Raw genomic sequence first — 57,007 nt, forward strand, 5'->3', positions numbered from 1 at the left:
GAGGGTGTGGGAGAGTAGGTCACCGCCGGAACATCATTAAACGGTCGAGAGCCCCAACCACACGGTCGGGGCTCTCCCGCATTTAACTGCATTTAACTCAGAATCAAGGGGGAGCAGGGGGCATGCTCCCCGCCGCCCACCGCAGCCACTGCGTCAGGTGCCGGCGTCGCCGGAGCTCACCGGGTCCAGAGGGGCCGTGGGGTGGCCGCCGCCGTCGGACTCCAGGGGAGACCGGGAGCGTTGCCTCGGATCACGGAGGATCTGAGGAAGCGCCTGGTCGGACCCTGCCCCCGCTGAGGGAGCGTCCGCTGATGGCGAAATATGGCCTCGAAAGGCGTCGATTCACGGGTTTTTCCCCAAAAAAGGCCGAAAACACGCGGAATTTGCCACCTCGGCGGCGGCAAGCTGGTAAGTTTTCGAACAGTGGCTTGTGCGCATGCCGTGTGCAGGCTCCAGGAATCATGACCGTCCAGGAGGACATAAATGGCTAAGAACCGTAGTGAACTTGTTGCAGAGGTAGCAGGCAAGGCCGGCACCAGCCAGGCAGCCGTCAACTCCGTGCTGGATGCACTGTTCGAGGTTTTCGAGACCTCTGTCGCCGCGGGCGAAAAGATCACCATCCCGGGCTGGCTCGCAGTTGAGCGCACCGACCGTGCAGCTCGCACCGGCCGCAACCCGCAGACGGGCGAGACCATCCAGATCGCCGCGGGCCACAGCGTCAAGCTGACCGCCGGCTCGAAGCTGAAGGCTGCGGTCTCCAAGAAGAAGTAGTCTTCTTCGAACGCTTGAAAGGAGCGGCGACCCTCTGGGTCGCCGCTCCTTTTTCGTTAGCTGCCATGGCCATCCGCGGTCCTCGGGCCGGTTGCTGGCACAGCTCGATTCGGCGGGCAGGCGGGGCGTAGCGGACAATGGAACTGTGCCTTCCGCAGCAAATCCCCGTGCCACCACCGCCGCTCCCACCCCGACCGGGGGAGCGCGGGGCGCCAGCGCGGGTTCCGGCAAAGTCTCCCGGGCCTGGCTGTTCGCCGCCCTGGCATCGCTTTTCCTGGGACTTGTTGCCGCGCTGGTGTTCTCCGGCGCCGCGGCCGCCCGCGAGGTCTCAGACCCGGGCGCCCTGGTCCGCTGGGGGCTGCCGGTCAGCAAAGCAGTGCACAACATTGCCCTGGCCACCGTGATCGGCGGCCTGCTCTTCGCCGTCGGAATCCTGCCCCGCTCCCACGCAGGCTCCCGCTCCAAAGACAGGGACGCCCCGGAACATCCTGCCTTCACCCGGACGCTGGCGATCGCCGCGGCCGCCGGGGCCGTCTGGACGCTGTCGGCGATTGCCGTGCTGGTGCTGAGCTACTCCGACATCGCCGGCCAGCGGATCTCCGGGGATCCGGAGTTCACCCGCTCCCTGGTCTATTTCATGACCGATATCGAGACCGGCCGGGCCTGGCTGGCCGTAGTTGTCATCGCCGCCGTGGTCACCACGGCCCTCTTTGGGGTCCGCTCCCGGGGGCCCCTGGCGGCAACTCTGGTGCTGTCCCTCGGCGGACTCGTCCCGTCAGCGCTGATCGGACACTCCGCCAGCTCCGCCGACCACGAAGGCGCCATCAATTCGCTCGGCCTGCACCTGGTTGGGGTATCGGCCTGGGTCGGCGGCATCATCACGCTGGCACTGCTGTCCGGCACGCTGGGAGGCACCGCATCCGGTTCGAAGTCCGGCAGCCGCCCTGACATCACGGAGCCGACGTTCCGGCGCTTCTCCGCCCTGGCAGGGTTCGCCTTCGTCCTCGTCTTCGCCTCCGGCGTGATCAACTCCAGCATCCGCCTCACTTCCTGGAGCGACCTCTTCGGCTCGGCCTACGGGCAGCTGATCCTGGCCAAAGCAGCGGCGACCCTCGTCCTCGGCGGCATCGGCCTGATGCACCGGAGCTGGGTCATCCCCCAGCTGGGCAGCCGAGGCGGGGGGCTGTCCGCCCGCCGCGTGCTCTGGCAGCTCGTCGTTGCGGAGCTCCTGATCATGGCCGCGACGTCGGGCATCGCCGTCGCGCTGGGCCGCTCGGCGCCGCCGCAGGGCGAGGCGCCGGCGCCGAACGCCTCACCGGCCTTCATCGTCTCGGGCTACGAACTGCCGCCGGAGCTGACCCCGGACCGCTGGCTGACCGAATGGCGCCCCGACTGGCTCTGGGTCGCCATCGCGGCCTTTGGCCTGGTCGCCTACATCCTGGGCCTGCGAAAGGTGCTCCGGCGCGGGGACTCCTGGTCCTGGTTCCGGACCGTCAACTGGGTGATCGGGCTCGGGGTGCTCACGTATGTGACCTCCGGTCCGCCGGCGGTCTACGGCCGGGTGCTGTTCTCGGCGCACATGGTGGACCACATGGCCCTGACCATGGTGGCCCCCATTTTCCTGGTCCTTGGCGCCCCCGTGACGCTGGCCCTGCGTGCGCTCACGGCCCGCCGCGACAGCTCCCGCGGCCCGCGCGAATGGCTGCTGATCGGCATCCACTCGAAATTCTCCCAGCTGGTGACGCATCCGCTGTTCGCCGCCGCCAACTTCGCCGGCTCGATCGTGCTGTTCTACTATTCAGACGCGTTCGGGTACGCGATGCGGGACCACGTCGGCCACGAGCTGATGAACCTGCACTTCGCCCTCACCGGCTACATCTTCGTGCTCACCATGATCGGCACCGACCCGCTGCCCCGGCGCGCGCCCTACCCCATGCGGCTGATGCTCCTGCTGGCCACCATGGGCTTCCATGCCTTCTTCGGCGTCGCGATCATGGGCGGCACGGGGCTGCTGGCCGCGGACTACTTCGGCAACCTCGGCCGGACCTGGGGCCCGTCAGCCCTGCTGGACCAGCAGCTGGGCGGCGCCGTGGCCTGGGGCATCGGCGAAGTGCCCACGCTCCTGGTGGCGATCGGCGTCGCCATGCAGTGGTCCCGTTCGGATGCGCGCGAGTCCAAGCGCACCGACCGTGCGGCGGACAGGAATAACGACGCCGATCTCACTGCTTACAACGATATGTTTGCCAAGCTGGCCGAGCGCGATGCCCGGCTGGCCGAACGCAACTCAAAGCTGGAAGGACGCTCATGACCGAAACCGTACGCACCCACCACCGGGTCCGGGCCTCCGAGCTGGTGGGCCGCAACTGGCTCAACACCGGCGGGAAATCCCTTGACCTGGAAGCCCTGCGCGGCAAGATCGTGCTGCTCGACTTCTGGACGTTCTGCTGCATCAACTGCCTGCACGTGCTGGACGAACTCCGCCCGCTCGAGCAGCAGTACTCCGACGTCCTGGTGACGGTCGGCGTGCACTCCCCGAAGTTCGAGCACGAGGCTGATCCGGTGGCCCTGGCCGCCGCCGTCGAACGCTACGAGATCCGCCACCCGGTCCTGGACGATCCTGAGCTGGACACCTGGAAGGCCTACGCGGCACGGGCCTGGCCCACGCTGGTCGTCATCGACCCCGAGGGCTACATCGTGGCGCACCTCTCCGGCGAGGGCCACGCCGATGGCCTCGCCGTGCTCATCCCGGAGCTGATCGCCGAGCACGAGGCCAAGGGCACGCTGCACCGCGGCGATGGGCCATATGTGGCGCCGGAGCCGACGTCGGGCACCTTGCGGTTTCCTGGCAAGGCCCTGTTCCTGCCCGACGGCCGCGGCGTCGGAAGCGCCTCAGCGGCGGGTTCCTGGCTGGTGACCGACACCGGGCACCACCGCCTCGTGGAGCTCTCCGCCGACTTCCAGACCGTGCTCGCCACCTACGGTTCCGGCGACAAGGGCCATGCCGACGGCAACGCCGCCACGGCCCGCTTCAATGAGCCCCAAGGCCTGGTGCTGCTCCCGGCGGACGTCGCTGCCGAGACCGGCTACGACGTCGTGGTTGCCGACTCCGTGAACCACCGCCTGCGCGGGCTGTCCCTCGCGGCCGGAACCGTCAGTACCCTGGCCGGCAACGGCGTGCAGCGGCTCCTCGAGACGGGACCGGCGCGGGTGGACGAGGAGGGCGCAGCCTACGGTGCCCGGCTGGAGACGGATCCGCTTCAGGTCTCCCTCAGCTCGCCCTGGGACGTGGTCTGGTCCACCAAACTCCATGCCGTGGTCGTCGCGATGGCCGGCGTGCACCAGATTTTCAGCTTCGACCCGCGCTCCGGCGCCGTGTCCATCATCGCCGGCAACGGCCTCGAGGGCCTGCTCGACGGCCCGGCGGAGGAAGCCTGGTTCGCCCAGTCCTCCGGCCTCGCCGAGGACGCCGACGGCAGCATCTGGGTGGCGGACTCCGAAACCTCGGCGCTGCGCAAGCTCGTGATCGGCGACGGCGGTGGCATCACCGTTGAGTCCGCCGTCGGCAAGGGCCTGTTCGACTTCGGTTTCCGCGACGGGAAGGCCTCCGACGCCCGGCTGCAGCACCCGCTGGGCGTCACCGTGCTGCCGGACGGCTCGGTGGCGATCGCTGACACCTACAACGGTGCCGTCCGCCGCTACGATCCCGCCTCGGGCACGGTGTCCACCCTGGCACGCGGGCTGTCCGAGCCCTCCGACGTGATCGTGGACCACACCCAGGTCGCCGGAACCGAGCCGTTGCTGGTGGTCGTCGAGGCGAACAAGCACCAGCTCGTCTACGTGCCGATCCCCAAGGAAGCGCAGCAGGTGGATGAGGGCGCGGCCCAGACCCACCGGCCCAAGACCCCAGTGGCCCCCGGGCTGCTGGAGCTGGCGGTCCGCTTCACGGCGCCCACCGGCCAGAAACTGGACGACCGCTGGGGCGACCCGACCCAGCTGAAGATCTCCTCCACCCCGCCGGAGCTGCTGCTGGCCGGCGGCGGAACCTCGGTGGGGCTGTCCCGCACCCTGGAGCTTTCCGCCGACGTGGCGGAGGGCGTGCTGCACATCACCGCCCGCGCCGCTGCCTGCGACGGCCCGGAGGACGCGGACGGCGAGATCCCCGACCACGCCGCCTGCCACCTGTACCAGCAGGACTGGGGCATCCCTGTGCTGCTGCAGGCCGACGGCGACACCGAGCTGGTGCTGGACCTGCGCGGCATGGACTGACGTCCGCCGAAGAGGCCCGGCCTGGGCTGCTGTTCGTGACCCGGCGTCACGGACGGCAGCCTTTTGGCTTTAACGGGCACCCGGTTCCGCGGAATCCCGGAGTTCGGCGACGTTGGCGGCAGCAAAATGCTGCTGCGGGTGACGCGGCACCTCCCACGGGCAGCAGCGCGGCTGCTGGAGGGCACACTGATTGTGGAGCTGGACGGACGCCACCACGGTGAGTGGGTCCGGGGCAAGAAGGACCAGCGGCGCAACAACGTGTCCGTGGTTCAGGGCTACTCCGTGCTCCGGTACTACGACGACGACGTTGTGCACCACTCCGCGCCGATGCTGGCGGCCGAGGTCCTGGCAGTGCTCGGCCGATCGCCGGGGCCGGTGTAGGCGTCACTGCAGGCAGGTTCCTGGCAGCCTGGGACAACGGATCCAGCGGAGGGCCGGGCTGCGGTGGGGCTGCCGGAGCCAAGACATTGCCCGGAGTGACGCATGCTCCGCCGCCGTGGGGCTCCAGTTGCCTCCGCGGGGGCTAGTAGCTCAGGAGCGGGGTGACTTTGACTGTGTCTGCGTCGATGTCCAGGCGCGCGGTGAAGCTGAAATCGTGGACGGTGTTGAGGGACGTCACGGCGCCGGTGAACAGATCCACCTGCTGGGCCTCGATCCGCGCCTTGCCGTTCAGGGGCGCCACCACCCAGCGCCCGCCGAAGGGTTCGATGCTGACGGTGGGGTACTCGGTGATGCTCCAGTCGATGGTGCCGTCAATGACCCTGTTGTTGGTGGTGTGGTAGAACGGGCAGTCCGGCTGGAGCTGCTGCTGCTTGTCGGCGGTGTCGGCGCAGGTGTCCAGGAACTCGTTGACTTTGCTGCCCACCGCGTCCTTCAGCCCGGCGGTGGCTTCCGTCATCAGGTTCAGCGGTGCCACGGGGACGTCCCGGCCGGACACGGTGGCCTTGGTGGGCGCGGCGGAGAAGTACTGGCCGGTCACGGAGGCCTCGTACTCGCCCGGGTAGAAGACGGCGAAGGAGTTGCGGCCGTTGGGCATGTTCACCGGGACCCCGTTGAGGGTGGCCTCGCTGGCGTTGACCACCGTGACGTCCAGGACCGGAAGAGCGGCGGGAACAAGGGCCCATTTGTGGAAGAACAGCCACTCTGTGCCCGACCTCTCCAGCAGGAACTCGGTCCGCAGCTCGCTGCCGTCAATCGTGTACTCGATCGGCACCATCACCTGGTTGTTGCCGCGGTCCTCGGCGTCGCCGTACCTGATGCCGCTGATCCGTGCGGTGGCGGTCTGCAGCGCCGTGCCGTCCAGCATGGCGGCGTTGCTTTGGGGAACGGAAGCGCTCAGCAGGCCAAGGGCTTTCTCGCCTTCGCCCTTCTGCAGGGCATCGAGATATTCACGGACAGGCTGCTGCGGGCTCGCAAGTGAGTTGTTCACGACATTGATCGCAACGATGCCTCCGGCCACGGCAAGCATCAGGACCAGCAGCCATGCGGCTGCGATCCTGATCAACGCCTGACTCATTTGCACTCACCTTACGTTACCTGCACCCCGCAGGAATCCTCTTGTCACGCGGGTTCCATGTGACAGGGCCCGCCTAGCGGCGGCGCTTGGAGGCGGTGCCGAAGACGCCGCGCAGCAGTTCGCGGCCGAGCTGGGTCCCGAGCGAGCGGGCCATGCTCTTGAGTCCGCCGCCGAGGGCGCCGCCCAAGGCGCCGGCCAGGTCGCCGGCCATGCCGCCGCCGTCCGCCGGCTGCCTGGGTGACTGCCGGGTCTCCTGCCGGGCCTCACTTCTCGGCTCGCGACGGTCAGGTGCCGCAGCGGGCCGGCTGCTGGGGCGGCCCAGGATTTCCTCCTCGATCCGGCGTGCCTCGGCGTCAACGTCGGACGCCCCGCCGGGGGAAGGGGCCGCAGGGGCCGCAGCACCGGCGTCGGCCTCGGTCTTCCCGGAAATCTTCTCGTAGGCGGAGACGTTGTCGACGGCGGTGCCGTACTTGGGCAGCAGCGCAGAGCCGGCCACAGTGCTGGAGATCAGGGCGTCGGCGCTGGGCCCCATGACGGATTCCGGCGCGCGCAGGCGGGTGAGCGCCACCGGCGTCGGGGCGCCCTTTTCGTTCATAACGGTGATGACCGCCTCGCCGATCCCGGCGGAGGTGAGGGTTTCCTCAAGGTCGTAGTCGCTCATCGGGAACGTGGAGACGGTGGCTTTGAGCGCCTTGGCATCCTCCGGGGTATAGGCGCGGAGAGCGTGCTGCACCCGGTTGGCGAGCTGCCCCAGGACCTCCGCGGGGACGTCCTTGGGGGTCTGGGTGACGAAGAAGATCCCGACGCCCTTGGACCGGATCAGCCGCACGGTGGTGGTGATGGCGTCCAGGAACGTCTTCGAGGCGCCGTTGAACAGCAGGTGGGCTTCGTCAAGGAAGAACACCAGTTTCGGCTTGTCCAGGTCCCCGGCCTCGGGCAGGTCCTCGAACAGGTCGGCCAGCAGCCACATCAGGAAGGTGGAGAACAGCATCGGCTTGGTCTGCAGGGTGGGCAGCTCCAGGCAGGTGATGACCCCGCGGCCGTCCGGGGCGGTGCGCATCAGTTCGGCCGTGTCGAACTCGGGTTCGCCGAAGAACCTTTCCATGCCCTGCGCCTCGAGCGTGATGAGTTCACGAAGGATCACGCCGGCGGTCGATTTCGACAGCCCGCCGAGTTCCTCGAGGTCGTCCTTGCCTTCCGCGGAGGTGAGGAACTGGATGACGGCGCGCAGGTCCTTCAGGTCGATCAGTTCAAGGTCGTTTTTGTCCGCGAAGTGGAAGACCAGCTGCAGGCTCGATTCCTGCGTGTCGTTGAGCTCCATGATGCGGGAGAGCAGGATGGGGCCGAAGGAGGTGATGGTGGCACGGACCGGGATGCCGTTGCCGTCGCCGCCCAGGGCCAGGAACTCCACCGGAAACGTCTTGCCGGACCAGGGCTGGCCGATCCCGGCCGTGCGGGCCATCAGCTTTTCGCTGCCAGTGGCGGCCGTGGCCAGCCCGGACAGGTCGCCCTTGATATCCGCCAGGAATACCGGGACCCCGGCGGTGGAGAGCTGTTCGGCCATCATGTGCAGCGTGACGGTTTTGCCCGTGCCGGTGGCCCCGGCCACCAGCCCGTGGCGGTTCATCATGGACAGCGGGAGCCGGACGGGGGCTTCCTTGTGGACTTCGCCGTCGATGATCGCGGCGCCCAGCTCAATCGTGGGGCCCTCGAGGGTGTAGCCCTTCTGGAGGGTGGCGACTTTGTCTGCGGTGGATTTGATGACCATGCGGACAGCTTAGCCGGGTCCGGCGGGTGGTGTGGCGGCGCTGCTACCCGGCGAGGGCCTTGAGGACTTCCTGCGCCACGGCCTTGCTGGACTGCGGGTTCTGGCCGCTGATCAGATTGCCGTCGCGCACCACATGGGAGCTCCACGCGGCGGCGTTTTCGACGACCGCGCCCTTGTCCTTCAGCACGTCCTCCACGAACCACGGCGTGTTGGGGCCGGTGCCGCCGTTCAGTTCCTCCTCGTTGGTGAAAACGGTGAGGCGGCGTCCCGCGAAGGCGAAAGCCCCGGCGCCGTCCGTGGCGCTCAGCAGGTCGGCCGGGCCGTGGCAGAACGGGGCGATGATCGTGCCGGCCGTGTTGGCCGCGACCAGGATTTTGCCGAGGTCGGCGTCCTGGTAGAGGTCGGTCATCGGGCCGTGGCCGCCGGGCAGGACGATCGCGTCGTAGCCGGCGGGGTCGACGCCGGCCAGCACCAGCGGCGCGGACAGCTCGGCGTCGATCCCGGCGAGGTACGCCCGGAAGCTGTCGGCGCGGTCCTGGCCGCCGGCGGACGCGGCCGCCAGGCTCACCTCGTCCACGGTCGGCTTCGCGCCGCCGGGTGTGGCGATGTGGACGGTGTGTCCGGCATCGCGGAGGGTCTGGTGCGCAACAACTACTTCCTCGGCCCAGTAGCCGGTGGGGTGTTCGCTGCCGTCACGCATGGTCAGGGAGTTGGCGGCGGATACGACCATCAGAATGCTAGCCATGTCAGGCTCCTGTTCTGCCGGCCACACGGCCGGCGGGTATAAGTAGGGGTGTTAGCGTGCGGCTTCGAGTTCGGCGTACGTGGTGTCATCCAGCACGACGCCGGCCGCGGCCAGGTTCTCTTCGAGGTGCTGGATCGAGCCGGTGCCGGGGATCGGCATCATGACGGGGGAGCGGCGCAGCAGCCAGGCCAGGGCCACCTGGGACGTGGTGGCGCCGAGCCGCTGGGCGGCGGCATCCAGCGGGCCGCCGGGCCGGGCCAGTTCGCCGGCAGAGATCGGTGCCCAGGGGATGAAGCCGATCCCGTTCTCCTCGGCATAGTTGAGCACGTCCTCGGAGCTGCGGTCCGTCAGGTTGTAGCGGTTCTGCACGGTGGAGACGGTGAAGTACTTCCCGGCCTCCTCGAGTTCGGCGACGCTCACCTGGGACAGGCCCAGTGCCTTCACCTTGCCCTCCTTCTGCAGGTCACGAAGCACGGTGAACTGCTCCTCCGGATCCACCTTCGGGTCGATCCGGTGCAGCTGCAGCAGGTCGAGCGCGTCGACTCTGAGCTTGCGCAGGCTCAGTTCGGTCTGTTGCCGGAGGTATTCGGCGCGGCCCAACGGGACCCATTCATGCGGGCCGGTGCGCGTGAACCCGACCTTCGTGGCGATCCGAAGGCCGTCCCGGTAGGGGTGCAGGGCCTCGGCCAGGATCTCCTCGCTGATGTTCGGGCCGTAGGAATCGGCGGTGTCAATGAAGTCGACGCCAAGTTCGACGGCGCGGCGGACGACGGCGATGGCGGCCTTGCGGTCCGCCGGCTCGCCCCAGACGCCGTCCCCGACTATGCGCATGGCGCCGAACCCCAGGCGGTGGACGGTGCCGAGGTCCGTGAGGCCGATCGTGGCGGACAGTTCCGGATGCTGTGAATTGTCTTGGCTCATAGCGGCGACAACTCCTTCAGCCTGCTGAGTATTCCAGCCGCCGACCTGCGCGGCGGGTTTCCCCGCCCGGGGCAGGGACCTGAAGTAAGCTGGGGCATGGCTACCCGGGTATTGAAAAAGGTTGTTTCCGCCGCCATCACGCTTGGCCTGCTCCTGCTGGGCGGGGTGCCCGCCTCGGCGGCCCCGCCCCGGAACGCCGATCCGGTCGGCATCGACGTTTCCTGGCCCCAGTGCGGCAAGGCCCTCCCCAAAGAGCCGGCGTTCGCCGTCGTCGGGGTGAACAACGGACTCGCCAACACCACCAACCCGTGCCTGGCGACCCAGCTCGCCTGGGCCAACACCGCCCCGTCCCCGGCGCTCACCGCCCAGCCCCGGGTGGCACTGTACGTCAACACGGCGAACCCCGGCCTGCAGGGTTCGTGGTGGCCCGGTTCCAACCGCTACGGAGGCGTTGACGTGGCCAACCCCTACGGTGCCTGCCGCGGCGGAGGCAGCGGCGCGGGCGACTTCCGGGCCTGCTCCTTCATGTACGGCTACGCGAAGGCCTACGACGACGCCACGATCCGCGGGATCGGCGACCCGGAGAAGTACCTGTGGTGGCTGGACGTGGAGACCGAAAACAGCTGGCAGCCGGACAAGGCCGCCAATGTCGCGGACCTCGAGGGTATGGCCGCCTATTTCACCAGCATCCACGCGAAGGTCGGCCTGTACTCCACCGGCTACCAGTGGAACCAGATTGCCGGCACGGTCTCGTCCAGCAGCCCGCTCGCGGGTCTGCCCAGCTGGCTGGCGGGGGCTCGGTCGCTCACAAGCGCAAAATCCAACTGCTCGTTGCCGGCGCTCACCCCCGGCAGCCGCGTCGCCCTGACGCAGTACGTCTCGTCCGGGCTGGACTACAACTACTCCTGCCCCTGAGCCGCCCGCTGCATGGGCAGCGCCACAGCGGAGGCAGAAATAACCCGGGGCCCGGCGTCGTTGTCGACAGTGTGCCCGCGCCGGGATCCGGTGCGGCACCTGAGACTTCCCCGCTACGAAAGGCCGGCTTTTCCGTGACTGTTCCGCTTTCCATCCTTGACCTGGCAACCATCGGCAAGGGCCAGACGGCGGCAGAGAGCCTCGCGGGGAGCGTCGCCATGGCCCAGCTTGCTGAGCAGCTGGGGTACCGGCGGGTCTGGTATGCCGAGCACCACAACATGTCGGCCATCGCCTCCTCGGCCACGAGTGTGCTGATCGCCCATGTCGCCGCGCAGACCGGGAGCATCCGGCTCGGAGCCGGCGGCGTGATGCTGCCCAACCACTCGCCGCTGACCATCGCCGAGCAGTTCGGCACCCTGGAGACCCTGCACCCGGGCCGGATCGACCTGGGCCTGGGCCGGGCGCCCGGCAGTGACCAGAACACGCTGCGGGCCCTGCGCCGCGACCCGATGTCCTCGGACAGCTTCCCGCAGGACGTGCTGGAGCTGCAGGGCTACCTGACCGGCCCCACCCGCATTCAGGGCGTGGAAGCCACCCCCGGCAGGGGCACCGACGTGCCGCTGTACATCCTGGGATCCTCGCTGTTCGGGGCCCGGCTCGCCGCGCAGCTGGGCCTGCCGTACGCCTTCGCCTCGCACTTCGCGCCCAACGCGCTGCAGGACGCCGTCGCGATCTACCGCCGCGACTTCCAGCCGTCCGCGCAGCTGGACGCCCCGCACGTGATCGCCGGCGTCAACGTCATTGCGGCCGATTCCGCGGCCGAGGCGCAGCGGATGTTCCAGGCCACCAAGCGCGCCCGCGTCTCGCTGTTCTTCGGCAACGGCCGCGAGTTCAGCGACGACGAGGCGGACATGATCCTGGATTCGCCGCAGGGCCAGCACGTGGCCCAGATGATGAAGTATTCTGCCGTGGGCACCCCGGACGCCGTGCTGGAATACCTGGACGAATTCACCGCCCACGCCGACGCCGACGAGCTCATCGTGGCGCACCAGAGCACCGGCACCGAAGCCCGGCTGCGCTCCGTGCAGCTGCTGGCCGACGTCGCCGGACTGGTCCGGGTGTAGGCCGGCCCGAGCGCGTCCTGGAGCCGCGCGGCGCGGCAGGAGGGCAATTCCTGAGCCAATAACCGGCCCTGTGTGACGCGGCCGGCGCAGGGCCAACCCCGTCATGTGCCCTGCGGATGTTACACAGCTGCAACCGCTGGGACACCCGCGCGAAACCGGGGTTTTGGAGGATAATGGGAGTACGTCCTTCACGGACGGTCTCATGCAGGCATTGGGGAATACTCGAAGGACTCCGCACATGCCCACTCCCCGCAACCAGTCCCTGACCGACTCTGCCCTCCAGACGAAATCCCTGCCGCTGGGCCTGCTCCGTGCTTTCGTGCAGACCGACGCCGCCGACGACGGGCTGACGCCACAACTGCTGGCCGAACTCAAGATCCTGGCCCGCACCCCCGGTCTGCTCGTGGCCTGCAACTACGGCGGGACCCTGTGCGCCGCGGAAGGCACCTCCACCGAGACCCTGCCGCTGGGCAGCGCCGCGATTGCGCTCCGGGCCCTGGCCGCCCTCCCGAACACCCACGCGGCCGTCATCTCCGGGCGTTCCCTGCGCGATCTGGCCGCCGTCTCTCGGCTGCCGGCGGAGGTGCATCTGGTCGGCTCGCACGGCGCCGAATTCGATATGGGGTACGCCCACGGGCTCTCGCTCGCCACGGAATCCGTGCTCCAGCAGGCCAGCCAGGCACTCGCCGAAACCGTCGGCGCGTACCGCGGCATCACCATCGTGCGAAAACCCGTGGCCGTGTCCGTGCACACGCGGCCGGCCGCCCCCGACGTCGCCGCGATAGCCGCCGAGCAGGCCGAGGCGATCGCCCGGGCGCACGGGCTGTCCTTCATCGTGGACGGCTCGGTCCTGGACCTGTCCGTGGTGGAGCCGGCCAAGGGCGCCGCCCTCGAACACCTGCGCTCCATGCTCGGCGCCAGCGCCGCCCTGTACGCGGGGGACGCCGCCAGCGATGAGCAGGCGATGGCAACCCTGCGCGGGCCGGACATGGCCCTGCGGGTGGGGCAGGGCCCCACCCTGGCCGCGCACCGGCTGCGCGACCCCGAGTCCTTCGCCCGGGTGCTGGCCATCCTCTTTGAGCTGCGGCGGGCCTGGCTGTTCGGGGAGGACGCCGTCGGCCTGGAGCGGCATTCGATGATCGGCAACGGCGCCTCCACTGCGCTGATCACCCCGGACGCCAAGATCTGCTGGATGACCCACCCGCTGCCGGACTCGGGGTCCCTCTTTGCGCATCTTCTCGGCGGTGACGCGGCCGGCCACTTTTCGGTGGAACCGGTGAAGGCCTCCCAGGTGCTGGGCCAGCGGTATGTGGACAGCACCATGATCGTGGAAACCCGCTGGGCAGACGTCACCGTCACTGACTACCTGGAACCGGCGCCGGAGGGCGTGACGAGCCTGGTCCGGGTGCTCTCGGGCACGGGAACGGCGCGGATTGTCTTTGCGCCCCGCCCGGACTACGCGAAAGCGCCCTTCATCATGGAGGCCCGCCGCGAGGAGCTGCACGTCGTGGGGACCGCGGACCCGATCATGTTGCTCGCCCCCGGCGTCAGCTTCACCCTCACCTCGGACGGCCGCCACGCGACCGCGACGGCCGACGTCGAACTGCGGCACGGCCCGGTGGTGCTGAACCTGCGCTGCGGCGACACGGAACCCCAGCGCGCGGAACCGCCGGAGGAGAACTCGCGCCGCGCCGCCGTCGCGCATCATTCCCGGCGGTGGGTGCAGGCGCTGCAGCTGCCGGCCGTGAAACCTTCCCTGGTCCGCCGGTCCGCCCTGGTGCTCCGCGCCCTGGTCCACGAGCCCACCGGCGCCGTGCTGGCGGCGCCGACCACCTCGCTACCGGAGGGGATCGGCGGCACCCGGAACTGGGACTACCGGTACTGCTGGCTGCGGGACGGCTCCATGACGGTCAACGCACTGGTGGACCTTGGCTCGACGTCTGAGGCGGAGGGGTTCCTGGCCTGGCTGGGCCGGATCCTGGCCCACGCCCCCGGGCCGGAGTGGCTGCACCCGCTGTATTCCGTCACCGGGGCGCCGCTGTCCACCGAAGCCATCATCGAGAGCCTCCCCGGATACGCGGGCTCCCGGCCGGTCCGGATCGGCAACGCCGCGGACCACCAGGTGCAGCTGGACGTGTTCGGGCCGATCGCCGAGCTGATCGACGCCCTGAGCGCGCGGCAGGGGGTGCTGGACGACGCGCACTGGGAGCTGATGGTCCAGATGGCCTCGGCCGTGCTGGCCCGCTGGCACGAGGCGGACCACGGGATCTGGGAAGCCAGGCGGGCACCCCGGCACCACATCTACACCAAGGTGATGTGCTGGGTGGCGCTGGACCGGGCGCTGCGCACCGCGGCGCGGCACGGCCGGACGCCCCTGCCGGAGTGGGAGCCGACGGCGGCGGTCATCCGGGAGGAGGTCCTGCGCGAGGGCTGGGATGAGAGCGCAGCGTCCTACACCGTGGCCTACGACAGCCCAGACCTGGACGCCGCGGTGCTGCACATCGGGCTCTCCGGGCTCCTGGATGTTTCCGATCAGCGCTTCCTGGACACCGTCACGGCGGTGGAACGGGAACTGCGCGTGGGGCCCACCGTGTTCCGCTACCGGTACGACGACGGCCTGCCGGGCCTGGAGGGCGGCTTCCACATCTGCACCACCTGGCTGATCGAGGCCTACGTGGCGGTGGGGCGGATTGAGGAGGCATGGGACCTGTTCGACCAGCTGGTCAACCTGTTCGGGCCCACCGGGCTGCTGCCGGAGGAGTACGACCCGGGCACCGAGACGCACCTGGGCAACCACCCGCAGGCGTACTCGCACCTGGGCTTCATCCGCTGCGCGCGGCTGCTGGACGCACTGCCGGCGAACTAAGCGCATCCCGGGGTTGAACCGGCCAGACCGCTATTCGCGGGCGCCCCTTTGACCGGCGTCCCGCCATTCGCAGACGCCCCGCTATTCGCAGGCGACACCGTCGCGGTCGCCGTCCATCTTCTCGCGGTAGCCCGGCTGGCCCGCCCGGAGCGGCGCTGCCCCGGCGGCGCGGGCGGCAGCGCAGTTCGCGTAGTACACGGCCGCCGGTGCGGGTGGCGCGGCCGGTGCGGGTGCGGCGCCGTCGGCCGGAGGAGGTGGAGCGGCCGGGGACGCCGTCTGGGGTGCGGCCGGTCCCGGTGCTGCCTGGCCGGCGGGCGCGGCGGTGTCCCGGCAGTCGGCCAGGACCCGTTCCATCGCGTCATGCTCGGCCCGGGTGACCCACAGCCCGTAGCTGGACTTGACCGAGATCTGCCGGGCCACGTAGTCGCAGCGGTAGGACTTGTTCGGCGGCAGCCAGGTGGCGGCGTCGCCGTCGCTCTTTTGCTGGTTGGTGGGGCCGTCCACCGCGAGCAGGTTCAGCGGATCGTTGGCGAAGGAGAGCCGCTGGGCCTCGGTGAGCTGCTGGGCGCCCTTCTGCCAGGCATCGCTGAGCGCCACCACATGGTCGATCTGCACGTCCGGGCTGGTGCTGGTGCCGCGGAGGAAGTTGATCAGGGTGGCGGTGTAGGGGTCGTTCAGGATCCCGGAGAGGACAACGCAGTCCCGGGTGTCGGGCTTGAGGGCGAGATCGGTCAGGTCCCGGCGGAGCATGTCATTGCGGGTATCGCAGCCGTTGCGGTCGGCGTCGGCCCAGGCCTGGCCGAACTGCTCGCGCGAGTAGCCCGTTTTTGGGGCCCGGCCCTTGATCGGGATCGTGGCCAGCACCTCCAGGGCCTTGCCGGCAGCGGCCGGTTGCAGGGTTGGGGCGCCCCCGCTTGTGCCGGGGGCCGGTGTGCCGGGGGCCGGTATGCCGGCTTCGGTGGTGGGCGCGAGGCTTCCGGCCGGGGCGCTGGAGCTCGTGACCGGGGCAGGCGCTGCGGCCGGGGCCGCCCCGGGGTCGGCGCAGGCTGTGGCGGAGACCAGCAGCAGTCCTGCCAGCCCGGCGGCGATCCAGTCGACGGCGCCGGACCTGGCGGTGCTGGATCCCGCCGTGCCGCGTGGTCTCACCCTTTGCAAATCTTCCCCACTTCGTGCTGTTGCCCCCAGGTCTCGGCGGAACAGCCTAAGACCGGTCCCAGCCTACCGGCGCCGACAGCAACGCGGGGTCACCTCGCGCCCGTGCCGGGGCCCGGAATGGGTACGATCTGACCCCGCGTTGCCCCTGGTGCTGGCATAAGCATGTGCCGGGCGGGGCGGGCGTCAGGCAAGCAGCAGCGCGACGCCGATCATGGCCGGCACGGCGACGATGGTCGTGATGAGCACGGTGTCCTTGGCGACCGTGAGGCCGGTCTGGTACCGGCTGGCAACGACGAAGACGTTCTGCGCCGTGGGCAGGGCCGACGTGACGACGACCGCGAAGAGCGCCTGGTCCTCCATGCCGAGGGCGAAGCGGGCGAAAACATAGGCCAGCGCCGGGTGGACGATGAGCTTGAAACCGCTGGCCAGAAGGGTGTCGAGGTGCCGGCCGGCCGAGGCCTGCAGCGGCCGGGAGCCGTTGAGGCTCATCCCGAAGGCCAGCAGCATGGCCGGAATCGCGGCGCCGCCGATCAGGTGGATGGGCTGCATCACCAGCTCCGGGACCTGCCAGCCTGTCCCCGCGACAAGGAGGCCCAGGCCGGAGCCCACGATCATCGGATTCCGCAGGATCATGAGCCCTAAGCCCAGCGGCGTGGTCCGGTGGCTGCTGGTGGTGGCGTCGAGGGCCATGAGGAACAGCGGCGTGAAGAACGCCAGCTGGAAGATCAGCAGCGGGGCCACGTAGCTGGCGTCCCCGAGGACGTAAACGGCGATGGGGATGCCCAGGTTGGCGGAGTTGGCCAGCGAGGCGCCCATGGAGGACACCAGCGATTCCGGCACGGAGCGTTTAAGCAGGAAGCGGACAATGATAAAGAACAGCGCCGCCGTCGCGATGGCCCCCAACGCTGTGACCAGCAGCGGTGCGGCGAAGATGTCCTGCAGTTTGGCCTTGCTGAGCGTTTCGAACAGCAGGGCCGGGCTGGCGACGAAGAACGTCAGGGCGCTCAGCACGGAGCGGGCGTTCTCGCCCAGGATGCCGCGCCGGCCGACAAACATGCCCACCAGGATGATGCACCAGACCACAAAGAACCCGGCCAGGACCTCTAGCACGCGGCGGTCCGCGGCAGCGAAGGCGGGGCAGGAGTGGCGGTCACCCTCCCAGACTAATCAGCTTTGTTAGTGCCGGGCGCCTGTTGCGGCGGAAGTCCGTCCGCGGCTGAGGGGCGTCAGTTGAGCGCGGCGTTGTTCAGCGCGTACGGCGGGCGCATGATCCCGGGGGTGTGGCCCTCCGCCGGGTCGTTGCCGATCTGGACAATCTTGTTGTCCTTGTCCACATGGACCACCCTGGGGCTGTAGCCCTTCGCCTCATCCGTGGTCATCTGGGCGTAGGTGATCAGAATGATGATGTCGTTCTCGTGCATGAGGTGCGCGGCAGCACCGTTGATTCCGATCACGCCTGAACCGCGCTCGCCGGCAATCGTGTAGGTCTCCAGCCGGGCGCCGTTGGTGACGTCGACGATGGACACCAGTTCGCCGGGAAGGATGTCGGCCGCTTCCAGCAGATCCAGGTCCACGGTGACCGAACCGACGTAGTGGAGGTCCGCGTGCGTGACCGTGGCGCGGTGGATTTTGGACTTGAATATTGTGCGATTCATAACGGCACCAGTCTAGCGCCGGCCCGCCGGAAGCGCTGTGAGCCAACCGACACCGCCGGCCACCGTCACGGGCCGGCGGGCGGGATGGACGCGGCAGTCTCGGCGAGGATCTCCCGGGCAGCGAGGATGGCCGGCCGCGTGGCGCTGGAGCGCCGCACCGAGGTGAAGATCGTCCGGTGCGGATCACCGGGCAGGGTGATCAGCTCCGACGTCGTCCCCCGCCCGGTCCAGACCAGGTCCGGCATGAGCGCCACGGCGTTGCCGGATTCGATCAGCCGGATCTGGGCCTGCAGGTCGGCCGTCTCGTAGCGGACGTCGGGTTCGAACCCGGCGCTGCGGCAGGCCTGCTCGGCCCAGTGCCGTGACGCCGCCCCGCGCGGCTCCATCACCCAGGCCAGCCCGGCGGTCTCCGGAAGTGCCGTTACTGCCGGACGCCCGGGGGAACGGGGCGGAACGGCGAGGCGGATCGCATCGCGGGTAAGCCGGAGCCGGTCGAGTTCGGCGTACCGGGGTGCCGCGTGTCCGGGGTACTGCTCGGCAATCACCAGGTCGAAGTCCCGGGCCCAGGTCTCGTGAAGTGCGGTTTCCGGTTCCCGCTGGGTCATTTCAATCCTCACTTCGGGATAGCGTGACGACATCCGGGTGAGGGCGTCCGGCATCAGGGCAAGCGCCGCCGACTGGAAGACAGCGATCCGGACCGTGCCCGTCACGGTGGTCAGCGAGGCGGCCAGATCAGCCTCGGCCTGTTCCAGTGTTTCCAGCAGCTGCGCCGTGTGGGCCACCAGAACCTCGGCCTGCGGCGTGAGCTGGACCCGGCGTCCGGTCTTGCGCAGCAGCTCGACGCCGGCTTCCTTTTCCAGGAGGGCCAGCTGCTGTGAGACAGAGGAGGGGCTGTACTGTAGCGCCTCCGCGACTTCGGCCAGGGTGCCCCGGATCTTCAGTTCGCGCAGCAGGCGCAACCGCCGGACATCCAACATCGCCATTCCTTTGTGAATTCTAATGGTTATTGATTAGGAGAATTCACTTTATCTAATGCAATCCCGGTTGCATACTGTTGTCGTTACGTAATTCCCATCACAGGGTGGATTGATGGGTACCACACCTGAGCAGGAGACCCTGATGGCTACAAAAGACATAGACAGGTCGATCATGCGGCGGAAGCCCATCGACGACATCGAGGAAGAAAACCTCCACAGCGGACTGATGAAGAGCCTCGGGCTCTGGCAGCTGACGGCCATCGGCGTCGGCGGCATCATCGGCGTCGGTATCTTCTCCCTGGCGGGCCTCGTGGCCCACGGCAGCGAGACCGAGCCCGGCGTCGGCCCGGCCGTATTGTTTTCCTTCCTCATTGCCGGCCTCGCCTCCGCGGCGGCCGCCTTGTCCTACGCCGAGTTCGCCGGCATGATCCCGCGGGCCGGTTCGGCGTACACGTACGGCTACGTGGCGCTTGGCGAAATCATCGGCTGGTTCATCGGCTGGGACCTGCTGCTGGAATACATCGCGATTGTCGCGGTGGTGGCCATCGGCATTTCCGGCTACTTCGACGCCTTCCTCTCCGGCATCGGTGTCAATATGCCCGTCTGGATGACTGCGACGCCGGATGAAGGCACCGGTGGCATCGTCAACATCCCCGCGATAGCGGTCTGCCTGATCGTGACCTGGATCTTGTCCCGCGGCACCAAGACGTTCGGCCGCTTCGAACTCATAGCCGTGGCGATCAAGGTCGTCCTGATCCTCTTCATCATTGGTCTCGGCATCTTCTACATCGACACCGGTAACTACAACCCGTTCATGCCCAGCGGGTTCGGCCCGGTGGTGGCGGGAGCGGCCACGGTGTTCTTCGCCGTGTTCGGTTACGACGCGATGAGCACCGCCGCGGAAGAGGCGAAGGACGGCAAGAAGCACATGCCGAAGGCAATCATCATGTCCCTGATTGTCGCGATGCTCCTGTACGTCGCTGCCACCCTGGTGCTCACCGGAATGCAGAACTACCAGGAAATCGACCCCAAGGCAGGCTTCGCCTCCGCATTCAACAGCGTGGGATTGCCGGTGATCGCCACGATCATCTCGGTCTTTGCCGTGCTGTCCATCCTGACCGTGATGCTCACCTTCCTGCTTGGCGTCACCCGCGTGTGGTTCTCGATGAGCCGCGACGGGCTGCTCCCCGGCTGGTTTGCCAAGACGGACCGCCACGGCACCCCGCAGCGCGTCACCTGGATCGCCGGAATCGCCTCCGCACTGCTCGCCGGAGTGTTCCCGATCAAGGCCGTCGCCGACTTGACGAACATCGGCATCCTGGCCGCGTTTGTCGTCGTCTGCACCGCGGTCATCGTGTTCCGCTACAAGAAGCCCGACGCCCCGCGAACCTTCCGGCTTCCCCTGATGCCGCTGGTTCCGGCCTTCGGTGTGCTGGCATCGGCGTTCCTGATGTTCCAGCTGCACTGGGAGACCTGGGCCCGCTTCGGCATCTGGCTCGTCATCGGCCTGGTCATCTACTTCGGCTACGGGCGCAAGCACTCGCTGATGAACCCCGACAGCCCGCGGCACGAGGAGCTCGTGGAGATGCACCGCCCCGTCGCCTAGCCGTTCAGCCCGAGTTGCGCTATCACTTTTGGCTCCCATTCAACCTCATTGGGAGCCAAAAGTGATAGCGCATTCGTGCGTTCGGGAAACGGTAAAACCCGCCTCGAGAACCTTCGGCGTTTCTAACCAGTATTGCTCGGAAAACATCGCTTTATCTTATGAAAATCGGGTCGCATACTGAATCTGGAACGATCCATATATTGAGAAAGAACGAGTACCAGCCATGACCAACATTTCAACGGAGTCCGGTGTGAACGACGGCAGCGCAGCCGGGCACGCACCCGTCTCGGAAGGCTCCCCGGTCCTTGAGGCCGCAGCCCTCGCCGAGGAGACCATCGGGCTGGTACGCCACTGGCTCACCGAGGCGGCGAAGGTCCCGGTGGACGCCTCCGCCGAGCAGCTGGCCGGTGTCCTGAAGGATCCCAACGGCCTGGACTTCACCGTCGGGTTCGTCGACGGCGTCGTCCGCCCCGAGGACCTGGCAGTCGCCGCCCGCAACCTCGCCACGCTGGCCCCCAAGGTCCCCGCCTTCCTGCCCTGGTACATGCGCGGCGCCGTGCGCCTCGGCGGCACCGTGGCCCCCGCGCTGCCGCAGGTGGTCATCCCGATCGCCCGCCGCGTGCTCCGTGAGATGGTCGGCCACCTCATCGTCGATGCCACCGATGCCAAGCTGGGCCCGGCCATCGCCAAGATCCGCAAGGACGGCATCAAGCTCAACGTCAACCTCCTGGGCGAGGCCGTGCTCGGCGAGCACGAGGCCGCGCGCCGCCTCGAGGGAACGCACAAGCTGCTCTCCCGTCCCGACGTCGACTACGTGTCCATCAAGGTCTCCTCCACGGTGGCTCCGCACTCGGCCTGGGCCTTCGACGAGGCCGTCGAGCACGTCGTCGAGAAGCTAACCCCGCTCTTCGCCCGCGCCGCCTCCTTTGCCGTCGGCGGAGGGAAGGCCAAGTTCATTAACCTGGACATGGAGGAGTACAAGGATCTGGACATGACCATCGCGGTCTTCACCCGGATCCTGGACAAGCCGGAGTTCAAGGACCTCGAGGCTGGCATTGTGCTGCAGGCCTACCTCCCGGACGCCCTCGCCGCCATGATCCGCCTGCAGGACTGGGCCGCCACCCGCCGCGCCGCCGGCGGCGCAGCGATCAAGGTCCGCGTGGTGAAGGGCGCCAACCTGCCGATGGAGCAGGTCGAAGCGTCCCTGCACGACTGGCCGCTCGCCACCTGGGGCACCAAGCAGGACTCGGATACCAACTACAAGCGCGTCATCAACTACGCGCTGCACCCTGACCGGATCGGCAACATCCGGATCGGCGTCGCCGGCCACAACCTCTTCGACATCGCATTCGCCTGGCTGCTGGCCAAACAGCGCGGCATCGCGGATACCGCAGAGCAGAGCATCGAGTTCGAGATGCTGCTCGGCATGGCCCAGGGCCAGGCGGAAGCCGTCAAGCAAGACGTGGGCTCGCTCCTGCTCTACACCCCCGTGGTCCACCCGGCCGAATTCGACGTCGCGATCGCCTACCTGATCCGCCGGCTCGAGGAAGGCGCAAGCCAGGACAACTTCATGTCCGCGGTCTTTGAACTCAGCGAGAACGAATCCCTCTTCGAACGCGAGAAGCAGCGCTTCCTCGCCTCCCTCGCCAGGCTCGACGACGAGGTCCCGCCGCCCAACCGCCGTCAGAACCGCAGCCTTCCGGCCGAACCGATGCCGCGCGACTCCTTCGAGAACACCGCGGACACCGACCCGTCCCTGCCGGCCAACCGCGACTGGGGCCGTGCCATCCTGGAGCGGGTCCCGTCCTCCACCCTCGGCAACGCCGCCGTCGAAACCGCCATGATCAACGACGAGCAGACCCTCAACACGGTGATCGACACCGCACTGGAAAAGGGCAGGGCCTGGGGCGCCCTCTCCGGCGGCGAGCGTGCGGCGATCCTGCACCGCGCCGGCGATGTCCTGGAAGCCCGCCGCGCCGACCTGCTCGAGGTCATGGCCAGCGAGACCGGCAAGACCATCGACCAGGGCGACCCGGAGGTCAGCGAGGCCGTCGACTTCGCGCACTACTACGCCGAGGCGGCCCGCAAGCTCGACGACGTCGACGGCGCCACCTTCGTCCCGGCCAAGCTCACAGTGGTGACCCCGCCGTGGAACTTCCCGGTCGCCATCCCGGCCGGCTCCACGCTGGCCGCCCTCGCCGCCGGCTCCGCCGTCGTGATCAAGCCCGCCAAGCAGGCCCGCCGCAGCGGGGCCGTGATGATCGAGGCCCTCTGGGAGGCCGGCGTCCCCCGGGACGTCCTGACCATGGTCCAGCTGGGCGAGCGCGAGCTTGGCCGGCAGCTGATCTCCCACCCCGCGGTGGACCGCGTGATCCTCACCGGCGGCTACGAGACCGCCGAACTGTTCCGGTCCTTCCGCCCGGACCTGCCGCTGCTAGCCGAAACCAGCGGCAAGAACGCCATCATCGTCACCCCGAGCGCCGACCTGGACCTGGCCGCCAAGGACGTCGCGTACTCCGCCTTCGGCCATGCCGGGCAGAAGTGCTCCGCCGCCTCGCTGGTGATCCTGGTGGGATCCGTGGCCAAATCGCGGCGCTTCCACAACCAGCTGATCGACGCCGTCACCTCGCTGAAGGTCGGCTACCCCGAGGATCCGGCCAGCCAGATGGGCCCCATCATCGAACCGGCCGGCGGGAAGCTGCTCAACGCCCTCACCACCCTCGGCGAAGGCGAAAGCTGGGCCGTCGAGCCGAAGCAGCTGGACGGGACGGGCAGGCTCTGGAGCCCGGGCGTCCGCTACGGGGTGCGCCGCGGCTCCTACTTCCACCTCACAGAATTCTTCGGCCCTGTCCTGGGCGTGATGACCGCCGCAACCCTGGAGGACGCCATCGCCATCCAGAACCAGATCGAGTACGGCCTCACCTCCGGGCTGCACTCGCTCGACCCGGCGGAACTGGACCTCTGGCTCGACACGGTCCAGGCCGGCAACCTCTACGTCAACCGCGGCATCACCGGCGCCATCGTGCAGCGCCAGCCCTTCGGCGGCTGGAAGAAGTCCGCCGTCGGCGCCGGCACCAAGGCCGGCGGGCCCAACTACCTCGTCGGGCTCGGCGAATGGGTCAGCCGGCCCAGCGCCGCCGCCGGCGAGTCGGCTGTGCACGCCGGCGTCCGACGGCTCGAGCAGGCAGCCCGGGGCTTCCTGGCCGACGGCGAACTGGAAGCGCTGCAGCGTGCCCTGGCCTCCGACGCCCTTGCCTGGACCGAGGAATTCGGCACCGCCAGGGACGTCTCTGGGCTCAGCGCCGAGCGGAACATTTTCCGCTACCGTGCCCTGCCGGTCACGGTGCGGCTCTCCGAAGGCGAACCCCTCGCCCACCTGGTCCGGACCGTGGCGGTCGGCGTTCTTGCCGGCTCCGCGCTGACGGTGTCCACCGCCGTCGAACCCCCCGCCCGGCTGCACACCGTGCTCTCCGGCCTCGGCATCGACGTGACCGTCGAGAACGACGCCGACTGGCTGGGCTCCGCGGCCCGGCTCGCCGGCGCGGCCCGGCTCTCAACCTCGCGGATCCGGCTCATCGGCGGGGACGCCAAGGCCCTGGCCGGGGCGACCGGCGGACGTCCCGACCTGGCGGTCTACTTCCACCCGGTCACCGAAGCCGGGCGCGTTGAACTGCTGCCATTCCTGCACGAGCAGGCCGTCAGCATCACGGACCACCGCTTCGGCACCCCGAACCACATCTCGGACGGACTGATCTAGGGGGCCGCCGCCCCGGAGGCGCGCATCCTGGGCAACAAAAAGACGAGCCGGGCGGCCACCCTCCAATAGTGGCCGCCCGGCTCGTGGTCTCTGTGGCCCGGCTAGGAGCCTGCCGGCTGACTCAGCCGAAGTACCAGCCTGGAGGAACCCACGAGGCAGGCACGGCGTGGGCGGAGAAGTCGTCGCAACCGGAGCAGAAGTACGTGACTTCGCCCAGTTTGTTGATGGAACCGTCCCGATGGTGAGTGGCCGGGACAAAAGTCTCCAGGTAGATGAACTCGTCGGTGCCGCAGCGTTCGCAGTAAGGGCTGCCGACGTACTCGGCCTCCACCAAGGTCGCCGGGTGGGGGTCCAGACGTCCGCGGCTGGGGTGGTGCGCGGCGGAACCGCGGTGCACGACCTGGGAAAGCGGGCCTATCTGCTGGAAGCTTCGGGCTGATGCGGGAGTGTGGGGGCGGTTAACGGCTGGCGTCATTGTCGGCCTATCCCGAACGCTTCCGGAGGGTCGCCGCACGGCAGACACACAGGACAGCGTTCGTATTTCGAATCGTTGTCATTGGCCTCTGCTTGACCTTCAACATACTCAGGATAGGCCACGATCTCGAGTGGATCAATGGTATGCGTAAGTACGCAATCCGAGTAGGTACATCAGCGAGTACGCAGGTGTCCCTCCCGGGCGCTCAGGAGGGGCGCTCAGGAGGGGCGCTTCAGGGTCCGGCCCGCGATGGTCTGGGTCAGGGCCTCGATCACCTCGGTGTTGGCCAGCGGGTTGCGGATGAGGGTGAAATCGACGTCGCCCACCGGCGGAAGGTCGAAGCGCCGGGTAATGATCTTCAGGTCGTCCGGCACCAGCGAGGACGGCATGACCGCGACCCCGATCCCGGCGCGGACCGCGGCCAGCACCCCGCTGATCTGTCGCGTGGTGCAGGTGATCCGCCAGGTCCGGCCGGCGGATTCGAGCGCGTCGATGGCCAGTTTCCGGCTCAGGCTGGGCGCGGGGTAGGCAATCAGCGGCACAGGCTCCGCCGGGTCCAGCGAGGTCTGTTCCAGGCCCACCCAGGCGAAGGAGTCCTGCTGCACCACCGTGCCGTCCTTGGCCCCGGCCACCCATTTGACGAAGACGAGGTCCAGCTGGCCGGCGTTGAGCCGCTTGTACAGCTGGTCGCTTTGGCCCACCGTCAGCTCCAGATTGATCTGCGGGTAGACCTGCCGGAACTCCCGCAGGATCCTCGGCAGGCCGGTGATCGCGAGGTCGTCGGCCGTGCCGAAACGCAGGCGGCCGCGCATGGCCGAGCCGGAGAAGTAGCGGGAGGCGGCGTCGTGCGCGGACAGGATGCTGCGGGCAAACCCGGCCATGGCGTCACCGTTGTCGGTCAGGCGCACGTCCCGGGTGTCCCGTGCCACCAGGACCCGCTTCGCGGCGGCCTCGAGCTTGCGCACGTGCTGGCTCACCGTCGGCTGCGCCAGGCCCAGCCGTTCCGCGGCCTTGGTGAAGCTCAGTGTTTCGGCCACCGCCAGGAAGGACCGCAGCTGGGCGGGTTCGAACATGCGGTCTCCTGAACTGCGGCGATTTCGCGCCGCATTGCGTTTCGTAATGCGAGTTATGCGGTGAATAAGCTTCCACAATCTGTTGCGGCCAGCTTAGCGTTAAGGGATTCCCGCTCACCCGCTCCCTTGAGGACTTTCCGTGGCACCCCCTCCGCCGTTAGAGGCCGACGTAACTGCACTGCCGGACACCAACACTGCGCCCATCGCCGTCGTCAGCCGGCGGCTGCCCTGGCGCCACACGTTTATCTCGCTGAAAGTCCGCAATTTCCGCATTTTCGCGATCGGCCACTTCGTCGCCGTGATAGCCATTTGGATGCAGCGCATTGCCCAGGACTGGCTGGTGCTCCAGCTCTCCGGTTCCGTCACCGCCGTCGGGATCACGGTGGCGCTGCAGTTCCTGCCCTCGCTCTTCCTGGGCCCGTGGGCGGGCATGATGGCGGACCGTTTCGCGAAGCGGAAGATCCTGATGCTGTGCCAGTCGGTGGCGGCGGTGCTGGCGGCCGTCCTCGCGGTGCTGGCACTGAGCCAGCGGATTGAGGTCTGGCACGTGTATGTGATCGCCCTGGCCCTGGGCCTGGTCACCGTGCTGGACCAGCCCGCGCGGCAGGTCTTCGTCAATGAACTCGTCGGCCCGGCCTACCTCCGGAACGCCATCAGCGTGAATTCCACGACTTTCCAGCTCGGCGGCCTGATCGGGCCGGCGCTCGCCGGGCTGCTGCTGACCGCGGTGGGCGCCGGCTGGGCGTTCGCAGCGAACGCCGTCGCCTGCTGCTTCACTGTCGCGATGCTGCTTACGCTGCGGAAGGACCAGCTGCACATCAGCGCTCCGGTGCCCAAGCGCAAGGGCATGCTGCGGGAGGGGCTGGACTATGCGCTGAGCAAGCCCACCATCTACTGGCCGTGGCTGATGGCCGGCTTCATCGCCGTGTTCGCGATGAGCCTGCCGGTGCTGCTGGCGGCCTTCGCGGACAACGTCTACGATGTCGGCGCACGCGGCTACGGCCTGCTGAACGCGCTGGTTGCCCTCGGGGCGCTGGCCGGGGCCATCACTTCCGCCCGCCGGCGGGAACTGAGGCTGCGCTCGGTGATCCTGGGGGCAGGAATGTACGGGCTGATGCTCTGCCTCGCCTCACTGGCGCCCTCCATGGTGTGGTTCGGGGCGGCGATGGTGCTGGCCGGGTTCTGGTGCTTGATGTTCCTGACCGCCGCCAACCAGCTGGTCCAGATCAGCTCCAATATGGCCATCCGCGGGCGCGTCATGAGCCTATACATCATGGTGCTGATCGGCGGGCAGGCCATTGGCGGGCCGATGCTTGGCTGGCTGGCCGAGCACGTGGATCCACACACGGCCATCCTGGTCTCCGGCGGGGTGCCGGCACTGGCGGCAGCGACGGTCGCCGTCGTGCTGGCACGCCGCGACCAGCTGATGCTCAAGGTGGACCTGAAGGACCGGCGGCGGCTCGTGAGGATTGTCCGCGCTGCCGCCACACCCTAGCTTTTCGCGCCGTTTTCCGACAGCCGCTGCGTGGATCCACGCAGCGGCTGTCCTTTTCTGTAGCGGAAACCCGGGGGGAGCGGTGCTAGTCCGCCAGCGGCAGGTGCGGGTACTCCGGATTCCGCTGCTGGAACTTCAGGATGTCCGGGTTGAGGACCACGCCGTCGCGGATTTCGATCGCGCGGCGGATGGTCTCGTTCCCGGCCCAGGCGCCGGGGCCGGCGATCACGGTCTCCAGGAACGGCAGCAGCGCCTCGCTGATTTCCCAGCTGGAGGAATTCCAGAGATAGGACGGGGTGTGGTCCACCGCGTAGTAGTCGATATGGTCCCCGACCTTGAACATCGGATCGGCGAACGTGGTGGTTTTCGCCCAGCTGAAACCCATGCCCTCATCGCAGGACACGTCCACGATCAGGCTGCCTGGCCGGAACGCGGCCAGGTCCTCCGTGTGCAGGTACGTCAGCGGTGCGTTCGGGTCCTGCAGGGTGCAGTTGACCACGATGTCGCTCTCGGCCAGGAACGGCGCCAGCGGCACGCGGCCCCGCTCGGTGATGACCTGGCTGAGGAACGGCGCCTGGTCGTCGTGGTCGAACTGGGCGATCCGCACCGAATGGATGGGGGAGCCCACCGCGGCCACCCCGCGGTTGGTCAGCACCTGGACGTCATGGACGCCGTGGGCATTGAGGGCCGTGACCGCGCCGCGGGCCGTGGCCCCGAAGCCGATGACGACGGCGCTCAGGCGCCGGCCGTAATCCCCGGTGGTACCGGTCAGGGCCAGGGCGTGCAGCACGGAGCAGTAGCCGGCCAGTTCGTTGTTCTTGTGGAACACGTGCAGGCCGAAGCCGCCGTCGCTGGCCCAGTGGTTCATCGCCTCGAAGGCGATCAGGGTGAGTTTCTTGTCGATCGCCAGCTGGGTGATGGCCCGGTCCTGGACGCAGTGCGGCCAGCCCCAGAGGACCTGCCCGTCCCGCAGTTCGGCGAGGTCCTCGGGCTGCGGCTTGGGCAGGAGGACGACGTCGGCCTCGGCCAGCAGCTGCGCGCGCGGGACGATGCGCCCCACGAGCGGTGCCAGATGCTCGTCCGAAACGCCGAAGCGCTCGCCGTAGCCCTGTTCCAGGATCAGCTGCCCCCGGAGCTCCGGGGCGATGCGGTCCAGATGGAGGGGATGGATCGGGAGACGCCGCTCGTCGGGTTTCCGCGTAGTGGCAAGGACTCCGAGGGTGAGGTGGCTCATGGCGCCGCTCACTTCTTCTTGGGACTCGCCGGCTTGGAGCTGGTGGCCTTGTCCAGGGAGCTGGGCGGCGCTGCCGAGGTCCTCTTGTCGGCCCGCTTTTCCTTGATGGATTTGCCGGACTTCTTGGATGCTGCTTGACGGGGGGATTTGTCAGCCATGATCGCTCCTGTAGCGGAACCGGAGAGGTTCCTGACTTCGAACGATACAGGTAGAGACCTAACGTTTCGGGAGGTCCGCCGGGCTGGGTTCCGGCCACGGCCGGGCGGGGAATTGGAGCGGCTGACGGGAATCGAACCCGCGTATCAAGCTTGGGAAGCTAGCGCTCTACCATTGAGCTACAGCCGCAGTGGGACGGTCCAAGGGCCGGACCTGGTCCCGGGGAACAACGAGATTTACCTTACCCCAGCCGGAAGCCTTCTCAGAACACCCGCGCCGGTTTCTGCCTGCGTCCAGGGCGCACGGCAGGGGACGCCGGGGAGCAGATCAAGGCACGGGACGCGTGGCGGGCCCCTTCATGGCCTTGTTGTTCTTCGGATCGAACGCGAATGTTCGAAGGTAGCGGCGTGCCCAGGTGTTCGCCTGGTCCGTGCAGAGCACAGCGCTGGCCGGGCTCATCTGGTGGGTGGCACAGGATCCGGGAACGGCCCCCTGGCAGGCTGTGGACGAGGCGTTCGCACACCTCACGGACTAAGCGGGCGCCCCGCCGGCTTCGGGACGGCGCCTGTTCGCGGAGCGCCCTGGCCGCGGCGGCACGCAGACCTCTATAACCTAGATCCATGACTGTTTTGCTGAGGGAAGACCGACGGTGGTAGAAGTCCCGGCGCTCCCGCTGGGAGACGGACTGGACTCCGATCCGGCCGGCGGAAGCGCCGTCCCCCGGCCGACCCCGCGGCACCAGCAGCTGATCGTCACGATTTACGGCCTGTACGGGCGCACCAACGGGGGTGCCCTGCCGGTCTCGGTGCTGATCACCATGCTCGACGACCTGGGCGTCGAGTCCTCCGGGGTGCGCTCTTCCGTATCCCGACTCAAGCGCCGCGGAGTGCTGGAAAGCGTCAGACAGGGCGGGGTGGCCGCCTATCGGCTGGCCCCCAATCTTGAGGACGTCTTCCAGGAGGGTGACCGCCGCATCTTCTCGCCCCGGCGGGCGACGGCGGCCGACCGCTGGCTACTTATCGCCTTCTCCGTCCCGGAATCGCAACGCCACCTTCGCCACCAACTGCGCAGCATGCTGACCCGGATGGGCTTCGGGTCTGTCACCCCGGGCCTCTGGATTGCCCCGGGCAACACCTATGAGGACATCAGCCACCAGCTCGAACGGACCGGGCTGACCGAATATGTGGAGTTCTTTAGGGCGGAGCACCTGACTTCCGGCGACGTCAAGGATAAGGTTTCCCGGTGGTGGGACCTTCCGGCGCTGGAATCGCTCTACGCGGAATTCATAGAGCGCTTCGCTCCGGTGCTGGCGCGGTGGGAGTCCGCAGGCGCGGCCGAGCCCGGAGCCGACCGGGCGGCCTTCGCGGACTACGTCCAACTCCTCACGCAGTGGCGCCGGCTGCCGTATCTGGATCCGGGCCTGCCGGCGGAGTTCCTGCCGCCAGGCTGGCACGGGCTCACCGCGGAGCGGATCTTCGCGGAACTGCACCGCCTCCTGAACGGCCCGGCCCGCCGGCACGCCGAGAGGCTGCTGGCGGCTACGGGCAGTTCCGGTACTGCCTAGGCCGTGCCGGGCCGAGACTCGGGGCCTGGTCCTAGTCCTGGCCCGATACGACGGCGATGGCCTGGATCTCGATCAGCGCCTCTGCCTGCCACAACCGCGTGACCCCGACGCCGGCCATCGCGGGGTAGCCGGTGCCCGCCATCTCGCGCCAGATCCGCCCGATTTCGCGGCCGTTCCGCTGGTAGTCCTCGACATCGGTCAGGTAGATAGTGACGTTGACCAGGTCCGAGGGCATGCCCCCGGCTTCGGCGAGGGTGGTGAGGACGTTGGAGAAACACTGGCGGAACTGCTCCACGATGCCGCCGGGAACGATGGCGCCGCTGCTGTCCATGGCCGTCTGGCCACCGAGGAACACGGTGTTGCCGGCCAGGACGCCGTGCGCGAAGCCCGAGGGTTTGGCCAGGGCTGCGGGGTTGATGACCTTGTGGTTCATGGTGGCTCCTCAATGAGTCGGCGGTGATGTGTACATGCGAAGGTCCCCGCGGGCGGGGCCTGCGGGGGACCGGAAGGCGGATTCGGAACACTAGCCGGTCTATCCAAACGGGTGAATTCGTGTTAACTTGAGCATATGTGACGACCGTAAAAATGTCGACATACCCAACTGGGGATGCCGCGGGGGCTCGTCACCGGAACCGGCAAAGGGGCCGGCTCCGCCGTCGAACCGGAAGTGAAGAAAATCATGCGCCTTGCGACCGTCATTACGGCAGCCAGCGACGCCGAAGGTGGCCCCGCCACGCGCGCCGCAGTGCAGTCGGGGGACCGTTTTGTGCTCCTGGCCGCGCGGGACCTTAGTGAACTGCTGGGAAGTGCCGGCTGGCAGGAGCAGGCAGCGGCCGCCGTAGCCGCCGCGGAAGCGGCAGGCAGCGAGCCGGGAGACTACATCGCTGTTGGTTCCGCCCGGTACGCCACCGCGCTGCCGCGCCCGTCCAAGATCATTTGTTGCGGCCTGAATTACGCGGACCACATCGCGGAAATGGGCAGGGAGTTGCCCGAATACCCCACCCTGTTCACCAAGTACGCGGACACCCTGATCGGCGACGGCGAAGCCATCGACGCCGCCGGGCACGGCGCCAGACTGGACTGGGAAGCGGAACTGGCCGTCGTCGTCGGCGCTCCGCTCAAGAATGCCTCGCCGGCGGAAGCCGCCGCCGCGATCGCCGGTTACACGGCGGCGAACGATATTTCCATGCGCGACTGGCAGAGCCGAACCCTGCAGTGGTTCCAGGGCAAGGCCTTCGACCGCACCACCCCGCTCGGTCCCGTGCTGGTGACCCCGGATGAGTGCGATCCCGAGGCCGGTGTCCAGGTCCGGTGCCTGGTCAATGGCGAAGAGGTCCAAAACGGCAACACCAAGACGCTTGTATTCACTGCGGCCGCCCTGCTGTCCTACATCTCCACGTTCACCAGGCTGAGCCCCGGCGACGTCGTCCTCACCGGCACCCCCGGAGGTGTCGGCATGGGCGCCAACCCGCCGCGCTTCCTGCGCGACGGCGACGTGGTCACCACCGAGGTCGAGGGGATCGGCACGCTCACCAATACGGTCCGCCTCTAAACTCCCAAACCGCCATACCGACCCTCCATGCAGAGAGGCACCACCATGACAGAACAGATCAGCCAGCAGTTGACCGAACAGGTTGTCCCCGTCGTCACCCGTAAGGGTGCCGAGCACCGCGACACCGGCCAGTCCGGCGGAGCCGTCCGGATCTCCGGCGTCAGCCCGCAGCACACCCCTGCTACAAAGATCTGGTACGGCCAGGTCAGCAACGAACCCGGCTACCGCTCCTTCCCGCACCACCATGGTGAAGCTGAGACCGGCGGCTATGTGCTGCGCGGCCACGGCCGGATCTACTTCGGCGAGGACTACAAGGAATTCATCGACATGACCGAGGGCGACTGGGTCTTCGTCCCGCCCTACATGCCGCACGTGGAGGCGAACATGAGCATCACCGAGGAACTCGTCTGGCTCACGGCACGAACGCCGGAGAACATCGTGGTGAACCTCGACGACGTCGACGACGCCACCCTCGAAGGGTACCGCCGGGCATGAGCCCCACCTCTGAAATCCTCCTGTCCGCCCTCGAGTTGACGCCGGTCGAGCCGGACTTCCTCGACGAGGCATACACCGCCACGACGCAGTACGTGCCCTGGCCCAAGGCTTACGGCGGCGACATGGTGGCGCAGGCCGCAGCGGCCGCGATGCGCTCGGTGGGGGAGGACCGCTCGCTGCACTCCATGCACAGCTATTTCATGCGTCCGGCGGACATCGGCGCCGAAGTCCGCTACGAGGTGGAGCGGCTTCGCGACGGGCGGGGTTACTCCACCCGACAGGTCCGCGCCTATCAGGGCGGCAAGACCGTCTACGTGGCCATGGCGTCGTTCCATACGGCGGAAACCGGCGAGGAATTCGCCCGCGCCATGCCGGCCGGGATCCCGGAGCCGGAATCGCTGCCGTCCTCCGCCGACGTGCTCGACGGCGTCGATGGTGACGCCGCGGCCTACTGGTCCGGCGGCCGCAGCTTCGACATGCGGCACGTCCCGGGGTCCGTGTACGTCAGCGTCGAGGGGGAGCAGGTGCCGCATCAGGCCGTCTGGGTGAAGGCCTTCGACCGGCTGCCGGACGACCCGGACCTGCAGAAGGCGGCGCTAGCCTACGTCTGCGACTACACCATCCTCGAACCGGTGCTCCGGGTACACGGCTACGCCTGGGGTGACCCGGGCTTGGTCACAGCCAGCCTGGACCACGCCATGTGGTTCCACCGCGAGGGCCGGGTGGACGACTGGCTGCTCTACGTGCAGGAAGCAGTCTCGGCCCAAGCCAGCCGCGGCCTCGCCCAGGGGCACTTCTACGACCGGCAGGGCAGGCTCCTCGCCACGGTGGTCCAGGAAGGCATGATCCGGATGTCGGTTGCTCCGTAACTGCCCTTTTGGGCCGCCAAAACGGCCGGTACGGAGCAATCAATAGCCCTCCACCTCCTATCAATGACGATACGAAAGGTCTGCAATGGAACTGACGCCCTCGGCGCACCAGGACACCTTTGCGCGTGACAATCTGCCGCCGGCAGAGCAGTGGCCCACTCTGGAGTTCACGCTGCCGGAACTGCAGTATCCACGGCAGCTCAACGCCGCCACCGTGCTGATTGACGACGCCGTCCGCAGCTTTGGTGCCGAACGCCCCGCCCTGCTCACTCCGGACGGGGTCGAGTGGAGCTACGGTGACCTGCAGCGCCGCGCCAATCAGGTGGCGCAGGTCCTCGTCGAGGACTTCGGGATCGTCCCCGGGAACCGCGTGATGCTGCGCTCGCCGAACAACCCGTGGCTCGTCGCGGCTTGGCTCGGGGTGCTTAAGGCCGGCGCCGTGGTCGTCACGATCATGCCGGCTTTGCGCGCCAACGAGATCCGGACGCTGCTGGAGCTGACCCGGCCGGCCGCCGCCCTGTGCGACACCCGCTTCCTGGACGATCTGGCAGAGGCCGTCAAAGACGACATGCCGGTGCTGGCCATGGGGGGCAGCACCGTCACGGACCTCACGGCCCGCTGTGCCGCCAAGCGCGGCGAGTTCACCGACGTCCCGACGGCGGCGGATGACGTCGCGCTGCTCGGCCCGACGTCGGGCACCACCGGGACGCCGAAGATCACCATGCACTTCCACCGCGACATCCTCGCCAACGCGGACACGTTCGCGCTGCACATCCTCAGGCCCACCCCCGAGGACGTGTTCGCGGGCTCCCCGCCGCTGGCCTTCACCTTCGGGCTGGGCGGACTGGTGGTCTTCCCGCTGCGCTTCGGTGCCTCGGCGCTCCTGACCGAACGCGCCACCCCGCTCGAACTGGCGCAGGCCGTCCACACCGCGAAAGCCACCGTCCTGTTCACCGCCCCCACGGCTTATAAGGCGATCCTCAAGGAAGGGGCCGAAGGGCTCCTCGCCTCGCTGCGCACCGCGGTTTCCGCCGGCGAGCACCTGCCGGCCGAAACCTGGCGGGCCGTCCACGAACGCACCGGCCTGAAGCTGGTCAACGGCATCGGTGCCACCGAAATGCTGCACGTCTTCATCTCCGCGGCAGGGGATGGCATCCGCGCCGGCGCCACCGGCACGGCCGTTCCCGGCTACCGGGCCACGATCCTGGACAACGACGGCCGGGAACTCGGCCCGGGCGCCGTCGGACGCCTCGCTGTGATCGGCCCCACCGGCTGCCGCTACCTCAACGATTCCCGCCAGCTGGACTACGTCGTCAACGGCTGGAACGTCACCGGCGACACCTTCAGCCGCGACGACGACGGCTACTTCTACTACCAGGCCCGCTCGGACAACATGATCGTGTCCTCCGGCTACAACATCGGCGCCCCGGAGGTCGAGGCCGCGATTGACCAGCACCCGGACGTCATGGAAAACGCCGTCGTCGGCCGGCCCGACCCGGAGCGCGGCAGCGTTGTCTGCGCGTTCATCGTGCTGCGCGAGGGCGTCGAGGCCGATGACGCGAAGCGCAGGGAAATCCAGGACTTCGTCAAGCAGACCATCGCCCCGTACAAGTACCCGCGACAGGTGAACTTCGTCGACGGACTGCCCCGCAACCCGAGCGGCAAGCTCCAGCATTTCCGGCTGCGCGAGCAGCTGGCCGCTGACACTGCCACCCCCGAACACCAGAACGCTTGAGAGGCACCACATGAAAATTGCAATCATCGGCGGCGGTCCGGGCGGACTCTACTTCGCCGCCCTTATGAAGCAGCTGGATCCGAATCACGAGGTCACCGTCTGGGAACGGAACGCCGCAAGCGACACCTTCGGCTTCGGCGTCGTCTTCAGCGACGAAACCCTGGGCGGCATCGGCAACGCGGACACCGTGATCGCCGAGTACATGTCCGAGCGTTTCGCCCGCTGGACCGACATCGACATCCACTTCAAGGGACAGGAGCACACCGTCGGCGGCCAGGGCTTTGCCGCCATGAGCCGCAAGGAGCTGCTCGAGCTGCTGCAGCGCCGCTGCGCCGAGCTCGGCGTCGACCTTCGCTTCAGCACCCTGGCGCCGGACGTCGAGGACCTGAGCCGGGACTACGACCTTGTCCTTGCCGCGGATGGCCTGAACTCCGCCGTCAGGTCGCAGTTCGCCGAGGTTTTCCAGCCCAGCCTCGACGTCCGCAAGTCCAAGTACATGTGGCTCGGCACCGACCTGGTCTTCGAGGCGTTCAAGTTCTTCGTCAAGGACACCGAGCACGGCGTCATGCAGATCCACGGCTACCCCTATTCGGATGAGGGAAGCACCTTCATCGTGGAAATGCACGAGGACGTCTGGCGCCGCGCCGGCTTCGACGCCACCAAAAACCAGGCCTTCCGGCCCGGCGAAAGCGACGAGGCGGCCGTCGACGCCATTCGCGCCCTCTTCGCCGCGGAGCTTGAGGGCCACGAGGTCCTGGTCAACAACTCCAAGTGGCTCAACTTCACCACGGTCCGCAACAAGTCCTGGCGGCACGGCAACATCGTGCTCCTCGGGGACGCCGCCCACACCGCGCACTTCTCCATCGGCTCCGGCACCAAGCTGGCCATGGAAGACTCCCTGGCCCTGGCGGCCTGCCTGCACGAACACGCCGAGCTCGGTGTCGCGCTGGAAGCCTACGAAAATGAACGCCGTCCCGTCGTCGAATCCACCCAGCGCGCCGCCCAGGCCTCGTTGGAATGGTTCGAGAACATCGGCATGTACAAGGACCAGAACCCGGTCCAGTTCTGTTTCAACCTGCTCACCCGCAGCCGCCGGATCACGTACGACAACCTCAGGCTTCGGGATCCCGAGTTCGCCGCCCGCGTCGATGAGGAATTCGCCCGCACGCAGGGGATCGAGGGCAGTGCCCCTGCCATGTTCCAGCCCTACCTGATCGGCGGGCTGGAACTGAAAAACCGGATTGTCGTCTCGCCGATGGACATGTACTCCGCCACGGACGGTGTGCCGGGCAACTTCCACCTGGTCCACCTGGGCAGCAAAGCCCTCGGCGGGGCTGGCCTGGTCATGACCGAGATGGTCTGTGTCTCCGACACCGGCCGCATAACGCCAGGCTGCAGCGGCCTCTACAACGAGGCCCAGCAGGAGAGCTGGCGCGAGATCGTCGACTTCGTGCACGACCGTTCGACGGCGGCTATCGGTGTCCAGCTGGGCCATTCGGGCCGCAAGGGCTCCACCAAACTCATGTGGGAGGGCATTGACGAGCCGCTGACCAAGGGCGGCTGGGAGCCGGTTGGCCCCTCGGCGATTCCCTACGGACCGGAAAGCCCGGCCCCGCGCGAAATCGGCCGCGCCGAAATGGACCAGATCCGGGACGAGTTCGTCGCGGCCACTGCCCGGGCGGCCGCCGCGGGATTCGACCTGCTGGAGCTGCACTGCGCGCACGGCTACCTGCTGTCCGCTTTCCTCTCGCCGCTGGCCAACCGCCGCACCGACGACTACGGCGGATCGCTGGAGAACCGGCTGCGGTACCCGTTGGAAGTGTTCGACGCCGTCCGTGCAGCCTGGCCAGCGGATAAGCCGCTGACGGTCCGGCTCTCCGCGACGGATTGGTCACCCGGCGGCAACGACGAGCACGACGCTGTTGCCATTGCCCGGGCATTCGTGGAGCACGGCGCCGACGGCGTGGACGTCTCCTCCGGCCAAGTGGTTAAGGAGGAGAAGCCGGCCTACGGCCGGAGCTACCAGACGCCGTTCGCGGACCGGATCCGGCAGGAGGTGGCACACAAGGCAGGCGTGGCAGTGATTGCCGTGGGGGCGGTGTCCTCCTACGACGACGTCAACTCGATCCTGCTGGCAGGCCGGGCGGACCTCTGCGCACTCGGCCGCACCCACCTGTTTGATCCGCAGTGGACCCTGCACGCGGCGATCGAGCAAAACTACCGCGGGCCAGGCGCCGAGTGGCCGCAGCAATTCCGGGCCGGCAGCCGGAAGCCGCCGGCGGCCCGCACTGACGCGGTCCGGCCACGGCTGGCGCTGATGCGCGAGCCCGAGGTTGCAGGGTTGCCGACGCACCTGCGCTGGACACCGGCGAAAGTGCCCGCCGCGGTCTAGCGCCGGGGCGGCCCGGTCAGTCCAGACCGGAGACGCCGCGGGCGGTGACTTTGGCCGCCAGGTCAGCCGGCCACGGGGTGGCGGCCGTGGCGCCCTGGGCGACATGGGCCGTCACAAAGGACCCGTGGGCGGCGAGGGCACGGGGTTCGCCGCGGAATTCCTCGCCCCACACCTCAAAGCTGAACGTCATGGACGTGCGGCCGATTTTCTCCACTACTACGGTGGTGGTGACCGGCTGGCCGAAGTACAACTTCGCCCGGTAGTTGAGCTCGTGGCGAACCCGCGGAGCCGACGGGAAGTACTCCGGCAGATCGAGGTCCCGGAACAACTTGGCCTCGCAGGCCTCGACGAAGCGGAGTACCGCCGAGTTGTGCTGGTGGCCCGCGGCATCCGTATCCACCCATTCAATGGTCCGTTCCAGGGTCGCCGCCGTTGTGGTGACAGGGAGGGACTGAAGGGGGTTCATAGCGGCCGCCTGGAAGTTCGAAGAGCAGTCAGCAACAGCGCAATATCCAACCGCTGCAGTACTCAATGGAAGGTAAGTCCATGGTAGTAGCTTCACAAGTTTCCCCCGACGCCGCGGGCGCCCCGGAAATGGCCCGCGGACCCATCGACGCGGCCCGCCAGGCCGCCGGTGACCCGGTACAGCAGTCGTCCGCGACCGTCGCGCAGCTCGTGGGCCGGACCCTCGCGGAGCTCGGCGTCGGGCATGTCTTCGGCGTCGTCGGCAGCGGCAACTTCGAGGTGACCAATGCCCTTCGCCTGGCCGGGGTGCCCTACGCCGCTTCCCGACACGAGGGCGGCGCTGCCACGATGGCCGACGCCTATTCCCGGATGTCCGGCCTCGTGGGCGTCGTGAGCACCCACCAGGGATGCGGGCTCAGCAACGCCGTCACCGGGATCGGCGAAGCCGCCAAAAGCCGCACTCCGCTGATCGTACTGGCGGCGGACACCCAAGCCGCCGCGGTCCGGTCCAATTTCAAAATCGACCAGGACGCCCTCGCCCGCAGCGTCGGAGCCGTGAGCGAGCGGGTCCATTCCCCGGCCACCGCCGTCGCGGACACCATCCGGGCCTTCCGCACCGCCCGGAATGAACGCCGCACCGTGGTGCTCAACCTGCCTCTCGATGTCCAATCGGCCCCGGCCGCCGCACAGGCCGCGGCGGCCGGCCCTGCCGCTGTCGCGGACCCCCAGCTGGTCCGTCCTGCCGTCGCCAGCGTTCGTCGTCTGGCGCACCTGATCAGTGCCGCGGAGCGCCCGGTCTTCGTGGCGGGCCGCGGGGGCAGGAACGCGCGCAGGGAACTGCTCGCCCTTGCCGCGCATGCCGGGGCGCTGGTGGCCACGTCCGCGGTGGCGAACGGCTTGTTCCATGACGAGGACTTCGCCCTCGGGATCTCCGGCGGATTCTCCTCACCGCTCAGCGCCGAGCTGATTCAGGGCGCCGACCTGATCATCGGCTGGGGCTGCGCCCTGAACATGTGGACCATGCGGCACGGGCACTTGATCTCGGCCGGGACTGTCGTGGTCCAGGTCGATGTCGAGGACGCCGCGCTCGGGGCCAACCGACCCATCGACCTGGGCGTGGTGGGGGATTCTGCGCTGACCGCGGCGGATGCCCTGGCGGAATTGCTGACGCTCCAGCCGGTTCCGGCGGAGAAGTACCGCACCGCGGAGAACGCGGCGGCCATCGCCGGAAGCTCTCGCTGGAACGACGTTGCAACGCCGGATCTCTCCGGCGGCGGGCGGATCGATCCGCGCGTGCTGAGCCGCGAACTGGACACTATGCTGCCCGCAGACCGGATTGTCTCGATCGACTCCGGCAACTTCATGGGCTATCCCAGCACCTACCTGAAGGTCCCGGACGAGTTCGGCTTCTGCTTCACCCAGGCTTTCCAATCGATCGGACTGGGTCTCTACACCGCGATCGGGGCCGCGCTGGCCCGGCCGGACCGGCTGCCGGTCCTCGGGGCCGGCGACGGCGGCTTCCTGATGGGCATCAGCGAACTGGAGACCGCTGTGCGGCTGGAGCTGCCGCTGGTCTGCATCATCTACAACGACGCCGGCTATGGGGCGGAGGTCCACCACTTCGGCGCGGGAGCCGAATCCGGAGGCGGTCCCGCCGTCGATCTCAGTACCGTCACCTTTCCGGACACGGACATCGCCGCGATCGCCCGGGGTTTCGGCGCGGACGCTGTGACAGTGCGGAGCGTGGCGGATCTTGAAGCCGTTCGCGCCTGGCTGCAACAGCGTCCTGCCCGGCCGTTGGTCATCGATGCCAAGATAGCGTCTGACGGCGGCGCCTGGTGGCTCGCAGAGGCCTTCAAAGGCCACTGATGCACCTGCTCCCTGATGACGATCGTTATAGAAACGAAATATGCTGATTTGTTTACTGTCGCAAACAATGCGTGACACAGTGGGCACAGCATGTGAGCTGTCACACAAATCCCAACCAAATCCGAACGAGAGGTATATCCATGACGCAGTCAATGTCGACTGAGTTGCGCAACGAGGCCACACCTCGCTGGAAGGGCCACGCGGTCCTCATCCTGTGCTTCGTGGCCATCGTCTTTGATGGCTATGACCTGGTGGTCTACGGGTCCACCGTTCCCACAATCCTCAAATTCCAGGAGTGGGGCGTCACCCCCGCGCAGGCCGGGCTGATCGGCAGCCTCGCCCTGGTCGGCATGCTCGTCGGCACCCTCTCGGTCGGCATCCTGACTGACAAGCTGGGCCGCCGACGCATCATGCTGGCCTGCATCGCGTGGTTCTCCACCTTCATGCTGCTCACGGCGTTCTCGCCGTCCGCCGAGGTCTTCGGCTTCCTGCGCTTCCTGACCGGTCTCGGCCTGGGCGGCATCGTGCCCACATGCATCGCCCTGACGGTCGAGTATGCCCGCAAAGAGCGGCGCCAGATTGCCAATGCCGTGATGTTCAGCGGCTACTCCGTGGGCGGGGTCGGCGCCTCCCTTCTGGCCATCAACCTGCTGCAGCACATCGACTTCCGCTGGATGTACGCGATCGGCGCGCTGCCCCTCGTCACCCTCCTTCCGATCGCTTGGAAGCTCCTGCCCGAATCCGTCGCCTACCTCGCCCGCAAGCAGCGCATCGAAGAAGCCAAGACCACAGCGGCACGCTACGGCCTGATCTACTCGGACATAGTCACCGCGGAGGACGTCAAGACCGGCGCAGACGCGCCGAAATCGGCCATGAAGACCCTGTTCACCCGCAAATGGGTCCGCTCCACGGTCCTGTTCGCGATGGCGAACTTCTGTGGCCTGCTGCTGGTGTACGGCCTGAACACATGGCTGCCGCAGATCATGCGGCAGGCCGGGTTCCAGCTCGGCGACGCCCTGACCTTCTTGCTGGTTCTCAATGCCGGTGCGATCGTCGGGTCCATCAGCGCCTCCGTCCTGGCGGACAAGATCGGCATCCGCAAGGTCGTAACGGCGTCGTTCCTCCTGGCGTTCGTGGCCATCCTCATGCTGAGCCTGCAGCTCCCGCTGGCGATGCTGCTCGTCATCGTCGCCTTTGCCGGCCTCGGCTCGGTGGGAACCCAGATCCTGGTGGGCGGCTACTGCGCCACCCATTACCCGCAGTCCCTCAGCGCCACCGCCCTGAGCTGGTCGCTCGGCATTGGACGCATCGGCGCCATCTGCGGTCCCCTGATCGGCGGGCTTATCGCCGGAATGGCCTTCGGCTGGCAGCTCAACTTCTACATGTTCGCGGCCTTCGCCGTGGTCGGCGCCATTGTCGTTTTCTCGGTGCCGAAACTGACCGAAAAGTAGGGCCCGGAAAGTCGTCACAGAGCAGTACACAATCCGGACCGTCCCATAACTCTTCGATAAAGGCCCGTCCCCGCAAACGCGCGGGACGGGCCGTACTGTCTATCCTGAAGGAGTTAGCTGCAGTTCCGTGGGGGCGGGCTGAGCCAGGGCTACGCCCATCAGCCGTCCGCCGAGCAAGGAATTCCGTGGCAATCGCAGAATACGACGTCGTCATCGACCGGGATGCCATGAGCGTGTATGACTTCCTGCTGGACGCCCGCAATCTGCTGAGCTGGCGTGCCGGAGTCCGCAGCGTTGAACTGGAATCAGGGGCTGCGGGGACCAAGGGCGCGGTATACCGGCAGACCGTTGCCGGCCCCGGCGGACGCGCGGTCTGTGGAGACTTCGAGATCACCGAGGCGCGGCCCGGGGCGGAAATCCAGTACAGGGTCCTGGGCGGGCCGGAGCTCACGCGCGGCGGCTTTTACCTGAGCACCGAGGGCGGGAGCACCCGCGTCCGCTTTGCCGTGGAACGCGAGCCCCGGGGTCTCCTGTCCTGGCTGAAGTCCCCCTTCCACCGCCGGATGAAGGCCGAGGTCTGCCAATTGGAGCAGCTCAAGTCGGTTTTGGAAGAGCAGAAGGGGCTGTAACACGCAGCCCGCGCACCCTTGTCACCGGCGAGTACGGTAATTTTGAGACTGTGCTGATCTCCGACCGCGACATTCGTGCCGAAATTGACTCCCAACGGATCGTTCTGGAGCCGTTCGACCCCGCCATGGTTCAGCCGTCGTCGGTTGACGTCCGGATCGACAGGTTCTTCCGGCTGTTCGACAACCACAAATACGCCCACATCGACCCGGCAGAGGACCAGCCCGAGCTGACCCGCCTGGTGGAGGTTGAGACCGGCGAACCCTTCATCCTGCATCCCGGGGAATTCGTCCTGGGCTCCACCTACGAAACGGTGACGCTCCCTGACGACGTCGCCGCCCGGCTTGAGGGGAAGTCCTCGCTGGGCCGGCTTGGCCTGCTCACGCACTCGACCGCAGGATTCATCGATCCGGGCTTCTCCGGGCACGTGACGCTCGAACTGTCGAATATGGCGACGCTGCCGATCAAGCTGTGGCCGGGCATGAAAATTGGACAGCTGTGCTTCTTCCGGCTCACCTCCGCCGCCGAGTTCCCCTACGGGTCCGGCGAATACGGCAACCGCTATCAGGGCCAGCGCGGCCCGACGGCGAGCCGCAGCCACTTAAACTTCCACCGCACCAGCATCTAGACGCCGTCGGCAGTCCGCACCGCGGGCGGTTTCGCCGGCCTGCGCAGCATCGCCACCACCGGCTCCACGAACCTGGCGGCCAGCGGGCCCGTGACGGCCATGATCAGCACGTAGGCGGTGGCCATGGCCGCGAGTTCCTGGGGCACCACACCGGAGGCCACGGCCAGGCCGGCGATGACAATGGAGAACTCTCCACGGGCGATCAGCGCGGCGCCGGCACGAAAACGCCCCGCACGCCCGATCCCGGCCTGCTTCGCCGCCCAAAAGCCAGTGATCATCTTGGTGACGGCCGTGACGAAGGCCAGCAGCAGCGCCCAGCCAAGCACCGGCGGGATCGTGGAGGGGTCTGTATTAAGGCCGAAAACCACGAAGAAGATGGCCGCGAAGAGGTCCCGCAACGGCTCCAGGATCCTGGTGGCGCTGTGCGCGGTGGCCCCCGAAATGGCGATTCCGAGCATGAAGGCCCCCACCGCCGCGGACACCTGCAAGGCCGAGGCCAGCCCGGCCACCAGCAGTGCGGCCCCGAGCAGGTTGAGCAGGAACACCTCGGAGTTTTCGCTGTGCACGGCCTTGGACACGTGGTGCCCGTGCCGCAACGCCACCAGCAGCACGACCGTGACAACGGCGAGCGAGATCCCGACGGTCTGGAGTCCAACAATGAAGCTGACGCCGGCCAGGGTCGCGGTCAGGATCGGCAGGTAGATCGCCATGGCCAGGTCCTCGAACACGAGGATCGAGAGCACCACCGGAGTCTCGCGGTTACCGATCCGGCCCAGGTCCGTGATCACCTTGGCGGCGATCCCCGAGGAGGAGATGTAGGTGACCCCGCCCATCACCATTGCGCCCACGATGCCCCAGCCCAGTACCACCGCGAGCAGGGCGCCCGGCAGGAAGTTCAGGACAAGGTCGAGGACGCCGGCCTGCCAGGAGCGTCGCAGCCCGGTCACCAGCTCTGCCGCCGTATATTCCAATCCGAGCATAAGCAGGAGGAGGATAACGCCGATTTCGCTCGAGAGATGGGCGAACTCGTGCATACCCTCGAGTTTTACAATGCCGCCGGCACCGAAGAACAACCCGCCGAGGAGGTACAGCGGGATAGGGGACATGCCGATCCGCCCCGCCAGCCTCGCCAGCAGGCCGAGGCAAAACACGACGGCCCCGAGTTCAATCAGGGTCAGTGCGAGCGGATCCATACCGTCAGCCGTTGCGCAGGATGCCGGCCGCTGTGTCGAGGCCTTCTTGCGTTCCCACTGCAACGAGGAGATCGCCGCGTTGCAGGACCGCGTCGGGGCCCGGTGAGGGGAGTACTTCGCCTTCGCGCATGATGGCCACGATCGAGGCACCGCTCCTGGTCCGGATCCGGGCCTTGCCCATCGGCTGGTTGCGGTAGGGGGAGTCGGGGCCGATGGAGAACTGCCGGGTGACGATCCCCGGGACCTCGCGGTGGGCTTCGGAAAGCTGCATGGCCAGCCGCTGGCCGCCCAGCAGATTCCCCAGGGCTGCGGCTTCATCGGCGGTCAGCGGAATGGACGCCTGGCAGGTGTCCGGGTCGTCCCACGTGGAGACGATCAGCTCGGTTTGGCCTTCGCGGTATTCCACGACACCGATCCGCCGCCCGGAGGCGGTCATGAAATCCTTGCGCCGGCCCAGTCCCGGCAGGTCCGTTTCATCCACGTTCATTCCTCCAGCCTAGTGGGCCGGAGGCCTTTCCGGGCAGCTTCAGGCTGCGGGGACCACCGCGATGTCGGTCTCGCCCGGGGCCTTGACCGGCAGCAGGAGCAGCAGCCCGGCCAGGAGCACCACCATGATGCCGAGGATGCCCCAGCGCTGTGCCTCGCCGGGCTCCACCAGCGGGGCGGCGACGGCGATGCAGAGCGTGAAGAGTGCGGGGGCGAGGAAGCTGACGGCCCGGCCGGTGGTGGCGTACAGGCCGAACAGTTCGCCGGACTCGCCGTGCGGGGCAAGCCGGGCCAGGTAGGCCCGCGAGGAGGACTGCGCCGGCCCCACGAAGAGGCACAGGAACAGGCCGAAGATCCAGAACGTGGTGGTGCCGGCCCAGTCCATGCCCAAGAAGGAATGGTTCCCGTTGCCGAGGATCAGGATCATCGAACCGGCGATCAGCAGGCCCGCCAGCGACCCGATGATGACCGCCTTCGGACCGATCCGGTCGTCGAGGAAGCCGCCCAGGATGGCGCCCGCGGCGGCCACGACGTTCCCGAAGATCGCGAAGAAGATGACCTCCTTGAGTTCGAAGCCGAAGGTGCCGGCGGCGATGATGCCCCCGAAGGTGAACACCGCGGCGAGACCGTCCCGGAACACGGCACTGGCGAGCAGGAAGTAGATGGTGTGCGGGCTGGTCCGGTAGATCGCCTCGATCCGCCGCACCAGCAGGCCGTAGGAGGCCAGGAACCCCAGGCCGGCGCCCCGTCTGGTTCTGGGAAGCTCCGGCACCGCGAACAGCACGGGCAGCGCGAAGATGAAGAACCACAGGGCCGAGAACACCGCGACCAGGCGGATGTTCAGGCCGTCCTCGGTCGAGGCGCCGAACCACTCGAAGCCGGGCTGGACGAAGATCTGGAGCACTATCAGCAGGGCCGCAATCCCGCCGAGGTACCCCATGCCCCAGCCGAAGCCGCTGACCTTGCCGATGTTCTTCGGCGTGGAGATCTGGGCGAGCATGGCGTTGTAGTTCACGCCGGCAAACTCGAAGAACACATTCGCCAGCGCTATCAGGGTCACGCCGAGCAGCAGGAACTCCGGACGCGGGAACACGAAGAAGCACAGGGCGGTCAGGAGCGCGACGGCGGCCGTGTTGACCCCCAGCCAGAGTTTCCGGCGTCCGCCGGTGTCCGAGCGCTGCCCGGTGACGGGTGCCAGCAGCGCGATCGCGGCACCGGCGACGGCCAGTGCGCCGCCCAGGACCGCGGAGGCCTGGTCCTCCCCGCCGAAGGCCTTGGAGGTCAGGTACACGGTGAAGACGAACGTGGTCATGACCGCATTGAAGGCAGCCGAGCCCCAGTCCCAGGCTGCCCACGCGAGGATGCGGCCCTTGTGGGGGGTCTGGCTTCCGGATTCCAGTTCCGAGGCGGGTCGCATGGCCTCTGGGGCAGCGGCGGAGTTCATAGCGTGAATGTTATCCGCAGCGCGCCGGGGGCGGCGCACCGTGCCAAAAGAATTTGTCCACGCTTGGTAAACTGTCCGGACTGAACCTAACGAATGACCCGCCTGCCCAACTTTTGACAATCGAATTCCTGACCTTGCGGAGATACCAGTGATCACAGTCCTTGCCGTGCACTTTGCGGTGGCTGCTGTGGCGCCATTTCTCTTCCGGAAGTTCGGCCGGAATTCGTTTTACGCCCTCGCGACGGTGCCCGCGGGTTCGTTCGTATGGCTTCTCCTGCAGCACGGCGCCGTCTATTCCGGTGCCGGCGTGGCAGAGGTCCTGCCCTGGATCCCCGAGCTGAAAATTGAGCTTGCCTTCCGGATGGACGCCCTGGCCTGGGTCATGTCCCTGCTCGTCCTCGGCGTGGGGTCGCTGGTGCTCGTCTACTGCGCCAGGTACTTCAAGGACAAGGACGACTACCTCGGCGGATTCGGCGCCCAGCTGCTGGCCTTCGCCGGGGTGATGTTCGGTCTTGTGACGGCAGATGACCTGCTCCTGATGTTCATCTTCTGGGAACTGACCACTGTCCTGTCCTACCTGCTGATCGGCTACGCCCGGACCAGGCTCTCAGCGCGGCGCTCTGCCCTGCAGGCCCTCATCGTGACCACCGCCGGCGGCCTGGCCATGCTGGTGGGCCTGGTCATTCTCGGCTTCAACGCCGGGACCTACCGGATCTCGACCATCCTCGAGATGGCTCCCGCCCTCACCACCGGACCCGCCGCGGGAGCCGTGGGCGCCGCCGTCGTGCTCATCCTGGTCGGTGCGATCACAAAATCGGCGCTCGTCCCGTTCCACTTCTGGCTCCCCGGCGCCATGGCGGCCCCCACCCCGGTGAGCGCGTACCTGCACGCCGCAGCCATGGTGAAGGCCGGCATTTACCTCGTCGCGCGGCTGGCGCCGGGCTTCGCAGAGACCGCGTTCTGGCTGCCGGTGGTGCTCGGCCTCGGCCTCGCCACGATGCTGGTCGGCGGCTACCGGGCGCTGCGGCAGACGGATATCAAGCTCATCCTGGCCTACGGCACGGTCAGCCAGCTCGGCTTCCTCACCATGGTCGTGGGGCTCGGCAAGCCCGACGCGGCGCTGGCAGGCCTTGCCCTGCTCCTCGCCCACGGGCTGTTCAAGGCCACCCTCTTCCTCGTGGTGGGCATAATCGACCACCAGGCCGGAACGCGTGACATCCGCAAGCTCTCAGGCGTCTACCGTTCCTCCCGGGCCCTCGCCGTCGTGGCCGCCGCCGGCGCCGCGTCGATGGCGGGCATCCCGCCGCTGGCCGGCTTCGTCGCGAAGGAATCAGTCTTCGAGGCCCTCGTCCACTACAGCACCGAGCCCGCTGCCGGCCCGTGGGGCCCGGTGGTCCTGATCGGCGTGGTCCTGGGTTCGGTCCTGACGTTCGCCTACAGTGCGCGGTTCATGTGGGGCGCCTTTGCCGTCAAACCCGGCGTCGAGACCACCCCGTTCAAACCGATCAAGCCGGCCTTCCTGGCCGCCCCCGCCATCCTGAGCCTCCTGACCATCGTCTACGGACTGTGGCCGGCCCCGGTGGACGGCTGGATCCAGCCCTACGCGGCGCTGTTCGTGCCCGACGGCGAGGACGCGGCAGCCGCCGCCGGGCACCTTGCGCTGTGGCACGGGCTGACCCCGGCCCTGGGACTGACCGCAATCACCTTCGCCCTTGGCCTGGCCATGTTCTACGGCCGCAACGCGGTCTCCCGGCTCCAGGGGCTGGTCCCCGGCTGGGTCGACGGCGACCGTACCTACCAGCTGACCATCGGTGCGCTCGATGACATCGCGGTATGGATCACCGGCCGGACCCAGCGCGGTTCCCTGTACTTCTACCTCTCCGTCATCCTCACCGCGGCGTTCGTCCTGCCGCTGACCGCGCTGGTGCTGGCCAACAAGCCGCTGCCGCAGGACCTGTACTTCATCGACCCCAACGCCCCGCTGCAGATCGTCGTGGGTGCCGGAATTGTGATCGGGGCGCTGGCCGCGGTGCGCGCCAACAAACGCTTCCTGGCCGTGCTGATGGTGGCCGTCACCGGCTACGGCATTGCCCTTATGTTCGCGCTGCAGGGCGCCCCGGACCTCGCGCTGACCCAGATGCTGGTGGAATCCATCATCCTGGTGGCCTTCGTCCTGGCCATGCGCAGCCTTCCGGCCGAACTGCGCGACCGGACCGGCGGGAAATACCGGGTGGTGCGGGTGATCATCGGCGCCGCCTTCGGCATCACTATGGTGTTCGCCGCCATCTTCGCCCTGGGCGCCCGGGTGGCCGCGCCCGTGTCGCTCGAGTTCCCGAAGCTGGCATACGAGGGCGGCGGCGGGCTGAACATTGTGAACGTGACCCTGGTGGACATCCGTGCTTGGGATACCTTCGGGGAGATCTCGGTGCTGGCACTGGCGGCCACCGGCGTGGCCAGCCTGATCTTCGTCCGGGGCCGCGGTGAGGGGATCCGGGCCTCCTCCACCGTGGCCGAGGGCACCGTCGGACGCCGAAGCCCCGGCGCCGGCCGCGGAAGCACCCGTGACGACGCCGCGCTGGCCATGAGCCGCCGGTTCGCGGCCTCCAGCCGGGACGCCTGGCTCGTCGCCGGACGGACCATGGCGCCGGAACGCCGTTCGATCATCTTCGAAGTCGTCACGCGCCTGGTTTTCCACTCCATCATCGTGTTCTCCATCTACCTGCTCCTGGCAGGCCACAACTCGCCGGGCGGCGGCTTCGCCGGCGGCCTCACCGCCGGGCTGGCGCTGACCGTCCGCTACCTCGCCGGGGGCCGCTTCGAGCTGCGCGAGGCCACCCCGATCAGCGCCGGCACCCTGCTGGGCATCGGCCTCGCCACCGCCGCGGCATCGGGTCTGGTGCCGTTGCTGCTGGGCGGCCAGGTGTTCCAAAGCGCCATCATCGAGTTCTGGCTGCCGGTCTTCGGGGACGTCAAGTTCGTCACCTCCACGATCTTCGACATCGGCGTGTACATCGTCGTCGTCGGCCTGGCGCTGGACGTGCTGCGCAGCCTCGGCGCTGAAATCGACGAACACTTCGAGGAACAGCCGCCCGCAGAGTCCGACGACGGCCAGGAGGCCGGCGGGATACTGGCCGAAACCTCAGCCAGGGGGAAAGCATGAGCGTCAACCTGACCCTGCTGACGGCCATGGGAGCCCTCTACGCGTGCGGCATCTACCTGATCCTGGAACGCAGCCTGACCCGGGTCCTGCTGGGCTTGATGCTGCTCGCGAACGCCACCAACCTGCTGCTTCTCGCCACCGGCGGCTACGCCGGCCTGGCGCCGATGTACAGCAAGGACACCGCCGCGGGGGAGTACAACGATCCGCTGCCGCAGGCCCTGATCCTCACCTCGATCGTGATTTCCTTCGCCGTCACTGCGTTTATGCTCGGCATCATCTACCGGGCCTGGGTGCTGGCCCGCGAGGATGAGATCCAGGATGACGCCGAGGACCGCCGGGTCGCGAAAACCCCCAGCTTCGACCTCGAGGACGACTCCGTGATCCCGGTGGAGACCTCCGAATTCCCGCTGACCATGATCGGCTCGGACGGCCAGTCGGTCTCCGACGTTCCCGACGGGGCCGAGGCCACGGTCAACGTCGCCGGCCGCACGCTGGACGCCGAGGCAGCAGCCTCGGAGGAACAGCCCGGATCCCTGAAAGTCACCCCACCCAAGGAAGGAGGCGGGCAGTGAACATCGCCAGCTTCGCCCCGCTCGCCGTCCTCCTTCCCATCCTCGGCGCTGCCCTGACCTTCCTGCTGATCCGGCACTCGCGGGCCCAGCGGACCGTGAGCATTGCGCTGCTGTCCGTGACGCTGCTGCTTGAGTGCTGGCTGCTGGCCTCCGTCTGGAACGGCGGAACGGCGGCGGTCAACATCGGCGGCTGGCTCCCCCCGTGGGGCATCGTGATGGTGGTGGACCAGTTCTCCTCGCTGATGCTGGTGGTCTCCTCCTCCGTGAGCCTCGCCGTGCTGATCTACGCCACCGGGCAGGGCATGGCCGACGGCGACCGGGACGCGCCGGTATCGATCTTCCACCCCACCTACCTGATCCTGGTCGCGGGGGTGTCCAACGCCTTCCTCTCCGGGGACCTGTTCAACCTGTACGTGGGGTTCGAGATCCTGCTTACAGCCAGCTACGTGCTGATGACCCTCGGCGGGACGGGGCCGCGGATCCGGGCCGGGGTGACCTACGTGGTGGTCTCCGTGGTCTCCTCGGTCCTCTTCCTGATCGCAATCGCGATGATCTACGGCGCCACCGGCACCATCAACATGGCCGACCTCGCCATCAAGCTCGCGGACCTCGACCAGGGCACGCAGAACCTGCTGCACGTGATGCTGCTGGTGGCGTTCGGCATCAAGGCGGCCATTTTCCCGCTGTCCTTCTGGCTCCCGGACTCCTACCCCACGGCGCCGGCCCCGGTCACGGCGGTGTTCGCCGGACTGCTCACCAAGGTGGGCGTCTACGCCATCGTCCGCACCGAAACGCTGCTGTTCCCTGGCGACACCTTCAATACCCCGCTGATGGTCGCCGCCCTGCTGACCCTGATCGTGGGAATCCTGGGCGCGCTGGCCCAGAGCGATATCAAACGACTCCTGTCCTTCACCCTCGTCAGCCACATCGGCTACATGGTGTTTGGGCTCGCGATGTCCTCGGTGGCCGGGCTGGGCGCCGCAGTCTTCTATGTGGCGCACCACATCACCATCCAGACCAGCCTGTTCCTGGTTACCGGCCTGATTGAACGCCGCGGCGGCAGTTCCTCGATGGACCGCGTCGCCGGGCTCGCGAAGCTGTCCCCGATGCTGGCGGTGCTGTTCTTCGTCCCGGCCATGAACCTGGCAGGCATCCCGCCGTTCTCCGGTTTCCTGGGTAAAGTCGGGCTGCTGCAGGCCGGGGTGCAGCTGGGAACCCCGCTGGCCTACGCCCTGGTGATCGGCGGGGTGCTGACCAGCCTGCTGACCCTGCTGGCCATCGCCCGCGTCTGGAACCGCGCCTTCTGGCGCAAGCCCGAGGACGCCGAACACCCCGATCCGGTGCTGCTGGCCGCCCCCGAGGACGCGGCCACGGGGGACCGGGCCGGCAAAACCAACGTCACCCTGCTGCCGCGAACCATGGTGGGTTCCACCCTGGGACTGGTCATCTTCGGCGTCGGGCTGACCATCTTCGCGGGTCCGCTGTTCAAGGTGGCGGATCAGTCCGCCGTCGACATGCTGGACCGGACCGCATACATCCAGGCGGTCCTCGGCGAGGACGCACCGGTCCCCGCGATCGCCCGGCCCGAGCCGCGGGTGGTGTCCAAATGAGCCGGAAACGGATCTCGCTGCGGCAGGAACTCCCGCTGCTGGTGTGGCTCGTGATCGTCTGGGGCGCCCTGTGGCGGGACTTCAGCCCCGGGAACCTGCTCTTCGGGGCCCTGATCGCCGTCCTGGTGGCCCGGATGTTCTACCTGCCGCCGGTGGAACTCGGCGGGCGCTTCAACGTGCTCCGTGCAGTTCCGTTCGCCCTGATGTTCCTGGCCAAAGTGGTGGCAGCGAGCTTCCAGGTCCTCTACTTGGCCGTGGCGAAGGGCCCCAGGGTGATCAGCGCCGTCGTCGCCGTCCCGCTCCGGAGCCACTCCGACCTGCTGGTCACCGCCACCGGCCACATCACGGCGCTGATCCCCGGCTCGCTAGTCGTGGAGGTGGACCGCTCCACGTCCACGCTCTACATCCACGGCATCAACGTCCGCAGCGCCGAGGACGCCGCGCAGCTGCGCAAGGACGTCCGCGACACGGAAGCGGGACTGATCAGGATCCTGGGCACCAAAGCCGAACTGTCCGCCCTCAACCAGGAGGTGGCGGCATGATGCAGCTGGTCCTTACCGTAACCGCCGTGGTGCTCTCCCTGGCCGCCGGAGGCGCGATTATCCGGATCGCGCGGGGCCCCTCGCTGCTGGATAGGGTGCTGGCCGCGGACGTCCTGCTCGCCATCGTCGGCGCGGCCTTGTGCATCGACATGGCCGCGAACCGGCACCTCAACAACCTCATGCTGCTGGTGGCGGTGTCCCTCATCGGGTTCGTCGGCTCCGTCACGGTCGCCCGCTTCGTTGCCGACCGTCGGGAGAAGACCCGTGAATCCTGAGACCCTTTCCGGCGATACCGTGATCGACGCCGTCTCGGCGGTCTTTATGGTGGCCGGCGCCCTGATGTCCCTCGCCGCGGCGGTGGGCCTGCTCCGCTTCCCGGACCTCATGACCCGGATGCACGCAGCCACCAAACCGCAGGTGCTGGGGCTGTTCCTGCTGCTCTTCGCGCTGGGCCTGCAAATGCGCAGCTGGTGGGTCTGGCCGGTGCTGGTGGTGGCGTGGATCTTCCAGCTGCTCACCGTCCCGGTGTCCGCGCACATGGTCGGCCGGGCCGGTTACCGGACCAAGCACCTGCACCCGGAGCTGCTCAGCACGGACGAACTGGAGGCCGTGGTGCAGCAGGCGGCCGGCAAGCGCGGTTTCAGTGACGACGACGGCGACGAGGCCAGCGCCGGGCGGTGAGGGCTAGACGATGCGCCCTAAGCGAGGTCCTGGGTTTTGGCGAAGCGGGTAATCGCCCGCTGGGTGCCGCGGTTGGCGAGGACCTGGATGATGGCGCTGACGCCCGCTGAGATCAGCGCGAAGGTCAGGGCCGAGTGAAGCGTGGTGGGCACATCGTCGTCGTGGCCCTTGGGCGGCTGGTTGCCGGTGGCTTTCTCCCAGATGCCGTCAACGAGCTTGGTGCCGACGAAGCCGGCGAGCAGGCTGACGCCGGTGCCGAGCAGTTTGATGAAGATGTTCATTCTTCGGACTCCTTGTGGGGGAGGAAACAGGGCTTCCCCTAGCCTAGCGTTCCCGGCCGGCCGGTTCGGCCAGGGACGCGGGGCCGGCGCCGCGGGGCCGGGCGGGGCCAGAGGCGGGCCCGGGGCGGCCCGGGACCAACGCCCCTGTCCGGCGGGCCCGGCCCGGCCCTATCTTCGAGCATGGACCAGCCCAACACCCGGCCGCGGGGCCAGCCCCGGCCGGCCGCCGCCACTGCGGGCGGCGGCCAGACCTGGCGGCGGCTGTACTTCTGGGCCGGCATCTCCTCGGTGCTGTTCGTGGCGCTGCTGATTCTGGCCCTGGTCCTGGACTTCGCCGCCCCGCCGCCGGTCCACGGAGGCGCCGGGACACTGGAATTCATCGCACGGAACAAGGGGAACTACGTCGCCGAACAGCTGCTGTGGATCGTGCCGAGCATCCTGCCGGTGCTCGTGTTCGTGGCGCTTTTCGTGGCGCTCGCCCCGCTCGACAAGAGCCTGGCCCTGCTTGCCACGGTGGTCGGCGGACTGTCATGGACGCTGATCCTTGCCGTCCCGGTCACCAGCCGGGGCTCCCTGGTGCTCGTGTACCTGAGTGACCGGTACGCCGAGGCGGACGACGACGCGGCACGGCTCCGCTACGCGACCGCCGCCGAGGCGATCGTCGCGGAGAACAACACCCCCGCCGTGGTTGGCGTGTTGTCCGCGCTCGGCATACTGCTGGTCTCCGTCGTGATGCTGCAGGGGGTGCTGCCGCGGACCCTCGCGTGGCTGGGGATCGCCACCGGCGGCTTGGGCGTCGTCGCGGAGGCGCTGCGGCACGCCGTCCCGGAGTTCTACTGGGGCTATGGGGTGCTGTTGTGGGTCTGGTTTGTGGCCGTGGGCTTTGCGCTGATCCGGCTGGCGGCGCGGACGCCCCGGAGCAGGGGCGACCGCGGCAGGCTAGCCTGAGGTCCCGGAGCGGCCGAGGATTTCCGAGAGGGCCTCAACCACCAGTTCATGGTCGGCCTTCTGCGGCAACCCGGAGACCGTGACGGTGGCGACCATCCCGGTTCCGCGCAGGTAGATGGGGAAGGCGCCCCCGTGCGCGGCGAACTCCTGCTGGTCGAACCAGGCGTTGTCCTCGATCCTCCCCCCGGCGGCCCGGGCCCGGAGACCGACCAGCAGCGACGGGACCTCGTACCGCACGGCAGTGCGCTGCTTGGCCCTGATCCAGCGTTCGTTGTCGGGGGTGGCGCCCTCCAGTGCCGCGTGGAAAAGCACCTGCTCGCCTTTGGTGATATCGATGGCGATCGGGTGGGAACGCCGCCGGCCCAGTTCCACCAGGAGCAGCCCCAGGTCCAGGGCGTCATCCTTGCTGAAGGACCGGAACTGCAGCTCATCCATTTCGGCCAGGATGCGGCCGATGAGCGCACCCAGGGACCTGTGCGGCTGCGGTTCCGCGGAGTCGGGGTCGTAGTCGGGGGAAGTCACTGGTGAGTTGGTCAAATGATTCAGCTTCCGTTAGTTGGCCGCCGGTGGTGGCCGGCGGGCCCCGGCGTCCGGCGTTCCCGTGCTTTGTGCGACTCTACCAAGCAGGGCCGATCCGGGGCACCGTCGTTGAACCCGGCCGATTGTGACGGGGGGCCCCGGAAAACAACCCTTCACGGGTGTAAACTGGGCCACGCCCACAAGGGCGATATTTAGATACGACAGGGGAGCGCCGCCGTCGGGCATCACCGGAGGAATCCGGGGAAACCACAGGTGGGCGCTGAGAGTGCGGACAGCCGCAGACCCTCGAACCTGATCCGGTTAGTACCGGCGCAAGGGAGTCGAGTTCTCAGAGTGCGCGGGGCGGCGGCGGAAGCTGCCAACCCCGGGTCACTCTCCCCTCCTGTTCCTCAGGAGGACGATATGACTGACACATCAGCCGAGCACACACCTGCCGGGCACGCACCTGCCGGGCACACACCTGCCGGGCACACACCTGCCGGGCACACACCTGCCGGGCACGCACCTGCCAAGCAAGAACCTGCCGCGACGCCCGCCAAACGCAGCCACAACTGGCGGGTGGTGGACATTGTGGTGGCCGCGTTGATCGCGGTGGCCGGCGGCGTGATTTTCTGGGCCTGGTCCCAGGGCGCCAACCTCATTTCCGCCCCGGTCAACGCGTTCTACCCGCCGCTCACGGGGCTCTACGCCGGCGGCTGGATGATCCCCGCGGTATTGGGCATGCTCATCATCCGCAAACCGGGCGCCGCGCTGTTCTGCGAAGGCGTGGCCGCCACCGGCGAGCTGATCATGGGCTCGCAGTACGGCACGACGGTGCTCATCTCCGGCCTGCTGCAGGGCCTGGGCGCCGAACTGGTCTTCGCCGCCTTCCTGTACAGGAAGTTCAACCTGCCGGTATCCCTGCTGGCCGGTGCCGGGGCGGGTGTGTTCTGCGGCCTGAATGATGCGTTTATGCCCTGGGGCTGGAACATCGCCTACGCCGGCGGCGACAAGCTCGCGTACATCATTTTCACCGCCGTCTCCGGCGCCGTGATCGCCGGCGGGCTGTCCTGGCTCGCCACCCGCGGTCTAGCCAGGACCGGTGTGCTGAGTTCCTTTGCCTCCCGCAAGGCCGGCACGGAGCCGGTCTTCTCCTGACGTCCGCGCCCTGACCATGACATCCTCCGATACGGTCCGCCCGGCCACGGTCGCCGCCCGCGGCTGGGGCTGGCGGCACGCCGGCCGGTCCCGGCCCGCGGTCCGCGGTCTGAACCTGGACATCCGGCCCGGGGAGCGTGTGCTGCTGCTGGGACCCTCGGGTGCCGGCAAGTCAACGCTGCTCCACGCCCTGGCCGGGGTGCTCGGTGACAGCTCCACGGGCGGCGCTGACCCCGCATCCGGTACTGCGGCGGACGCCGAGGACGCGGACGAATCCGGCAGCCTGCTGATCGACGGTGCCCCGCCGCGGTCCCGGCGCGGCCGGGCCGGGCTGATGCAGCAGGACCCGGAGACCCAGGTGGTGCTCTCGCGCCTCGGCGACGACGTCGCCTTCGGCGCGGAGAACCTCTCCGTGCCCCCGGCGGACATCTGGTCACGGGTCGGGGAAGCGCTCGAGGACGTCGGGCTGGGCCGTCTGCCGCTGGACCACCCGACGTCGTCGCTCTCCGGCGGGCAGAAGCAGCGCCTGGCGCTCGCCGGCATCCTGGCGATGCGCCCCGGGCTGATCCTGCTCGATGAACCCACCGCCAACCTCGATCCCGACGGCGTCCTGGAAGTCCGCGACGCCGTCGGCCGCTGCCTGGATAAGACCGGCGCCACTCTCGTGGTGGTGGAGCACCGGGTCTCTGTCTGGAAGGACCTCGTGGACCGGATCGTGGTGCTGCAGCCCGGCTCGGCCACGGACTCCGCCGTGCTGATCGACGGGCCGCCGGACCAGGTCCTGGCGCAGGCACGGGACATGCTCACCGCGGCGGGCGTCTGGGTGCCGGGCTACGTGCCCCCGGCCCGCGGGCGCGGCGGCACCCGGGACGCCGGTGCCTCCGGGGCCTCCGCGGGGGCGCTCCCCGGTGCCGGCACCGCGGGGCGGCTGCTGCTGGCCGCGGAGGGCCTGGCTGTGTCGCGCGAACGCCCGCGGCGGGCCGGTCTCCGTGGCGGCTTCCGGCCTGTCCCGCCGCAACCCGTGCAGTCCGGCATCACGGCCCAGGTCCGGGCCGGGGAGGCCCTGACCATCACCGGGCCCAACGGCTCGGGGAAGTCCACCTTCGCCCTCACGCTCGCCGGGCTGCTCGCGCCGGTGTCCGGCAGGGTCTCTGCCGCCGTGGAACTCAGCGCCGGCGCCGGGATCGACCCGTACCGGTGGAAGGCCCAGCAGCTGATCGCCCGGATCGGCACCGTGTTCCAGGAACCCGAGCACCAGTTCGTCACCGGCCGGGTGCTCGACGAGCTGATGTTCGGGCCCCGGCACCTGGGCCGCGGCGAGGAGCGTGTGGACGAACTGCTGGAGCGGCTGCGGCTGACGGAGCTGGTGGACGCCAATCCCTACACACTCTCGGGAGGGGAAAAGCGGCGCCTGTCGGTGGCGACCGTCCTCGCCGCCCATCCCCAGGTGCTCGTCCTGGACGAACCCACCTTCGGCCAGGACGCCAACACCTGGGCCGAGCTGGCGTCCTTCCTCTCCGAACTGCTCGACGACGGCACCGCCGTCGTGTCCGTGACGCACGATGCCGACTTCAGCGCCGTCCTGGGCGGCACCGAGCTGAGCCTCCGGGCCCCGGAACGCCGGGAACCGGACGGGCTTACGGGACGCCGTCAACCGGGGAAGGTCGGCGCGCCATGAGGCAGGAACTGACGCTGCGCGGCAACCAGGCCCTGCTGACCCGCGCCAACCCGCTGGCGAAATTCGCCGCCGTTATGCTCATCACGATGGTGCTGGCGCTGTCCATCGACTGGGTGTCCGCCTCGGTGGCCCTGGCGTTCGAGCTGGCGCTTCTTCCCCTGGCCGGACTCACCGTTGCCCTGCTCTGGCAGCGCGGCTGGCCACTGATTCTGGCCGCCGCCCTGGGCGGCTGGAGCACCACGATCCTGGCCCCCGACACCGGGAGCATCCTGCTTGACGCCAGGATCTGGTCCATCAGCGACGGATCCCTCGAACTGGGGGTGGGGTTCATGGTCCGCGGCCTGGCCATTGCGCTGCCGGCGGTGCTGCTGATGAGCTGCACGGACCCCACGGACCTGGCCGATGCCCTGGCGCAGAAGGCGAAGCTGCCGCACCGTTTCGTCCTCGGGACGCTGGCCGCGATGCGGCTCGTGGGGCTCATGGCCGAAGAATGGCAGACCATCGGCATGGCACGCCGCGCCCGCGGTGTGGGCTCCCACGGGAATCCACTGCAGCGGCTGCGCGCCACCCTGGGGCAGAGCTTCGGGCTGCTGGTGCAGGCCGTCCGGCGCGC

The 57,007-nt window shown here is 68.2% G+C and carries 49 protein-coding genes, 1 tRNA gene and 1 riboswitch (1 of these 51 cut by a window edge); of the genes, 30 read left to right on the forward strand and 20 right to left on the reverse strand.

The window, feature by feature from the left end; translation table 11 throughout:
- Positions 1 to 483 precede the first annotated feature (483 nt).
- From QK291_RS08545 to QK291_RS08560, 4 genes are all read left to right on the forward strand, one after another.
- Positions 484 to 771: an HU family DNA-binding protein gene (locus QK291_RS08545; protein ID WP_024367639.1), complete on the forward strand. Its 288-nt coding sequence runs from the start codon at positions 484 to 486 to the stop codon at positions 769 to 771.
- 145 nt (positions 772 to 916) lie between these two features.
- Positions 917 to 3,079, forward strand: a complete 2,163-nt coding sequence (locus QK291_RS08550; RefSeq protein ID WP_282380860.1) for a cytochrome c oxidase assembly protein — start codon at positions 917 to 919, stop codon at positions 3,077 to 3,079.
- Positions 3,076 to 5,037, forward strand: coding sequence for an NHL domain-containing thioredoxin family protein (locus QK291_RS08555; RefSeq protein ID WP_282380862.1), 1,962 nt, complete (start codon positions 3,076 to 3,078; stop codon positions 5,035 to 5,037). Before QK291_RS08550 ends, QK291_RS08555 begins: the two co-directional genes overlap by 4 nt.
- 63 nt (positions 5,038 to 5,100) lie before the next feature.
- A complete protein-coding gene (locus QK291_RS08560) occupies positions 5,101 to 5,418 on the forward strand; it encodes a DUF559 domain-containing protein (RefSeq protein ID WP_282380864.1) in 318 nt (105 codons plus the stop codon).
- A gap of 142 nt (positions 5,419 to 5,560) precedes the next feature.
- On the opposite strand, the gene QK291_RS08565 is transcribed toward QK291_RS08560, so the two are convergent.
- The 4 genes from QK291_RS08565 to QK291_RS08580 all read right to left on the reverse strand — a co-directional run bounded on the left by QK291_RS08565 (position 5,561) and on the right by QK291_RS08580 (position 9,987).
- On the reverse strand, positions 5,561 to 6,553 hold the full coding sequence (locus QK291_RS08565; RefSeq protein ID WP_282380866.1) for a hypothetical protein: 993 nt from the start codon (positions 6,551 to 6,553) through the stop codon (positions 5,561 to 5,563).
- A 73-nt stretch (positions 6,554 to 6,626) separates the two neighbouring features.
- Positions 6,627 to 8,321, reverse strand: coding sequence for a helicase HerA-like domain-containing protein (locus tag QK291_RS08570; RefSeq protein WP_282380868.1), 1,695 nt, complete (start codon positions 8,319 to 8,321; stop codon positions 6,627 to 6,629).
- 43 nt (positions 8,322 to 8,364) lie between these two features.
- Positions 8,365 to 9,066, reverse strand: coding sequence for a type 1 glutamine amidotransferase domain-containing protein (locus tag QK291_RS08575; RefSeq protein ID WP_282380869.1), 702 nt, complete (start codon positions 9,064 to 9,066; stop codon positions 8,365 to 8,367).
- Positions 9,067 to 9,117: 51 nt separating this feature from the next.
- Complete coding sequence (locus tag QK291_RS08580) at positions 9,118 to 9,987, reverse strand: aldo/keto reductase (RefSeq protein WP_282380871.1); 870 nt, start codon at positions 9,985 to 9,987, stop codon at positions 9,118 to 9,120.
- Positions 9,988 to 10,083: 96 nt separating this feature from the next.
- Here QK291_RS08580 and QK291_RS08585 point away from each other — a divergent pair, with 96 nt between their 5' ends.
- From QK291_RS08585 to QK291_RS08595, 3 genes are all read left to right on the forward strand, one after another.
- The gene (locus tag QK291_RS08585) at positions 10,084 to 10,902 is read left to right on the forward strand and encodes a hypothetical protein (protein ID WP_282380873.1); all 819 of its coding nucleotides are present in this window, start codon (positions 10,084 to 10,086) and stop codon (positions 10,900 to 10,902) included.
- Between the two features lie 134 nt (positions 10,903 to 11,036).
- Positions 11,037 to 12,026, forward strand: coding sequence for an LLM class flavin-dependent oxidoreductase (locus QK291_RS08590; protein ID WP_282380874.1), 990 nt, complete (start codon positions 11,037 to 11,039; stop codon positions 12,024 to 12,026).
- A 238-nt stretch (positions 12,027 to 12,264) separates the two neighbouring features.
- Positions 12,265 to 14,892: a trehalase-like domain-containing protein gene (locus QK291_RS08595; RefSeq protein WP_282380876.1), complete on the forward strand. Its 2,628-nt coding sequence runs from the start codon at positions 12,265 to 12,267 to the stop codon at positions 14,890 to 14,892.
- 81 nt (positions 14,893 to 14,973) lie between these two features.
- Here QK291_RS08595 and QK291_RS08600 read toward each other — a convergent pair whose 3' ends face one another.
- The 4 genes from QK291_RS08600 to QK291_RS08615 form a co-directional block, all read right to left on the reverse strand.
- The gene (locus QK291_RS08600) at positions 14,974 to 16,038 is read right to left on the reverse strand and encodes a DUF1524 domain-containing protein (RefSeq protein ID WP_282380877.1); all 1,065 of its coding nucleotides are present in this window, start codon (positions 16,036 to 16,038) and stop codon (positions 14,974 to 14,976) included.
- 192 nt (positions 16,039 to 16,230) lie between these two features.
- Complete coding sequence (locus tag QK291_RS08605; protein WP_282380878.1) at positions 16,231 to 17,157, reverse strand: AEC family transporter; 927 nt, start codon at positions 17,155 to 17,157, stop codon at positions 16,231 to 16,233.
- Between the two features lie 116 nt (positions 17,158 to 17,273).
- Positions 17,274 to 17,702 carry an aspartate 1-decarboxylase gene (gene panD / locus QK291_RS08610; protein WP_282380879.1) on the reverse strand — a complete coding sequence of 143 codons (429 nt, stop codon included), beginning with the start codon at positions 17,700 to 17,702 and terminating at the stop codon, positions 17,274 to 17,276.
- Positions 17,703 to 17,767: 65 nt separating this feature from the next.
- The gene (locus tag QK291_RS08615; protein ID WP_282381208.1) at positions 17,768 to 18,679 is read right to left on the reverse strand and encodes a LysR substrate-binding domain-containing protein; all 912 of its coding nucleotides are present in this window, start codon (positions 18,677 to 18,679) and stop codon (positions 17,768 to 17,770) included.
- Positions 18,680 to 18,821: 142 nt separating this feature from the next.
- On the opposite strand from QK291_RS08615, the gene QK291_RS08620 reads away from it, so the two are divergent.
- The gene (locus tag QK291_RS08620) at positions 18,822 to 20,285 is read left to right on the forward strand and encodes an amino acid permease (RefSeq protein ID WP_282380880.1); all 1,464 of its coding nucleotides are present in this window, start codon (positions 18,822 to 18,824) and stop codon (positions 20,283 to 20,285) included.
- A gap of 223 nt (positions 20,286 to 20,508) precedes the next feature.
- Positions 20,509 to 24,042, forward strand: coding sequence for a bifunctional proline dehydrogenase/L-glutamate gamma-semialdehyde dehydrogenase (locus QK291_RS08625; protein WP_282380881.1), 3,534 nt, complete (start codon positions 20,509 to 20,511; stop codon positions 24,040 to 24,042).
- Between the two features lie 121 nt (positions 24,043 to 24,163).
- Here the strand turns inward: QK291_RS08625 and QK291_RS08630 are convergent, their stop codons facing one another.
- Positions 24,164 to 24,517, reverse strand: coding sequence for a hypothetical protein (locus tag QK291_RS08630; RefSeq protein ID WP_282380882.1), 354 nt, complete (start codon positions 24,515 to 24,517; stop codon positions 24,164 to 24,166).
- 218 nt (positions 24,518 to 24,735) lie between these two features.
- Positions 24,736 to 25,590: a LysR substrate-binding domain-containing protein gene (locus tag QK291_RS08635; protein WP_282380883.1), complete on the reverse strand. Its 855-nt coding sequence runs from the start codon at positions 25,588 to 25,590 to the stop codon at positions 24,736 to 24,738.
- 139 nt (positions 25,591 to 25,729) lie between these two features.
- Here QK291_RS08635 and QK291_RS08640 point away from each other — a divergent pair, with 139 nt between their 5' ends.
- Complete coding sequence (locus QK291_RS08640) at positions 25,730 to 27,085, forward strand: MFS transporter (RefSeq protein WP_282380884.1); 1,356 nt, start codon at positions 25,730 to 25,732, stop codon at positions 27,083 to 27,085.
- Positions 27,086 to 27,170: 85 nt separating this feature from the next.
- On the opposite strand, the gene QK291_RS08645 is transcribed toward QK291_RS08640, so the two are convergent.
- The 3 genes from QK291_RS08645 to QK291_RS08655 all read right to left on the reverse strand — a co-directional run bounded on the left by QK291_RS08645 (position 27,171) and on the right by QK291_RS08655 (position 28,664).
- Complete coding sequence (locus QK291_RS08645) at positions 27,171 to 28,319, reverse strand: N(5)-(carboxyethyl)ornithine synthase (protein WP_282380885.1); 1,149 nt, start codon at positions 28,317 to 28,319, stop codon at positions 27,171 to 27,173.
- 8 nt (positions 28,320 to 28,327) lie between these two features.
- Positions 28,328 to 28,477, reverse strand: a complete 150-nt coding sequence (locus QK291_RS08650; RefSeq protein WP_282380886.1) for a hypothetical protein — start codon at positions 28,475 to 28,477, stop codon at positions 28,328 to 28,330.
- 113 nt (positions 28,478 to 28,590) lie between these two features.
- Positions 28,591 to 28,664, reverse strand: a tRNA-Gly gene (locus tag QK291_RS08655).
- A gap of 460 nt (positions 28,665 to 29,124) precedes the next feature.
- On the opposite strand from QK291_RS08655, the gene QK291_RS08660 reads away from it, so the two are divergent.
- On the forward strand, positions 29,125 to 30,039 hold the full coding sequence (locus QK291_RS08660) for a PaaX family transcriptional regulator C-terminal domain-containing protein (protein WP_282380887.1): 915 nt from the start codon (positions 29,125 to 29,127) through the stop codon (positions 30,037 to 30,039).
- Between the two features lie 31 nt (positions 30,040 to 30,070).
- Here QK291_RS08660 and QK291_RS08665 read toward each other — a convergent pair whose 3' ends face one another.
- Entirely contained in the window at positions 30,071 to 30,472 is a 402-nt protein-coding gene (locus tag QK291_RS08665) for a RidA family protein (protein WP_282380888.1), read from the reverse strand.
- A 246-nt stretch (positions 30,473 to 30,718) separates the two neighbouring features.
- On the opposite strand from QK291_RS08665, the gene QK291_RS08670 reads away from it, so the two are divergent.
- The 5 genes from QK291_RS08670 to QK291_RS08690 all read left to right on the forward strand — a co-directional run bounded on the left by QK291_RS08670 (position 30,719) and on the right by QK291_RS08690 (position 37,082).
- Positions 30,719 to 31,591 (forward strand): fumarylacetoacetate hydrolase family protein, encoded by an 873-nt coding sequence (locus tag QK291_RS08670; protein ID WP_282381210.1) that lies wholly within the window; start codon positions 30,719 to 30,721, stop codon positions 31,589 to 31,591.
- 45 nt (positions 31,592 to 31,636) lie between these two features.
- The gene (locus tag QK291_RS08675) at positions 31,637 to 32,086 is read left to right on the forward strand and encodes a cupin domain-containing protein (RefSeq protein WP_282380889.1); all 450 of its coding nucleotides are present in this window, start codon (positions 31,637 to 31,639) and stop codon (positions 32,084 to 32,086) included.
- Positions 32,083 to 32,955 carry an acyl-CoA thioesterase II gene (locus QK291_RS08680; RefSeq protein ID WP_282380890.1) on the forward strand — a complete coding sequence of 291 codons (873 nt, stop codon included), beginning with the start codon at positions 32,083 to 32,085 and terminating at the stop codon, positions 32,953 to 32,955. Before QK291_RS08675 ends, QK291_RS08680 begins: the two co-directional genes overlap by 4 nt.
- Positions 32,956 to 33,040: 85 nt before the next feature.
- Positions 33,041 to 34,690, forward strand: a complete 1,650-nt coding sequence (locus QK291_RS08685; RefSeq protein WP_282380891.1) for an AMP-binding protein — start codon at positions 33,041 to 33,043, stop codon at positions 34,688 to 34,690.
- Positions 34,691 to 34,700: 10 nt separating this feature from the next.
- Complete coding sequence (locus QK291_RS08690) at positions 34,701 to 37,082, forward strand: bifunctional salicylyl-CoA 5-hydroxylase/oxidoreductase (protein ID WP_282380893.1); 2,382 nt, start codon at positions 34,701 to 34,703, stop codon at positions 37,080 to 37,082.
- A 16-nt stretch (positions 37,083 to 37,098) separates the two neighbouring features.
- Here QK291_RS08690 and QK291_RS08695 read toward each other — a convergent pair whose 3' ends face one another.
- Positions 37,099 to 37,548 carry a thioesterase family protein gene (locus QK291_RS08695; protein WP_282380895.1) on the reverse strand — a complete coding sequence of 150 codons (450 nt, stop codon included), beginning with the start codon at positions 37,546 to 37,548 and terminating at the stop codon, positions 37,099 to 37,101.
- A 128-nt stretch (positions 37,549 to 37,676) separates the two neighbouring features.
- Here QK291_RS08695 and QK291_RS08700 point away from each other — a divergent pair, with 128 nt between their 5' ends.
- The 4 genes from QK291_RS08700 (at position 37,677) to dcd (ending at position 42,122) form a co-directional block, all read left to right on the forward strand.
- On the forward strand, positions 37,677 to 39,416 hold the full coding sequence (locus tag QK291_RS08700; protein WP_282381212.1) for a thiamine pyrophosphate-binding protein: 1,740 nt from the start codon (positions 37,677 to 37,679) through the stop codon (positions 39,414 to 39,416).
- Positions 39,417 to 39,556: 140 nt separating this feature from the next.
- Entirely contained in the window at positions 39,557 to 40,867 is a 1,311-nt protein-coding gene (locus tag QK291_RS08705; protein ID WP_282380897.1) for an aromatic acid/H+ symport family MFS transporter, read from the forward strand.
- A 185-nt stretch (positions 40,868 to 41,052) separates the two neighbouring features.
- The gene (locus QK291_RS08710; RefSeq protein ID WP_282380899.1) at positions 41,053 to 41,496 is read left to right on the forward strand and encodes an SRPBCC family protein; all 444 of its coding nucleotides are present in this window, start codon (positions 41,053 to 41,055) and stop codon (positions 41,494 to 41,496) included.
- A 50-nt stretch (positions 41,497 to 41,546) separates the two neighbouring features.
- Positions 41,547 to 42,122 carry a dCTP deaminase gene (dcd, locus tag QK291_RS08715; protein WP_282380900.1) on the forward strand — a complete coding sequence of 192 codons (576 nt, stop codon included), beginning with the start codon at positions 41,547 to 41,549 and terminating at the stop codon, positions 42,120 to 42,122.
- Here dcd and QK291_RS08720 read toward each other — a convergent pair.
- Genes QK291_RS08720 through QK291_RS08730 form a run of 3 tightly spaced genes read right to left on the reverse strand, consistent with a single transcriptional unit; the run spans position 42,119 to position 45,245 of the window.
- The gene (locus QK291_RS08720) at positions 42,119 to 43,315 is read right to left on the reverse strand and encodes a cation:proton antiporter (protein ID WP_282380901.1); all 1,197 of its coding nucleotides are present in this window, start codon (positions 43,313 to 43,315) and stop codon (positions 42,119 to 42,121) included. The genes dcd and QK291_RS08720 overlap by 4 nt on opposite strands.
- A gap of 4 nt (positions 43,316 to 43,319) precedes the next feature.
- On the reverse strand, positions 43,320 to 43,802 hold the full coding sequence (locus QK291_RS08725) for a cation:proton antiporter regulatory subunit (protein ID WP_282380902.1): 483 nt from the start codon (positions 43,800 to 43,802) through the stop codon (positions 43,320 to 43,322).
- 39 nt (positions 43,803 to 43,841) lie between these two features.
- Positions 43,842 to 45,245 (reverse strand): MFS transporter, encoded by a 1,404-nt coding sequence (locus QK291_RS08730; protein ID WP_282380903.1) that lies wholly within the window; start codon positions 45,243 to 45,245, stop codon positions 43,842 to 43,844.
- Positions 45,246 to 45,393: 148 nt separating this feature from the next.
- Between QK291_RS08730 and QK291_RS08735 the strand changes: the two genes are divergently transcribed.
- The 6 genes from QK291_RS08735 to mnhG are packed head-to-tail and all read left to right on the forward strand — an operon-like array spanning position 45,394 to position 51,810.
- Positions 45,394 to 48,405 (forward strand): Na+/H+ antiporter subunit A, encoded by a 3,012-nt coding sequence (locus QK291_RS08735; RefSeq protein WP_282380904.1) that lies wholly within the window; start codon positions 45,394 to 45,396, stop codon positions 48,403 to 48,405.
- Positions 48,402 to 48,977, forward strand: coding sequence for a Na(+)/H(+) antiporter subunit C (locus QK291_RS08740; protein WP_282380905.1), 576 nt, complete (start codon positions 48,402 to 48,404; stop codon positions 48,975 to 48,977). The genes QK291_RS08735 and QK291_RS08740 overlap by 4 nt, the downstream gene beginning before the upstream one ends.
- A complete protein-coding gene (locus tag QK291_RS08745) occupies positions 48,974 to 50,587 on the forward strand; it encodes a Na+/H+ antiporter subunit D (protein WP_282380906.1) in 1,614 nt (537 codons plus the stop codon). The genes QK291_RS08740 and QK291_RS08745 overlap by 4 nt, the downstream gene beginning before the upstream one ends.
- Complete coding sequence (locus QK291_RS08750; RefSeq protein WP_282380907.1) at positions 50,584 to 51,129, forward strand: Na+/H+ antiporter subunit E; 546 nt, start codon at positions 50,584 to 50,586, stop codon at positions 51,127 to 51,129. Before QK291_RS08745 ends, QK291_RS08750 begins: the two co-directional genes overlap by 4 nt.
- Positions 51,126 to 51,404 (forward strand): monovalent cation/H+ antiporter complex subunit F, encoded by a 279-nt coding sequence (locus QK291_RS08755; protein WP_282380909.1) that lies wholly within the window; start codon positions 51,126 to 51,128, stop codon positions 51,402 to 51,404. The genes QK291_RS08750 and QK291_RS08755 overlap by 4 nt, the downstream gene beginning before the upstream one ends.
- Positions 51,394 to 51,810, forward strand: a complete 417-nt coding sequence (gene mnhG, locus QK291_RS08760; RefSeq protein WP_282380911.1) for a monovalent cation/H(+) antiporter subunit G — start codon at positions 51,394 to 51,396, stop codon at positions 51,808 to 51,810. Before QK291_RS08755 ends, mnhG begins: the two co-directional genes overlap by 11 nt.
- A 17-nt stretch (positions 51,811 to 51,827) precedes the next feature.
- Here mnhG and QK291_RS08765 read toward each other — a convergent pair whose 3' ends face one another.
- Positions 51,828 to 52,091, reverse strand: coding sequence for a DUF4235 domain-containing protein (locus tag QK291_RS08765; RefSeq protein WP_282380913.1), 264 nt, complete (start codon positions 52,089 to 52,091; stop codon positions 51,828 to 51,830).
- A 180-nt stretch (positions 52,092 to 52,271) separates the two neighbouring features.
- Here QK291_RS08765 and QK291_RS08770 point away from each other — a divergent pair, with 180 nt between their 5' ends.
- Positions 52,272 to 53,039 (forward strand): DUF4386 family protein, encoded by a 768-nt coding sequence (locus tag QK291_RS08770; RefSeq protein WP_282380914.1) that lies wholly within the window; start codon positions 52,272 to 52,274, stop codon positions 53,037 to 53,039.
- On the opposite strand, the gene QK291_RS08775 is transcribed toward QK291_RS08770, so the two are convergent.
- Entirely contained in the window at positions 53,031 to 53,576 is a 546-nt protein-coding gene (locus QK291_RS08775) for a heme-degrading domain-containing protein (RefSeq protein ID WP_282380915.1), read from the reverse strand. The genes QK291_RS08770 and QK291_RS08775 overlap by 9 nt on opposite strands.
- A 195-nt stretch (positions 53,577 to 53,771) precedes the next feature.
- A riboswitch (TPP riboswitch) is annotated at positions 53,772 to 53,915 on the forward strand.
- Between the two features lie 66 nt (positions 53,916 to 53,981).
- Between QK291_RS08775 and QK291_RS08780 the strand changes: the two genes are divergently transcribed.
- The 3 genes in view from QK291_RS08780 to QK291_RS08790 are tightly spaced (at most 16 nt apart) and all read left to right on the forward strand, a layout consistent with a single transcriptional unit that may run on beyond the window.
- Positions 53,982 to 54,716 carry an ECF transporter S component gene (locus QK291_RS08780; RefSeq protein ID WP_282380916.1) on the forward strand — a complete coding sequence of 245 codons (735 nt, stop codon included), beginning with the start codon at positions 53,982 to 53,984 and terminating at the stop codon, positions 54,714 to 54,716.
- 16 nt (positions 54,717 to 54,732) lie between these two features.
- The gene (locus tag QK291_RS08785; protein ID WP_282380917.1) at positions 54,733 to 56,394 is read left to right on the forward strand and encodes an ABC transporter ATP-binding protein; all 1,662 of its coding nucleotides are present in this window, start codon (positions 54,733 to 54,735) and stop codon (positions 56,392 to 56,394) included.
- Positions 56,391 to 57,007: the 5' portion of an energy-coupling factor transporter transmembrane component T gene (locus QK291_RS08790; RefSeq protein ID WP_282380918.1), read on the forward strand. The gene runs 187 nt beyond the window's last position; only the first 617 of its 804 coding nucleotides appear in the window; the start codon lies at positions 56,391 to 56,393; its stop codon lies beyond the right edge, outside the window. The genes QK291_RS08785 and QK291_RS08790 overlap by 4 nt, the downstream gene beginning before the upstream one ends.

This window comes from Arthrobacter sp. AL12, assembly GCF_029960645.1.
In the GTDB taxonomy this organism is placed as follows: Bacteria; Actinomycetota; Actinomycetes; order Actinomycetales; family Micrococcaceae; genus Arthrobacter.

Coding starts and splice junctions, on each gene's coding strand:
- QK291_RS08545 (WP_024367639.1), top strand. CDS start 484: ATGGCTAAGAACCGTAGTGAACTTGTTGCAGAGGTAGCAGGCAAGGCC.
- QK291_RS08555 (WP_282380862.1), top strand. CDS start 3,076: ATGACCGAAACCGTACGCACCCACCACCGGGTCCGGGCCTCCGAGCTG.
- QK291_RS08565 (WP_282380866.1), bottom strand. CDS start 6,553: ATGAGTCAGGCGTTGATCAGGATCGCAGCCGCATGGCTGCTGGTCCTG.
- QK291_RS08570 (WP_282380868.1), bottom strand. CDS start 8,321: ATGGTCATCAAATCCACCGCAGACAAAGTCGCCACCCTCCAGAAGGGC.
- QK291_RS08575 (WP_282380869.1), bottom strand. CDS start 9,066: ATGGCTAGCATTCTGATGGTCGTATCCGCCGCCAACTCCCTGACCATG.
- QK291_RS08580 (WP_282380871.1), bottom strand. CDS start 9,987: ATGAGCCAAGACAATTCACAGCATCCGGAACTGTCCGCCACGATCGGC.
- QK291_RS08585 (WP_282380873.1), top strand. CDS start 10,084: ATGGCTACCCGGGTATTGAAAAAGGTTGTTTCCGCCGCCATCACGCTT.
- QK291_RS08595 (WP_282380876.1), top strand. CDS start 12,265: ATGCCCACTCCCCGCAACCAGTCCCTGACCGACTCTGCCCTCCAGACG.
- panD (WP_282380879.1), bottom strand. CDS start 17,702: ATGAATCGCACAATATTCAAGTCCAAAATCCACCGCGCCACGGTCACG.
- QK291_RS08615 (WP_282381208.1), bottom strand. CDS start 18,679: ATGTTGGATGTCCGGCGGTTGCGCCTGCTGCGCGAACTGAAGATCCGG.
- QK291_RS08620 (WP_282380880.1), top strand. CDS start 18,822: ATGGCTACAAAAGACATAGACAGGTCGATCATGCGGCGGAAGCCCATC.
- QK291_RS08625 (WP_282380881.1), top strand. CDS start 20,509: ATGACCAACATTTCAACGGAGTCCGGTGTGAACGACGGCAGCGCAGCC.
- QK291_RS08630 (WP_282380882.1), bottom strand. CDS start 24,517: ATGACGCCAGCCGTTAACCGCCCCCACACTCCCGCATCAGCCCGAAGC.
- QK291_RS08635 (WP_282380883.1), bottom strand. CDS start 25,590: ATGTTCGAACCCGCCCAGCTGCGGTCCTTCCTGGCGGTGGCCGAAACA.
- QK291_RS08645 (WP_282380885.1), bottom strand. CDS start 28,319: ATGAGCCACCTCACCCTCGGAGTCCTTGCCACTACGCGGAAACCCGAC.
- QK291_RS08650 (WP_282380886.1), bottom strand. CDS start 28,477: ATGGCTGACAAATCCCCCCGTCAAGCAGCATCCAAGAAGTCCGGCAAA.
- QK291_RS08665 (WP_282380888.1), bottom strand. CDS start 30,472: ATGAACCACAAGGTCATCAACCCCGCAGCCCTGGCCAAACCCTCGGGC.
- QK291_RS08670 (WP_282381210.1), top strand. CDS start 30,719: ATGCGCCTTGCGACCGTCATTACGGCAGCCAGCGACGCCGAAGGTGGC.
- QK291_RS08675 (WP_282380889.1), top strand. CDS start 31,637: ATGACAGAACAGATCAGCCAGCAGTTGACCGAACAGGTTGTCCCCGTC.
- QK291_RS08680 (WP_282380890.1), top strand. CDS start 32,083: ATGAGCCCCACCTCTGAAATCCTCCTGTCCGCCCTCGAGTTGACGCCG.
- QK291_RS08685 (WP_282380891.1), top strand. CDS start 33,041: ATGGAACTGACGCCCTCGGCGCACCAGGACACCTTTGCGCGTGACAAT.
- QK291_RS08690 (WP_282380893.1), top strand. CDS start 34,701: ATGAAAATTGCAATCATCGGCGGCGGTCCGGGCGGACTCTACTTCGCC.
- QK291_RS08695 (WP_282380895.1), bottom strand. CDS start 37,548: ATGAACCCCCTTCAGTCCCTCCCTGTCACCACAACGGCGGCGACCCTG.
- QK291_RS08700 (WP_282381212.1), top strand. CDS start 37,677: ATGGCCCGCGGACCCATCGACGCGGCCCGCCAGGCCGCCGGTGACCCG.
- QK291_RS08705 (WP_282380897.1), top strand. CDS start 39,557: ATGACGCAGTCAATGTCGACTGAGTTGCGCAACGAGGCCACACCTCGC.
- QK291_RS08720 (WP_282380901.1), bottom strand. CDS start 43,315: ATGGATCCGCTCGCACTGACCCTGATTGAACTCGGGGCCGTCGTGTTT.
- QK291_RS08725 (WP_282380902.1), bottom strand. CDS start 43,802: ATGAACGTGGATGAAACGGACCTGCCGGGACTGGGCCGGCGCAAGGAT.
- QK291_RS08730 (WP_282380903.1), bottom strand. CDS start 45,245: ATGAACTCCGCCGCTGCCCCAGAGGCCATGCGACCCGCCTCGGAACTG.
- QK291_RS08740 (WP_282380905.1), top strand. CDS start 48,402: ATGAGCGTCAACCTGACCCTGCTGACGGCCATGGGAGCCCTCTACGCG.
- QK291_RS08750 (WP_282380907.1), top strand. CDS start 50,584: ATGAGCCGGAAACGGATCTCGCTGCGGCAGGAACTCCCGCTGCTGGTG.
- QK291_RS08755 (WP_282380909.1), top strand. CDS start 51,126: ATGATGCAGCTGGTCCTTACCGTAACCGCCGTGGTGCTCTCCCTGGCC.
- QK291_RS08765 (WP_282380913.1), bottom strand. CDS start 52,091: ATGAACATCTTCATCAAACTGCTCGGCACCGGCGTCAGCCTGCTCGCC.
- QK291_RS08770 (WP_282380914.1), top strand. CDS start 52,272: ATGGACCAGCCCAACACCCGGCCGCGGGGCCAGCCCCGGCCGGCCGCC.
- QK291_RS08780 (WP_282380916.1), top strand. CDS start 53,982: ATGACTGACACATCAGCCGAGCACACACCTGCCGGGCACGCACCTGCC.
- QK291_RS08785 (WP_282380917.1), top strand. CDS start 54,733: ATGACATCCTCCGATACGGTCCGCCCGGCCACGGTCGCCGCCCGCGGC.